Consider the following 57,671-nt stretch of genomic DNA (forward strand, 5'->3'; position numbering starts at 1 on the left):
CTGAAGGATCGGTCGGAGAACCGGAAGAGAGGGACGCCGGCGCAGGCGCTTGGGATCACGGAGCGGGCGCTCGACCTTGGGGACGTGCTGTGTGAGCGACAGTTCGCGGGGCGGATCCCGTCGATACGAGGGTGGCTAGCGGAGTGCTACTTCGGCCGGATCCGGACGCGGGCGATCGAGAACAACGTCCAGCATCGGGCGAGGTTCGCGATCTAGGGAGTTTGCGCGGGAGACGTCGCGTTCCGGGCGAGTCTGGTCAGGTGAGGCGCAATCATCGGTCCACGTCTCACGGATTGGCTGCGCGGAGGCTTCGTCCTACGTTCGACGCGATGCCGAAGCGATCCAGAACGAGTGCGAGGACCCTCGCCGACGTGGGCGAGCGCGCGCTGATCGCGCGGATCGCGAAGCGCGCCCAGCGCACGCCGGGCCGCGACTGGGCGCTCCGGATCGGCGACGACGCGGCGATCCTCCGCCCCCGCGCTGGCGACGAGCTGGTCTTCTCGACGGATGCCTTCGTCGAAGGCAGTCATTTCCGCTTCGGCCGGGAGTCTCCGCGTACGATCGGGCGGCGAGCGATGGTCGCCAACTTGTCGGATCTCGCGGCGATGGGCGCCGAGCCCGTCGGCGCGTTGCTCTCGCTCTCGGCGCCCCGTCAGGGCGCACTCTCGGACTTCGACGGGATCGTGGCCGGCGTGCTCGACGAAGCCGAGCGCTTCACGTGTCCGCTCGTCGGCGGAAACCTGACGCACGCGCGGGCCTGGAGCCTCGACGTGACCGTGATCGGGCGTTGTCCGCGCGGCAAGGCCCTCAGGCGTCGGGGGCTGCGCGCCGGTGACACCCTGTACGTGACGGGGACCCTCGGCGGCGCGACCCTGGCCCGACTTCGCGCCGACGCGACGTCCGGCGCGCTCCGACGGGTCGCCGCTCCCCGGATCGAGGCGGGCCGCGCCCTCGTGCGGATGGATCGCGTGCGGACGTGCATCGATCTCTCCGACGGGCTCGCGACGGATCTCGCCCATCTGCTCGAGGGGACGGCGCTCGGCGCGGACGTCGACGTCGAGGCGCTCCCGCGACCTCGGGGCTTCGACCGAGGGTGCAGGGCGCTTGGACTCGACCCGGGTCGGGTGATCTCCGGAGGGGGCGAGGACTACGAGCTGCTCTTCGCGTTCCGCTCCGGACGGAACGCGTCCGCCACCATGCGAACGGAGGCACGAACGATCGAGCGGCTCGCCGCGCGCCTGGCGATCCCGATCACACGGATCGGCCAGATCACTGGCGAGAAGGGCCTGCGGGGGCTGCCGCGGGTCCGCCGGGGCCACCACTTCTAGCGGTTTCCCGAATCCGGCCGCGGCGCTCCGGGCCGTCGATTCTCGCTCGCGAGGACCTGCAACCGTCAAGCAAGCGCCCGCGCAGGCCGATCAGACCGGCGTGCGTCTCAACCTTTCGGGCAAGTTCGTCCTCGGCTCCTTGATCGTGGCCTGTGCCGCGTCGGTCGTGCCGACCCTCGTGCGGAGCTTCGGCATCGACTTCTGGAGCGGCCCCGTCCGCTTCTTCGTCGCCCTCGGCGTGGGCGGCGGCATCGGTTTCGCGGCCTCGCGGATGTTCGGTCCGAAATTCGACGCGCTGCGGACGGCCACCGAGCGGATCCGCGAAGGCGACCTCCAGCTCGACGTCGTGCGTTCTCCCCACTCGGCGCTGCGCGACGAGATGGACGATCTCGCCGAGAGCCTCGCCGGCATGCTCGTTCGACTCCGGCAGCTCGTCGCCGAAGTCCAGTCGACCGCGGGAGAAGTCTCGAACTCTTCGACCGGACTCGAGTCCTCCCTCGACCGGCTCCAGGCGACCAGCGCCCAGATTTCCCAGACCGTCTCTCACGTCGCGAGCGGCGTGTCCCAGGAGCAGGACCTGCTCGACCAGGCCTCGCACCGGATGACCGAGATCTCGAGCGAGATCGATCTGAACGCGGGCCGTGCCCGAGAGGCCTTCGGTTTCGCCGCCGAGGCGAACCAGAAGGCGGGCACCGGCGTCGAGGTCGCGCGCCTCGCCATCGAGAAGATGAAGGCGGTCTTCGAGCGTGCCGAGTCGACCGGTGACAAGGTCTTCGAGCTCGAAGCCAAGACCCGTCACGTCCATCAGATCACCGAGATCATCACGAGCGTCGCGCACCGCACGAACCTGCTCTCGCTGAACGCCTCGATCGAGGCCGCGCGCGCGGGCGAGGCCGGCCGCGGCTTCTCCGTCGTCGCCGACGAGATCCGCAAGCTCTCCGAGAGCGCGGGGCGGAGCGCCGACGAGATCAGCCAGCTGATGCACGAGATCCAGGCGGACACCGCCATGGTCGCCGACGAGATGCGCGAGTCGAGTCAGGTGATCGGCGAGGGTCGCGAGGACGTCAACACGATTGCCGGAGCCCTCCAGCAGATCAGCCAGGCGGTCTCCGAAGCGGCGACGCGCTCGGAGGAGATCTTCCACGGCGCGGATAGCCACTCGCTGAACGCCCAGAGCATGGTCGCCGCGATCGAGGAGATCGCCAAGGTGGCGAGCACGAACGGGCGCTCCGTCGCCGAGCTCGACCGGACGATGGACGGCCAGCTGCACACCGTCGACGAGATCCATCGCGCCTCCGAGCGCGTGAGCGAGCTCGCCGGTGAACTCGCGAGCTCCCTCACGATCTTCCGCACCGGCCAGGCGGCGCCGGCGCCCGGCGCGATCACGCCCGCAGCGCCTGCAGCGCCCGCAATGCCCGCAGCGCCCGCAATGCCCGCAGCGCCGGCGGTGGCGCCGAGACCGGCTCCGTCCATCGATCCGGATCTCGCCGTCGGGCTGATCGACGTGGTGCCGACGGCCGCTCCGGCCCCGGATGCCGAGGACGAGGACTCGACGCCGCTGGAGGATCGGTTTTGAGTCGCGCGCGAACGTCGCCGGGTAGCGGGTCGTGATGGCCGCCTCCGCACCGCAGGAAGAGAACCGCCATCTCATGTTCCTCTTCGAGGACGTGCAGTACGCGATGCCGATCGCCTGGGTGGTCGAGGTCGCGGAGAAGAACCGCGTGACGAGCGTGCCTTCGATCGCCCTGCCGGTGGGCGGCGTGATGAACTGGCACGGCGAGGCCCTTCCGCTCGTCGCGACGGAGCTGCTGCTCGGTCGCGAGAACGAGGAAGCGGGCGCCTCGCCCTTCGGTGCGTCGATCACCGTCGGCTACGCGCAGGAGCAGGTCGTCGTCGTCTCGGGGGGGCCGGGCAGCAACGCGCGAATGGGCATGCCCGTGGACCGCGTGATCGGACTCGTCGACGGCGCGGCACAGGAAGGATCGTCACGGAAGGACTCGCTCGTCGTCGAGCGACGACCCGTCGACGGACGAATCGTTCACATCCTCGACCCCGCGGCCCTCGTGGCGCGCGGCGAAGAGGTCATCGAGAACGCCACGCTCCAATAGGGGGGCGGGCGCGTTCCATTTCGGGGGAAGACAATGGCACGGGTACTGATTGCGGACGACGCGTCCTTCATGCGACAGATGATTCGCGAGATCATCGAGCCCGAAGGACACGAAGTGGTCGGTGAGGCGACCAACGGCATCGAGGCGGTGGATCTCTACAAGGAGCTCCAGCCCGATCTCGTCACGATGGACATCGTGATGCCCAAGCGCTCCGGCATCGACGCCGTCAAGACCATCCTCGCGGACCAGCCGACGGCCTGCATCGTGATGTGCAGCGCGCTCGGGCAGGAGACCCTCGTGATGGAGGCGCTCCAGGCCGGTGCTCGCGACTTCATCGTGAAGCCCTTCAAGCCCGACAGCGTGATCGCGACCTTGAAGAAGATCCTGGAGAAGGCCGACTAGCATGGCCCTCGACATGGCCAAATATCGACGGATCTTCCTCGAGGAGGCGACGGACCACCTCGCGGAGATCAGCCGTGCGTTGCTCGAGCTCGAGAAGGAGATGGGCAACGTAGAGGCGATCGACACCATCTTCCGGATGGCGCATTCGATCAAGTCGATGGCGGCCTCGCTCGGCTACGACCCCGTGTCGGAGCTCTCCCACCGGTTGGAAGACCGGATGGAAGGCGTTCGCACGTCGGGCCGGGTACGGGATCCCGAGGAACTCTCGCTCCTGTTCCGGGGGCTCGAGACCCTCGAGACGATGGTCCAGACCGTCGCGAACGACGATCCGCTCGCGCCCGCGGACGAAGGCCTGCTCGCCGAGCTCGCCGAGGCCGGGGATGCGCTCGCCGCCGCCTCCCCCGAGGCGGTGGGGGGCGAGCCAAAAAAAGTCCCGAGCTAGAGCCCGACGCTTCGGCGACGGGCGAGGCGGAAGCCTCGACGACGCCGCCTGCGGCGCCGAACGAGCCGGTGCGCGCGGAAGGCGCGACGGAGGTCTCTGCCGCGGCCTCGGCGCCGACGAGCGAGACGCCCGCGAGCGGAGAGGGCGCTCCGCCCGCGACGCCCGCCCCCGCCGCGGTCTCGCTCTCGCCGACCGTCCGCGTCCGGACGGACACCCTCGATCGCTTCCTGTCCGCGGTCGGCGAGGTGATCCTCAGCTCGAGTCAGCTGCGGACCGGTGTCGCCCGCTACGCCAGCGATCCGGAGGTCGCCGACGGTTTCGATCGCGTGGACCGCCGCGTGGCGGAGCTCCAGCGCCGCGTGCTCGACCTGCGCACGGCGCCCCTCGTCCGGGTGACCGACAACCTGCCGCGGACCGCTCGACAGGTCGCCGAGAAGCTCGGCAAACGCGTCGAGGTCGAGATCATCGGCGCCGAGCTCGAGCTCGATCGCTCGATCCTCGACCGGCTCGGGGAGCCGTTGCTGCACCTGCTCCGCAATGCCGTCGACCACGGGCTCGAGATGCCCGACGATCGCCGCGCCGCCGGCAAGCCGGAGACCGGCGCGATCCGCGTGGAGGCCCGGCGGCAGAAGGACTCGATCGAGATCGACGTCTCCGACGATGGCAAAGGCCTCGATCTGGCCTCGGTCTGTCGCCGGGCGATCGAGGCCGGTCTGATCCATCCCGATCTCGTCGACGATCTGCCGATCGAGGAGATCGCGGCCTTCGTCTTCCATCCGGGCCTCTCGACCGCCCAGTCGGTCACCGACGTGTCGGGGCGCGGCGTCGGCATGGACGCGGTCAAGGCGACCGTCGAGAGCCTGGGCGGCGGCGTCGAACTCCGGAGCGAGGTCGGTGTCGGCACCACGACCACCCTCGTCGTGCCGATCACCGCGGCGGTCCAGCGCGTTCTCGTCGTGGGCATCGGCGAGGAGCGGGTCGCGATCCCGATCGGCAAGGTCGAGCGCATCCTCGAAGTGCCACGGGAGTCGATCGAGGAAGCGGCGGGGGACACCTTCGCCCTCGTCGACGACGAGCCGCTGCCGGTCTTCGACCTGGCGCAGGCGCTTCGGATCGAAGGCGAGGCCCCGGACTCCGCTTCGGTTCCGATCGTGCTGTCCGAGATCCGCGGCGAACGGGTCGCGCTCCGAGTGGCGCGTTTCGCCGGCCAGCAGGAGTTCTACGTGAAGCCGGTGCCCGAGCTCCTGGCGAAGGTCCGGATCCTCTCGGGGCTCACGGTGCTCGACGACGGCAGTCCGGTCTTCCTCCTCGATCTGAATCAGCTGGGGGCGGCATGACCGACGAAGCCACACCCCGGACGCTCTCCGCGAAGCACGACCTCGAGGCGCTCGTCGCGCTCGCCGAGGCCGGCGCGAGCCAGGCGGCGGAGGCCTTCGCGCAGCTCGTCGGCCAGCCGGTCGAGGCGCTGCCGCCGATCGTCGCGTTCGAGGGCACGACCGCCGGCGCCGGCGATCCCGAAGCCACCGGCGTCTTCTTCGAGCTCGAGGGTTGCCTGGACGCGATCGTCGGGATCGTCTTCCCGGGTCGCGCGAGCGAGACCCTCGTCCGGCGCATCGTCGGGATCGAGCAGGGGCCGCTCGAGGCGCCGATCGTCGAGTCGGCGCTCATGGAGGTCGGCAACATCCTCGCCTCGCACGTCGCGAGCGCGATCGCGGATCGGATCGGCGAGCGCCTCCTGCCCTCGATTCCCTCCCTCGCGATGGACCACGCGCAGGCCGAGCTCGAGGCGTTCATCGAGCGCGTCGTGGGGCCCGATGCGCCGCGGATCGAGACGGGCCTGGCCAACGACGCGGGGACGGTGAACGGATACCTCGTCCTCGTGCCGACGGACTGATACGCTACCGCCTCCCATTTCTCCGGAGGTCTCGTCTTGGACGCCGCCCGACTGCGCGCGTTGCTCGAAGAGGTCCGCGACGGTCGAGTCGATCTCGAAGCCGCTGCCGACGAACTCTCGCGTCTGCCTTTCGTGGATACCTCGATCGCGCGGATCGACACCCATCGAGCGGTTCGGCAGGGCATCCCCGAGGTCGTCTACGGGATGCAGAAGACCGCCGATCAGATCCTCGAGATCGCGCGGGCGCTGCGGGAAGCCGGGCAGGACGTGCTGGTCACCCGCGTCGACGCCGAGAAAGCGGGCGTGCTTCGGTCGGCCATGCCCGAGTTCGTATGGGACGAGGTCTCGTCGCTCGCCTGGATCGGACCGGAAGATGTGCCGATCCGGGGCAAGGGCCCGATCGTCGTCGTCTCGGCGGGCAGCGCCGATCTCCCGGTCGCCGCCGAGGCCGTCGGCGTGGCGAAGCGCTTCGGCAACGAGGTCGAGCTCCTGCAGGACGTGGGCGTCGCCGGGCTCCACCGCCTGCTCGCCTCCCTCGACGCGCTGCGCCGGGCGCGGGTGCTGATCGTCGTCGCGGGCATGGAAGGGGCTCTGCCCTCGGTGATTGGCGGGCTGATCGACAAGCCGGTGATCGCCGTCCCGACGAGCATCGGCTACGGCGCCGCCCTCGACGGGCTGACGCCGCTCCTCGGGATGCTCACCAGCTGTGCCTCGAACGTGACCGTCGTGAACATCGACAACGGCTTCGGCGCCGCGCACGTCGCGACGCTGATCAACCGTCTCTAGGAGCCCCGGGTGAGTCGGATCCTCCACCTCGATGCGTTCTCCGGCGCCGCCGGAAACATGTTCATGGGCACGCTGCTCGATCTCGGGCTCTCACGGGCGAAGCTCCTCGAGGGGCTCGCCCCGCTCGGACTCGACTTCAAGCTCGTCGTGAAGCGCGTGGCGCGCAACGGCTTCGCCGCCCGCTACGTCGACGTCCGGGTCCCGGTCTCCGCGAAGAAGAAGCGGGCGGAAGAGAAGGCCCACGCCCACGGTCCCTCCGCCCACGGTCATTCGCATCATCACGGCGTCCGCGGCGCGCACGACGGACACGGGCATGCGCACGGCCGGCACTACGCCGAGATCCGCGATCTGATCGCGAAGGCGAAGCTCGATACGCGGGTCAAGGAGCGATCCCTCGCCATCTTCGAGGCCCTCGCGAAGGCCGAGGCGAAGGTCCACGGCTCGACCGTCGACGCGGTCCACTTCCACGAGGTGGGCGCGGTCGACGCGATCGTCGACGTCGTCGCGGCGGCGGTCGGCCTCGACGCGCTCGGGATCGATCGCGTGACCTGCTCGCCGATCGCGATCGGCCACGGAACCGTCGAGTCGGATCACGGCCGCCTGCCGCTCCCGGCCCCGGCGACCCTCGAGCTCCTGGTCGGCCTGCCCACGGTCCCGGCGGGCGTCGAGTGGGAGACGCTCACGCCGACGGGGGCCGCGATCCTCAAGACGGTGGTCGACGAGTTCACGTCGCTCCCGGCGATGACCGTCGAGAAGGTCGGGTACGGGGCGGGGAACGACCGCAAGGGGCCGATGCCGAACGTCCTGCGCGGGACCCTGGGACGAGCCGGGGGGCTGGGACGCGATCGGGTGGTCTGTGTCGAGACGAACCTCGACGACCTCGTTCCCGAGCACTTCGACCATCTGATGGAGCGGCTCTTCGAGGAGGGCGCGCTCGACGTCTCGCTGCAGACCCTGCAGATGAAGAAGAACCGGCCGGGCTTCCTCGTCCGCGTCCTCGCGCGCCCCAACGATCGCGACGCCCTCGCGCGGATCGTCTTCGCGGAGTCGACGGCGATCGGCGTGCGCGTCTCCGAGTGGGATCGACTCGTCCTCGAGCGGACGAAGAAGCGATTGAAGACGCCGCTCGGCACCGTATCGATCAAGCTGATCCGCAGCCCGGAAGGCCAGGTCGATTGCTCGCCGGAGTACGACGACTGCAAGCGACTAGCGCGGAAGCACGGGTTGCCTCTGCGAGAGGTCGTGGAGCGGGTCCGTGCCCAGGCCCGTCAGGAGCTCGCGGAATGATCCGTCCCCGCGAACTCGGCCCTTCCGAGGTCCGCGCCGACGTCGACGTGTCGCCCTTCGACCTCGCTCCGGCCGCCGAGCACGAGACCGGGGCCGCGGCGCTCTGTCTGCACGGCCTGACGGGCACGCCCTACGAGGTGCGTCCCGTGGCCGAAGCCCTCGCGAAGCGGGGCATCCGCTCGAAGGGCATCTGGATGGCCGGCCACAACGGAACGGTCGACGATCTCGCGGCGACCCATCGCGACGAGTGGGTGGGGCTCGCGAGTGCGGCGCTGGAGGCGCTGCGAGCGGAGCACGAGAAGGTCTTCCTGGTGGGGGTCTCGATGGGCGGGCTCACGAGCCTGCGGCTCGCCCAGACCGGGTTCGTCGACGGCCTCGTCGTGATCGGAACGCCGCTGGCACTCGCGCCGCCGATCCCCCAGCTGCTTCCGCTCGTCCGACTCTTTTCGAAGGGGCGCCCGAAGCGCGGGTCCGACCTCGCGGATCCCGCGGCGGCGGCGCGTCACCCGCACTTCCCGATGATGCCCTTCGATTCCGTGCGCGAGCTGATCCGGCTCCAGCGCGAAGTCGTGCCCGCTCTCGAGCAGATCCGCGCGCCGATCCTGGTCGCCCACGGCAAGCGCGACTCGACCGCGTCGCCGGCGGACGCGGAGCGCCTCTACGCTTCGGTCGGGACGCCTGCGGCGGATCGCGAGCTCTTCCTGCTCGAGCGGTCGGGACACGTCGTCCCGGTCGACTACGACGGGCCCGCGCTCTCGACGGCCGCCGCGGACTTCCTCTCACGCCGCGCGACGCGCGCCTAGCCTGAGCTGCCCGTCGCGCTCGGAGGGGTCTAGCTTCCCGTCGCGGAGCGGTCGCGCTCGCGCCGATCGAGCCAGGCGATGAGCGCCTCTTCGTCCTCGGGCGTGATGTTCGCGAAGCGCAGCCCGAGGCCGGGGACGGCGCCCTGGCTCTCGGCGCGATAGAGCACCTCGCCATCGAAGCCGACCTGCCGGCCGAGCTCCGGGAGCGCGATCTCGCAGCGCATCGCCGTGTTCAGGTCGACCTGGACGTCGGTCGCGAGGAAGACGCCGCCGCGGCCGACCTCGGTCGCGATGCACGGAGCGGCGATTCCGAAGAGGCGGGCATCGAAGCGGCCCGCATAACGCGTGAAGCGTCGCTGTCCCGGGGTCGCAATGAGCTTGCCGAGGCGCGCGACGAAGCGAGTCGCGTCGCGAGGGCCGATCACGTAGCCGGCGGCACCGACCGCGCGGGCGGCTTCGCGTCGCGCTTCGTGGCGGGCGTCGTCGAGCAGGACGACGGGGATGCCTTCGATGCCGGAGATGGAGCGGGTGGCGGCCACCAGGCTCGCCCCGTCGCTGCGGCCGAGAGCGTACTCGGAGACCACGAGATCCGGGCTCGTTCGAGCGAGCCGCATCAACGCCTCGGTCTCGCTCCGCGCGGTCGCGAGTCGGAAGCCCTGCCGCTCGAGGGCGTCGCGCAGGTCACCATCCTCGACGAGCTGGTTGCCGACGAGCAGCACCCGAGGCCGATGGCGGAACGCCGGTGCGGCCTGGCTCCGGTTCGGAGGAAGGCTGCGGGCGCGCGGCGGGGCATCGTCCTCGCGGTCGCGGAGGCCTTGCGTGCGTTGCGCCGCCTCGCGCTTCTGTGCCTTCCGCCGCAGGTCGTCGATGTGGGCGGCGAGATGACACTCGAGGTCGGCGCCGGAGTCGATCGCACGGTCGAGCCCGACGACGCGCTCGGCGCGTTCGGCGAGGGCGAGACCGGAGAGCGGGCCGGAGCTCGGGAGCACGGCCTCGTTTCGGTCGTTCAGATGGATCCGAGCGTCCGGGGTCTCGCCGGGGAGTGCGAAGGCGAGGGTGGACTCGTCCGGTGCCCACTCCGCGTCGATCGAGAGCGTGGCCAGCCACCGGCGGGCCTCGCCGAGCGCACGCACGCGTTCCCGCCAGGCGCGCCGGATGACGGCTTCGATGCCCATCGGGTCGCTGGCGTCCCGGACGTCGAGGATCGGGAGACCGAAGAGCGCCCGCGGTCGCAGGCACTTGATCCGACCGGCATCGATCGTCGCGAAGACGATCCGCTCGACGGCGATCGGGCCAGCGGGGGACTCGAAGGGCGCCGCACCGACCGGCAGGGAGACGAGGAGGCTCCGGTCGTCGGGCATCGCCCGGACGGCGAGGCCCATGTCGCCATATCGCTTGCGCAGGAACGCGAGCGTGCGGTCCTGCTGCGGTCCCGTTGCCGGCATGCCGCCTCCTTCGTCCCTCTCTTCGACGCTGCGATCCCGACCCTTGAACGTTCCCCCGGTCGGATTCCCGATCGGCAGTCGGTCTTCCCCCTGACGGAACCGCGCCCCACGCGCCCCACGCGCGCGGGAGCGGACGGACATCGGCAACTCCGCGAGGGCCCCGGGATCGACTCGTCTGGGGCTAAAGCCCTACTTATACGAGGTCGATACCCCCCAAGCCTTGACGGTGTGACCCCAGTCACGCCACGGAGCGCGTCTTGATGAGACAGATCCTGCTTGCCCTCGTGGTCCTATCGACCTTCGCCTTCGCGCAGAACGTGCTGGCCATCTCGCCGGCGCCGCGGGATCTCGCGAACGCGACGCCGGTCGCGTCCACGGCGAAGACCGCCGGCCGACCGCCGGTCGGCTCGCTGGCGCTCCTGTTCGCCGGGCTCGTCGGCCTCTCGGCGGCCGGCCGTCGTTTCGAGGGGCGCAGCGCGGCCTGACCCCGTCACCGACGCGTCGTCTGGCGGCCGGGCGCGCGAATCAAGCGTCGGCCGCGACCTGCCGATGCGTTTCCTGGCCTCGACCCGCTCGCGCCCGAGCGTGGCTGCCGGAAACCTGCACGTGTTCTTCGCCCTGACCCTCGTCTCGGTCGCCTTCGCGGCGATCAGTCTCCGTCTCTTCCGCTCTGCCTGGCAGGTGAAGGGGGCGGAGGGCTGGCTCGGCCTGGCGTTCCTGTGCGTCGCGCTCTCGATGCCACTTCGTTGGGTGATCCAGCGGACGGCCCTCGTTCCGACGGAGCTCGAGCCCTCCCTCGTCCTCGGCGGTCATGCGCTGATGGCCCTCGGCCTGTCGGCGTTCACGCTCTTCGTCGGTCGCGTCTTCCGGCCCGACGCGGGCTGGGCGGTCGGGGTGACGACGCTCCTGATCGGAATCCAGATCGTCTCGCTCCCAGCCCTCGTCCTCTTCGGCGGTCATCGGGACGAGCAGAACGTCTCCGTCGTCGTGGTCGGTCTGTGCCGGGCCTTGCCCTTCGCGTGGGGCTTCGTCGAGTCGCTCCGGTACTACCACCTGATGAAGCGCCGCGAGACGCTGGGCCTCGCGGATGCGGTCGTGACCAATCGCTTCGCGCTCTTCGCCGTCTGGACCGGGGCCCTGGTCGGGCTCCCGATCCTGCTCTTCGTCGTGCGCGCGTGGGCGCTGCTGTCGACGGCGACGGGCCGGCTGATCGCCGAAGACGGTTCGCTCGCGGCCCCCGCCTGGCTGCTCGCGGTGGGCTTGCTCGGCTTCGGCCTCGCCGCGTCCGCGGCGCTCTGGCTGAGCTTCTTTCCGCCGCAGGCGTGGCTCGAGCGGATCCGCGCGCAGCCCCCCGCCGCCGCCTGAGATCCGGGACGCGCCCGCCCTTCGAGGCTCGCTACTCTGGGGCGATCCGGCCCGCCGCGTCCCGCGCCCCGGCCGAGCGTTGCCGAGGCCCCCGCGTCGTGGAAGCCGAGTCCCTGGAAACCGAGGTCACCGAGGCGACCGAAGCCCCGCGTCCGCGCTGCGCGATCGCGCCCGGCGTCGAGGCGCCGTCCGGGCTCGCTTCGCGCGCGTGGGACGATGCGGGCGAGGATGCGTTCCTGCTCGGGAAGAGCGCCGGTGCGCTCGACCTCCGCCCGCCGGGCGAGCACGATCGACCGGGCGTCCGCGCCGTCTTCCCGCCCGATCGCGGGGGCGCGGGACCGAATCCCCTGGTCCGCGCCTTCGGTCCTCGGATCGTCGCCGTCCACGACCTGACCGCGGGCCTCGGCGGGGACGCCTATCGTCTCGCCCGTGCCGGATACGCCGTCGTCGCGGTCGAGCGGGATCCGGTGATCTTCGCGCTCCTCGAGAGCGGCTGGCGGAACGCGGAGGCGGTGCCGGCGGAGGTCTCGGAGCGCCTCGTGTTCGCGCGCGGCGAGGGGCTCGACGCGATCGAGGCGATCGATGCCCTCGATCACGGGGTCTACATCGATCCGATGTACCCGCCGCCGAGGCGCGCGAGCGCGAAGCCGCGGCGCGAGCTCCAGGTCCTGCGGGCCTGGCTGCCCGCCGACGTCGATACGCGCCCGATCGTCGAGGCCGCCCGCGAGCGGGCAGCGCGGGTCGTCGTCAAGCGGCCTCATCATGCCGATCCGCTCGTGCCGCGCCCGAGTCACACGATCGAGAGCAAGCTCGTGCGCTTCGACGTCTACGTGAATCCCGCGCGTCTCTCCGAGGCGGGCGGATGAGCTCGTTCTGGGCCTGGACGGAATCTCCGGTGGTGACCGGCGAGTGCGTGCTCTCGAGCGACGAAGCTCGCCACCTGAGCGCCCGCCGACTGCGACCCGGGGATTCGCTGGTGGTCTTCGACGGAGGCGGGGGAACGGGATCCGCGCGCCTCGTCGAGTCGACGAAGCGCGCGGTACGGGTCGAGGTCGAGTCCGTCGAGCAGGCGCCGGCTCCGGCCGGCGGGCCGGTGATCGCCAGTGCGATCCCGAAAGGGGACCGGCTGTCGACGATGCTCCAGATGCTCTCGCAGCTCGGCGCGCGGGTCTGGCAGCCGCTCGTCCTGGAGCACTCGGTCGTCCGCAGCGTCGACCCCGAATCGGCGCGATTCCGGCGGATCCTGGTCGAGAGTGCGAAGGTGGCGCGGCGTCCCTGGTTGCTCGCGGCGCGCGCACCGATCGCGCTCCACGGGCTGCTCGCCGCGCCACGAGAAGGGCCGGCCGTGTTCGGCGATCGCGAAGGCGAGGGGGGGCCGCTCCCGTCGGACTGCGCCCTCGTGGTGATCGGGCCGGAGGCCGGCTTCAGCGAAGCCGAGCGGAGGGATCTGGCCGAGGCAGGCGTCGGCCCGGCTGCGCTCGCGCCGCACAACCTGAGGATCGAGACGGCGGCGATCGCCGCTACCGTGAGCGCGTTCACCGGGCGGGTCGCGGGAACGGGAGAGGACGGATGACGAAGGCAGGCGGAGACGAGGCAACGGGGGAGGCCCTGCTCGAGCGGATCCTGCGCGCGCCGGTCTACGACGTCGCCGTCGAGACGCCCCTCGAGCCGGCGTCGCTCCTCTCCGAGCGGCTCGGCAATCGCGTCTGGATCAAGCGTGAGGATCTCCAGCCCGTCTTCTCGTTCAAGCTCCGGGGCGCGTACAACCGGCTGCGCAGCCTGAGCGAAGCGGAGCGCAAGGCCGGGATCGTCGCAGCGTCCGCGGGAAATCACGCGCAGGGCGTCGCCCTCGCGTCGAGTCGGCTCGGCGTCGAGGCGCGGATCGTGATGCCCAGGACCACGCCCCGGATCAAGGTCGACGCGGTCCGCCGGTTCGGGGCGGAGGCGATCCTCGAGGGAGACGGCTACGACGACGCGGCGGCCCTCGCGCTCCGGCTTCAACAAGAGGAGGGGCGCACCTTCGTCCATCCCTACGACGACCTCGACGTGATCGCCGGGCAGGGCACGATCGGCATGGAGATCCTGCGACAGCATCGCGGGAACCTCGACGCGATCTTCGTGCCCGTCGGCGGCGGGGGGCTCGTCGCGGGAATCGTCGCCTACGTGAAGCGGATCTCGCCGGGGACGAAGGTGATCGGCGTCGAGCCGGACGACGCGGCGTGTCTGGCCGCGGCGCTCGAAGCGGGCGAGCGCGTCGACGTCGGTCCGGTCGGACTCTTCGCCGATGGCGTCGCCGTCCGGCAGGTCGGCGAGCGGCCCTGGAACGTCGTCCGTGACGCGATCGACGAGGTCGTGACGGTCGGGATCGACGAGATCTGTGCCGCGATCCGGGACGTCTTCGACGACACGCGATCGATCGCCGAGCCGGCGGGGGCGCTCTCGGTCGCGGGTTTGAAGCGCTGGGTCGCTCGGGAGGACGCGCGCGGCGCGACGCTCGTCGCGATCGACTCCGGCGCCAACATGAACTTCGACCGGTTGCGCCACGTCGCCGAGCGCGCCGAGATCGGTGAAGACCGGGAGGCGCTGCTGGCCGTCACGATCCCGGAGCGACCGGGTGCCTTCCAGGGGCTCTGCCGCGGGCTCGGGAATCACGGGGTCACCGAATTCAACTACCGCTACGGCGACCCCGACGCCGCCCACGTCTTCGTCGGCGTCGCGCTCTCGGACGGCGCCGCCGAACGCGTCCGCGTGATGGACGGGCTGCGCGCCGAGGGCTTCGAAGTCGTCGACATGACGGGCAACGAGCTCGCCAAGCTCCACGTCCGCTTCATGGTGGGCGGCCGCGCGAACCGGACGGACGAGCGGCTCTTCCGCTTCGAGTTCCCCGAACGTCCCGGTGCCCTCGCGCGCTTCCTCGAGGCGGTCGGCGGTCGCTGGAACATCAGCCTGTTCCACTACCGCAATCACGGGGCCGCCTTCGGTCGCGTGCTGGCGGGGCTCGAAGTGCCGCCGGAGTCGTCCGACGAGCTGGCGCGCTTCCTCGAGGATCTCGGCTACGTCTGGGTCGACGAGACGGGCAACGCCGCGGCCGGTCTCTTCCTCGGCTAGGCGCCGGCGCTCTCGAGCAGGTCGTTCATCTTCCGGAAATCCTGGCGGATGTTCCAGGCGAAGAGGGGCTTCACGAGTCGCCCGAGGAGCACGGAGCCCTCGAAGTGGAAGAAGCGCGTGCGCCCGTCGCCTTCGGGACGCGCAGCCATGCCGACGTCACCGAGTCCGGAGGACATCAGGCACCAGCCCGGGCGCACGACGACGTCGAAGCGCTGCCAGCGTGAGAGTGCCGGGATCGGCCCCTTCACGTGGAGGACGAGACGGTCCCCCGTGCGGGAGACGACCTTCGCAGCGCCGACGGCGGCTTCGATCCGCGCGGTGTACTGCTCGAAGTCGGAGACGAGCGTCCAGACGCGGTCGAAGCCCGCCTCGAAGACCGTCTCGTTCGTCGCGACGTGGGGAAGGCCGGCCGCGAGTGCGCGCATCCGGTCGACCGGGTCGAGCTCGGCGGTCGGCCACGCATAACGAGCGACGTCGATCGGGGCTTCGGACATCGGGTCGAGGGCGCTCATGCGGACCACCTCCTGGACGGGCGAGCGAGAGACATCAGGCGGTCCACCGCTTTCGGAAAGCCTCGCGGGCGCGGTGCAGCCGGGATTTGATCGTGCCGCGGGCCACGTCGAGCTCGGCGGCGGCCTCGGCTTCGGACAGCCCCTCGAGATCGCGCAGCACGAGGATCGCGCGCTGGTCCGGGGGCAGCTCCGCGAGGACGCGGGTCACGTCGCGCGCGAGGGCGGGATCGAGGAGGGCGCCCTCGGTTTCCTCGAGAGAGTCGAAGAGGGGCTCCCGCCGCCGCCGCTCGGCGTGGCGGATCGCCTCCCGGGTCGCGATCCGCCGGACCCAGGAGCGGAGCGCGGTCGGATCGCGCAGGCCCGCGAGGTCGCGCATGACCTGGATCATCGTCTCCTGGGCCGCGTCGGGCCCCGCGTCGAGCGCGATCGAACCGCACAGACGTCCGACCCACGGCATCAGGCCGTCCAGGACGTCGCCCAGGGCGATGAGATCGCCTTCCTGGGCGGCCTGGATCTGGTCGAGGTTCGGCACCGAAGCAGGGGGCGACGAACCCGTGGAAGGTTCCCCGGCCGGGGTGTTTTTCTGGTTTCGGCTGGGCGGCGGCACCGGGGACCTCCGGCGGGCGCCCTCAGTCTGCCACAGCCGTCGCGGCGGACGTGGGGCCGTGCGCGACATCGTCCACGAGGACGCCCACCTCGTCTTCCTCGCGCAGTCGGATCCGTCCGAAGAGCTCCGGGAACTTGCCCTTCTTGTCGGCGTAGAAGGCGCGGACCCGGTCCATGTCGGCGACGACATCGCCGCTCGGCTCGATCGCGGGGCCGAACCCACCGACCTTCCGCTCGTAGTCGAGGAAGCTCATCACGATCGGGACCCTGGCCGTGCGCGCGATGTGGTAGAAGCCCGACTTCCAGTACTCGACGTGGCCGCGCGTGCCTTCCGCGGGCACCACGAGGCCGAGTTGGTCGTGCTCGTCGAAGAGCCCCGCCAGGATCGTGACGAGGTTGCCGCGCTCGTGACGCACGACGGGCAGGCCGCCGACCGCGCGCATGAACCAGCCCAGCGGTGGCCAGAACAGGGAGTGCTTGGCCATGAACGAGATCTTCAACTCGAAGAGCTCGGCGAAGGCGAGCAGATAGACGAAGTCCCAGTTCGTGGTGTGCGGCGCCGCGATCAGCACGAACTGATCCATCTCGGGCCGCGCGCCTTCCGGTTTCCAGCCGGTCGCCGCGATCAGGAGGCGCGCGAGGAATCGCCGCACGGGCCGCTTCGTCATGCGCGGGAGCGTAGCGCCGCCCCGGGTCCGCATCGGCGCTTTCGGGCGGGGCGCAGCGCGTCATCGGAGCTTTTACACACGACTTACAATGGGGGACGCCCATCGCCGATCGAGAGGCCGGGGCGGTCCCCGCGCGGGCCGTCTACACTCGCCCGCCCCATGACTCGCCAGCAACGTTCGATCCTGCTCGTCGCGATGGTCTCGCAAGGCATCGCCGTCGGTCTCACGATGGGCATCCTGCCGGTCTTCCTCGAGCCTCTCGAAGCGGCCTTCGAGGCCCCGAGGACGGCGATCGCCGGCGGCCAGATCCTGATCATGTTCTCGCTCACCGGAGCGAGCCTCGTGACGGGGTCGGCCCTCGACAAGGGGCATGCACGCGTCGTCATGCTCGTCGGGGTGGGACTGCTGGTGACCGCGATGCTGATTGCCGCCTCGTCGACGAACCTTCTCCTGCTCGCGCTGGCGGCGCTCTTCGCCGGCGCGGCGGTGCCGCCCTGCGGCCCGATCACGGCGGCGAGCCTCGTGGCGCGCAACTTCGACGCGGAGCGGGGGCGGGCGGTCGGCCTCGCGAGCATGGGACCGCCGCTCGGCTCCGGGCTCTTCGCCGCGCTCGCGGGTTGGCTGCTCGGTCGCTTCGCATGGAACGAAGTCTTCCTGGTCTTCGCGGGGATCGCGGGGCTCGTCCTCGTGCCGTTGATCTGGTCGATCGTCCCGATGCGCTACGCGACGGAGACGACGGCGGAGGCCGGCGCGGTCAACATGCGGGCCGTGCTCCGGAACCCCGCGTTCCTCTGGGCCGGCGGACTCTTCGCCCTCGCGACGGGGATCGTGACCGGTTGGACGGTGCACACGGCGGCCTTCGTCGGCGGCGCGGGCTTCAGCGAGGCCGGCGCGTCGCGGGTCCTCGCGGTGCAGTTCTGGATGGGCGTGCCCGGCGCCGTGCTCTTCGGGATGCTCGCCGACCGGACCTCGCTCACGACGCTCTTCGTCGCCATGCTCGGCACGGCCACGGCGGTCCTCGCCGCGTTCGCGGCGGGTCCCGGCACGGCGGCGATCGCGGTGCTCTGCACGATCATGGGCTTCGTGACCGGCGGGATGATCCCGCTCTACATGGTACTCCTCAGCCGGCGTCTGGGGCCGGATGCGATGGGAAGGGCGATGGGACTCTCGAACCTCCTGATGCTCCCGATCATGGCGACGACGGTCCTGCTCGCGGCCTCGGTCTTCGAGTCGACCGGGCGCTACGTCGGCGCGCTCGCCGTGTTCGCGTTCGGATTGCTGGGCTCGATCGGCTGCCTCTTCGGCTCGAATCGGGAGGCCGCGCGGCGCGCGCGATCGGCAGCGGACGTGGAGGTCGTGGGCGCATGACGGACGGGGCGACGAAGGAGTACACGTTCCGGGACGGGCGAGTGACCGCGCCGGTCCTGCGCGCCATGAATGCGGTGGGGCGTGGCCTCGAAGCGGTGGGCATGAAGCCCTCCCTCGACCCGGACGGGCTCGAGGAGGCGGCGGTGAAGGCGGCGGGCTCCGACGATTTCGGCGGCGACTCCTATCGCGAGCCGCTCGAGATCCTGACCGCGTCGATGGAGCAGGAGGCGGGTCTCTCGACCTTCGGCCGGATGGCGACGCGGAACATGATCACGAGCCAGCTGAAGAGTCGGCTCCAGCTGCAGGCATGGACCCAGGCGCATCCGCAGATCGCCGAAGAGAAGATCGAGCGTCCCTGGGTCATCCTCGGTCTGCCGCGAACCGGAACGAGCATCCTCTCCCATCTACTGGGACTCGACCCGATGGTTCGGCCCCTGCTCCAGTGGGAGACGCGGGCGCTCGTCCCGCCGCCGACCCTCGCGAACGAGCACACGGATCTGCGGATCGCCGAGTCCGACGCGACGATGCAGCAGCTGTTGAAGCTGAACCCGGCGGTCGGGGCGATGCATCCCTTCGGCGCCATGCTCGCGGAAGAGTGCATTCCGCTCATGATGCTCGACCTGCGCTGTCTCGGGATGGAGACCCAGGGCTACGTCCCGACCTACGGCCGATGGCTGCAGTCCTGCGACATGCGGCCGGCGTACGCGTGGCACAAGAAGGCGCTGCAGACGCTCCAGTCCGCGAAACCGACGATGGCCTGGAGCCTCAAGACGCCGAACCATCTCTGGAACATCGAGACCCTGCTCGAGTTCTACCCGGACGCGCGCCTGATCTGGACGCACCGCGATCCCGGGCCGGTGACCGCTTCCGTGGCGAGCCTCAACTCGACGATGCAGGGCGTGTTCGCCCGTGACCGGAATCACCTCCAGGTCGGCGAGGAGTGGCTCGGCAAGCTTCGCCACGCAATCACGCGGGGCATGGCGTACGACGCGCAGGCGAAGGACGGCTGGTGCGTCCACATCCACTACAGCGAGATGATGCGCGACCCGCTCGAGACGATGCGCCGGATCTACGCGCATTTCGGGGAGACGCCGAACGAGCTGCACGAGCGGCGGATCACCGCCTATCTCGCCGAGAAGCACCAGACCCACGCCGGCAAGCACGTCTACGACCCGGCGGATTTCGGCTGGAGCTACGACGGACTCGCCGAGCTCTGGAGCGACTACACGCGGAAGTACCGGATCGAGCGGGAGCGGTAGCCCCGAACGCGACCGCCCCGCGCGTTCAGGCCGCCTGCTCGGGGTGCCGCAGGAAGGGCATCGCGACGAGCAGCACGACCACGCCGAGCAGCAGGTAGCCCAGCGGGTTCGAGCCGGTCGGCACGCCCGGTGGCGGTTCACATCCGTCGATCGGTGTGTTCACGCAGCCGTTCGACGGATCGCAGGAATCGGCCGTGCAATCGTCTCCGTCGTCGCAATCGACCGCGCCCGTTCCGCTGCACGCGCCCGCGACGCAGAGGTCCCCCGTCGTGCACAGATTCGCGTCGCTGCAGAGGGCCCCGTCGTCCTGGAACACGTCCGGCGGACAGGCCGCGTCGACCCCGCTACAGCTCTCCGCGACGTCGCAGTCTCCCGAAGCGGCGCGGCACTCGGTCGAAGACGGGAGGAACGCGTCCGCCGGGCAGTCGTTCCCCGCTCCGTCGCAGAGCTCCGCGGCGTCGCAGACGTCCACGGCCGCCCGACATTCGACGGTCGTCTTCGCGTCCGCGGGACAGCTCGTCGACACGCCGTCGCAGACCTCCGCCAGATCGCAAACGCCTTCTGAGGGTCGACAGCTCGTTCCGACGGGCGCGACCGAGTCGGCCGGGCAGCTGTCCGCGAGGCCGTCGCAGAAGTCGGCCGCGTCGCAGAGACCGGTCGCAGCGCGGCAGAGCGTTCCAGCGGGCTCGATCGCGCAGAAGGGCGAGCAGCAGTCGCCGGCGAGCCCGTTGCCGTCGTCGCACTGTTCGCCCGCGTCGAGGACGCCGTCGCCGCACGAGGTCGGCTGGCGCGCGTTCACGATCTCCGCGACGGCGCCGACGGTCGCCTGCAGCGCGTTGAAGCCGAGGGCGAAGTCGGCCTCGGAGTAGGTTTCGAAGACGTCGCTGTTCGCGTGCCAGTTCGGGTCCGAGCCGTTGCCGATCTCGGCGCGGCGCCGGTTCTCCCGGACGCTGATCGCGGCGACGTCGTTCTGGAAGGGCACGGAGTCGGTGCAGCACATGTCGTTCGTGACCTCGCCCGGATAGGCGGGGGCGTAGTCGACGTTCGCCTGATTCACGAGGTTCGCGAGGGCCAGCGACTCGCTCGCGAACGTCGAGCTGGCCTGGTATTCGATGTCGTTGTCGGCTTCGGGGATCTGTACGGGACCGGAGGGCAGGCCATGATCCCAGAGCATCATGTCGTGCTGGATCACGCCCATCCACGAAGGCTCCGGGTAGAGCCCGGAGCCAGCGGGAGACTCGATCCCCTGGAGGCTGCGCCGATCGGCGACGTAGGCGGAGCTCCCGTTGAGCCCCGTCTCCTCGTTGTTCCAGAGGATGAAGCGAACCGACTGGTCGAGGTCGATCGCAGGGTTCGAGAAGACCCGGGCCGCTTCGAGCACGATCGACGTGCCGGAGGCATCGTCGTTCGCGCCGGGCGCGAAGCTCTGCCCACCTCCTTCGAGGTTGATGCTGTCCATGTGCGCGGACACGATCATCATCCGGTCCGGCCGGACGGTCCCCACGCGCGTCGCGTACACGTTCTCCCGCGTCTGCGAGTTGAAGGTGTAGGCGTGTCGCTCGACGGTGTAGCCGTAGGACTCGAGCTCGGTCTCGAGGTAGTCGAGCGCGGATGCGTTTCCGGGCTGCGACCAGTGTCGCGATCCTCCCGACGGTCCCGTGGTGCTCGACAGGATCTCGATGTGGTCCTTGAAGTTCTGCAGGGAGAGGGCGTCCACCAGGGGCTGGGCAGCCGGCTCCTCGCAGATCTGGGAAGACGCGTTGCAGCTCGCGTCGCCCAGGCACAGGTCCGTCCCGGAGCAGCTGCCGCCGCTGCACACGTCGTTTCCGGTACAGGACACGCCGTCGTCGCAGGGGGCCGTGTTCGGTGCGTTGGCGCAGAAGCCGTCCGTGCAGACGTCGTCGGTGCACGCATTGCCGTCGTCGCATTCCGGGTCGGCCGTACAGGGCGTCGGCGCGTCCCCTTCCACGAGAACGTCGTCGATCACGAGGACCGTCGATTCGTTCTCGAGCGTCTTCTTGTTGTTGTAGGCCCCGATCACGAGGGTGTAGGTGCCGGGCTGGACTTGTTCGAACTGGAAGAGATAGGACTGCCACCCGGTGGTCGTGGGCGAGCCGCCGTTCCCATTGCCGGAAATCTGGACGACGTAGTCGGGCCCGGTCCCGGGCAGGGCGAACCCGTCGACGGTCGCGATCACCTGGGAGAACTCGTCCGACTCGTAATCCGGGGTCTGCGTGAGGTTGTATCGGAACGAGACCTCGAGGAAGTCGGTCGTCTGGGCCAGGACGAAGTCGATCCGGAAGCCGCCCGACATGCCGTCCGTGACGTCCGAGTCGTCGACGTTGCCGACCGTGACCTCCAGTCCGCCGCCGGTCTCGCCCCCGGTCGGTCGGTACGCACCGGAAGCGAAAGCGGGCTGGCTGGTGCCGCGGAAAGGGTCGTCTTCGTAGACGAAGCCGCCGTCGTCGAGGTCGAAGTCGACGTCGAGGAACGTCGCCGCGTGGGCGGGGACGGGGGCGTGGGCGGTCAGGAAGATCGTCGCCAGCAGCAGCGGGAGACGGCCGAGGCAGGAGCGGAACATGGGCACCTCGAAGCGCGGCACCCCCCGAACACCCTTTCGTGTTAGCACACGGGCGTAGCCGTCCTCGTCAGGCGGTGTTCCGCGCTCGACGAACACGCCTGTGCGACGAGCTGCCGAGGGGACGATTCCGCCTGACGGACGGGCGCTTCGATCGATCTTTGCCGGTGCCCTTCGCTCGTGGCCCCGCCGCTCCGGCCGATCGACCCTTGCCTAGCGGCCGTTGAAGACGGGCTTGCGCTTCTGGGCGAAGGCGAGCGGTCCCTCTTTCGCGTCCTCGCTCGCGAAGACCGCGTTGCCGTAGTCGAACTCGTAGGCGAGGGCTTCGTCGAGGGGCATCCCGTCGGTTTCGTGGAGCGTCCGCGTGATCGCGGCGACGGCGAGGGGGCCATTGCCCGCCACGATCTCCGCGATCTCCCGAGCCTTCGCGAGGGCCTGGCCGTCGGGGACGACGTGCCCGATCAGTCCGATCTCGAGGGCCTCCTTCGCCGTGATGTGCTTGGCGGTCAGGAGGATCTCGGCGGCCTGGGTGTAGGGGATCTGGCGCGGGAGTCGGACGGCGGAGCCCGCCATCGGATAGAGCGACCACCGCGCCTCGGACACGCCGAATCGCGCGCTCTCGCCGGCGACGCGGATCTCCATCGCCTGCAGGATCTCCGTCCCGCCGGCGATCGCGACGCCTTCGACGGCGGCGACGATCGGCTTGCTCGGTCGGTAGCCGCGGAAGAGCGCCTTCCAGTGGATGTCCGGATCCTCGGCCATGCGCGCCTGGACGTCGATCTCGTCGTCGCCGTCCCCGGCGTCGCCGGACATGCCCTTGAGGTCGGCGCCGGAGCAGAAGTTGCCTTCGGCACCGGTCACGATGATCACGCGGACGTCGGGATCCGCGTCCGCTTCCCGATAGGCGTCGTACATCCGGATCAGCATCTCGCCCGAGAGCGCGTTGTACCGCTCCGGACGATTCATGGTGATCGTCATGATGTGTCCGTCGCGTTCGACGATCGCGTCAGGCATCGACGGGCGCCTAGCCGAAGAGGATCGCGTCGAGGCTGATCGCACCCGGGCCGAGCAGCAGGAACATGCCGCAGATCACCGCCAGGTTGATCGTGTACTCCGCGCCGGGCGGGTCGTTCGTGATCATGTAGCCCGCGCCGCGATGGCCGACCGCGCCGGCGACGACCATGGTGCCGATCAGCACCAGGCAGGCGGGGCGGGTGACGAGGCCGAGGGCGAGCAGCGCGCCGCCAACGAGCTCGGAGAGCATCGCCATCCGCGCCTGGAGCTGGGGCATGGGTACGCCGAGGTCCGCCAGCCACTGCCCGAATCCGTCGAGGGTGCCGTTGCCGATGATGCCGAGCTTGCCGAAGGCGTGGAACATGAAGCAGACGCCGATCGCCACGCGTCCGACGAGGAGGGCGACGTCCGAGAAGAGGGGATTGGTGCCGGTGAGCAGGGCGCCGAGGTCCATGGAGGGCTCCTTTAGCCGTTGCGCGAAGGGGCAGGCCGGAATGGCGGCCCGCACGCGGGTCACGCGGTTCTAGCACAGCGAAATCCCCGCAACTCGGCCCGGAACGTCCTGGGGTCTCACCGAAATCGCGGTGGGTGATTGAGCCCCCGAGCGATTGCCCGCATACTCCCCCCGCCCTCCCACCAGGCATGCGACGGAGAAGTCGACCGGACGCCACGTTCCGGCCGGGCCGCGCAGAGGTTCCCGTGATGAGCGCTTCGAAGGATCAGGTAGGCGCTCCCGCCCCGAGCGGGGCGAGCGTCTTCCAACGCGTCGAAGCCAGCGCCGATTTCCCGGCGATGGAACGAGAGATCCTCGCCTTCTGGGAGGAGGCCGACGCCTTCCACGAGAGCAACCGTCGCCGCGAGGGTCAGCGCTCCTTCGTCTTCTACGACGGCCCGCCCTTCGCGACCGGCACGCCCCACTACGGCCACCTCCTCGCCGGCACGATCAAGGACATCGTCCCGCGCTTCTGGAGCATGCGGGGGCATCACGTCGAGCGGCGCTTCGGCTGGGACTGCCACGGCCTGCCGATCGAGGCCCTGGCCCAGGAAGCCCTCGGCCTCGCCGGCACGGGCGAGATCCTCGAGCGCGGCGTCGACGTGTTCAACGAGCAGTGCCGTCAGATGGTCGACACCTACGTCGAGGAGTGGCGCAAGACGGTCACGCGGATGGGGCGCTGGGTCGACTTCGACAACGACTACAAGACCATGGACCTCGACTTCATGGAGTCGGTCTGGTGGGTCTTCAAGCAGCTGTGGGACAAGGACCGGGTCTACAAGAGCTACCGGATCATGCCGTACAGCTGCAAGCTGGCGACGCCGCTCTCGAACTTCGAGGCGAACCAGAACTACAAGGACGTCCAGGACCCCGCGATCACCGTGCGCTTCCGCGTGACCGAAGGCGCGGAACGGATCGCGCCGGCCCTGCCCGACGGCCGCTCGCTCTTCATGACGGCGTGGACGACCACGCCCTGGACGCTGCCCGAGAATCTCGCGCTCTGCGTCGGTCCCGACATCGGGTACGCCGTCGTCGAGGACCTCGAGAGCGGCGACTGGCACGTCTTCGCCGAGGCGCGACTCGCCGCCTACGACAAGAAGCTCGGCAAGGCCCTCGCGAAGGGGGAGGGCGCCGGCGCGGAAGGCAAGACCTACCGGTTGGTCTCGAAGGTGGCTGCGAGCGACCTCGTCGGCCTCCGCTACGAGCCGCTCTTTCCGTACTTCGCGGACGAGCCCGGTGCGTTCGTCGTGCTCGCGGACGGCTACGTCACGACCGAGGACGGCACCGGCATCGTCCACCAGGCCCCCGCCTTCGGCGAGGACGATTTCCGGGTCTGTCGCGCGGCGGGGATCGGCCTGGTCGATCCGCTCGACGCCGAGGGCGTCTTCGGCGAGCCGGTCTCCGATTTCGCCGGCCAGTTCTGCAAGGACGCGGACAAGGCGATCATCAAGGCGCTCAAGGAGCAGGGCAAGCTCGTCAAGCAGGACGTGCTCGAGCACAGCTATCCCTTCTGCGAACGGACGGACACCCCGCTCATCTATCGGGCGATCGAAGCCTGGTACGTGAAGGTCGAGGACCTTCGCGACGACCTCGTCGCGAACAACGAGACGGTCGGCTGGGTCCCGCAGACGGTGGGCGGCAACCGCTTCGGCAACTGGCTGAAGGACGCGAACGACTGGAACATCAGTCGCAACCGGTTCTGGGGCTCCTGCATCCCGGTCTGGGTGAACGTCGAGGATCCCGAGGACACGATCTGCGTGGGCGGGGTCGACGAGCTCGAGGCGTTGTCCGGGGTTCGCGTGGGCGATCTCCACAAGCACACCGTCGACGAGATCGAGATCGAGCGGGACGGGAAGACCTATCGCCGCACGCCGGAGGTGCTCGACTGCTGGTTCGAGTCGGGCTCGATGCCCTACGCGAGTCAGCACTATCCCTTCGAGCGCGCCGACGAGCTGGACGAGTTCTTCCCGGCGCAGTTCATCGCCGAGGGCCTCGACCAGACCCGCGGCTGGTTCTACACGCTGCTCGTGCTCGGGACGTCACTCTTCGAGAAGAGCCCCTTTGAAAACGTAATCGTGAACGGGCTGATTCTGGCGCGGGACGGCAAGAAGATGTCGAAGCGCTGGAAGAACTACCCGGACCCGGGCGAGATCCTGGACGCGTTCGGTGCGGACGCGCTCCGGGCCTACATGATCGACTCGCCGGTGGTGCGCGCCGAGGAGCTGCGCTTCGACGAAGCCGGGCTCAAAGAGATCGTGCGGACGGTCGTGCTCCCGTACTGGAACGTGCTCTCGTTCTTCACGACCTACGCCGAGATCGACGGCTACGACCCGCGGACCTGGACGCCGGATCCGGTGGCCGATCGGCCGGACATCGACCGCTGGATCCTGTCCGTCCTCCAGAGCCTCGCCCGCGACGTGAACGCCGAGATGGAGGCCTACCGCCTCTACACCGTGGTGCCGCGTCTCGTCAGCTTCATCGACGACCTCACGAACTGGTACGTCCGCCGCTCGCGCGCGCGCTTCTGGAAGACCGAAGACGACCGGGACAAGACGAACGCCTTCGCGACGCTCTTCGAGGTCCTGGGGACCTTCTCGAAGATCCTCGCGCCCTTCATGCCCTTCCTGACCGAGGCGGTCTACCAGCGGCTCGTGCGCCCCGTCGACGACGCGGCGCCGGCGAGCGTGCACTGGTGCGACTATCCCCAGCCGGCGACGGAGATGATCGACGCGCCCCTCGAGCGCCGCATGGCCACGGTCCGCGCGATCGCGACCCTGGGCCGGCGCGTTCGTGAGGACCACCGGATCAAGGTCCGGCAGCCGCTGCGCGAGCTCACGGTCGTCCACCGCGACGGACCGGTCCGCGACGACGTGCTGGCGGCCGCGGCGCTGATCGCCGACGAGCTGAACGTGAAGCACGTCGCCGTCGAGGCGGACGAAAGTGCGTTCGCGACGGTGACCGTCAAGCCGAACTTCAAGACGCTGGGCAGACGCTGCGGACCCAAGCTCAAGGAGATCGGCCCGGCGCTGGCGGATTGGGGCTTCGAGGAGGTCGCGAAGCTCGAAGCCGGCGGGACGATCGAGGTCGTGGGGGAGGCCCTCGCCCTCGAGGACGTGCTGCTCCAGCGCGAAGCGAGCGCCGACGCGGCGACCGCCACCGACGGCGAGTACACCGTCGTGCTCGACACGGCGCTCGACGACGGATTGCGCCGAGAGGGGGTCGCGCGAGACGCGATCAACCTCTTCAACAACGTGCGCAAGGACAAGGGCTTCGAAGTCTCCGACCGGGTGCGGATCGGCTGGGCCTGCGAGGACGCGGAAATCAGCGCGGCGCTGGCCGAGCATGCGGACCTCGTCGCGCGCGAGATCCTGGCGTCGACCTTCGTCGGCGAAGCGGCGAGCGGACTCGGCGACGCGCTGGAGCTCGGTGGCGCCACGCTCCACTTCTCGATCGCGCGCGAGGGCTAGCGCGCAATCCTCCACCCGCGCGCCCCGAGGACCCGGCGTCGTTTTGGCACGCCTGCGGACGCGCGGTCCCTGACCCCGCGTCCTCGACGCACGGAGTGAGCGATCTAGGATGGAGCGCGCACATCCAGCGCGCCGCGCCACGAGGAGTCCTGCCATGTCTCTGATCCAGACCGAAGACCGCGACGAAGGCGTGCGCATCCTGCGCATCGACAACGGCAAGCCCAACGCGGTCTCGACCGCGATGTCGACCGAGCTGATCGCCGCGCTCGAAGCCGCGGAGAAGGACGCGAACGCGGTCATCCTCACCGGCCGTCCGGGCATGTTCTCGGCGGGCTTCGATCTCGGCACGATGGGTGAAGGCCCGAAGGCCGCGGCCGAGATGGTCGCCAACGGCGGCAGGCTCGCGCTCGCGATCTACAACCACCCGAAGCCGATCGTCGGGGCGATCAGCGGCCACGCGGTCGCGATGGGCCTCTTCATGGCCATGGTCTGTGACTACCGGATCGGCGCGGCGGGGAAGTTCAAGTACCAGGCGAACGAGACGGCGATCGGGATGACGCTGCCGGACTTCGCGATCCAATTCTCCCGTGCAGCGCTCTCGAAGCGCCACTTCGACCGCGTGATCGTGCAATCGGAGCAGTACGGGCCCGAGGGGGCTCGGGACTCCGGCATGATCGACGAGGTGGTCGAGGCGGACGCCCTCGAGGCGCGGGCCCTCGAGGTCGCGACCCACTTCGCGACGAATCTCAAGCAGCCGGCCTTCCGCAACAACAAGCGCCTGTCCCACGGCCCCGTCGCAGCGTCGATCGCAGAGAAGCTCGAAGCCGACATCCAGGCCGCGATGGGTGGCTAGGGAGGCCGCCCATGCAGCTCAATGGAATCGCGCACGTCCAGCTGACCGTCTCGGACCTCGAACGCGCCCGCACATTCTGGGCGCCGCTCTTCGAGCTCTTCGAGATGAAGGTCCTGATCGATTCCGAGGTCTACTTCTACGGAATCGGGAGCCGGACCGGAATCGCGCTCTCGCCGGCGGACGAAGGGAAGGGCGAGCCCTTCGACCAGCGCCGCGTGGGACTCCATCATCTGTGCCTGCGCGCGCGGGAACGCGAGCAGATCGACGAGATCCATGACGTCGTGGTCGGGCTCGGCGCCACGGTCGTGCATCCGCCCAGGGAAGACGGCTTCGCACCGGGCTACTACTCCCTGCTCTTCGAGGATCCCGACGGGATCCGGATCGAAGTGAACCACGTGCCCGGCAAGGGGCACCTGAAGGACTGAGAGCGGGCGGCTAGGCCGGTCGGACCTCGACCGGGATCCCGTTCGCGACGTGCGTCGCCGACAGGACGTCGATAGACGACTCGTCCGTCAGGTAGTTCGCACAGGCACCCGGCTGCTTGTCCTGGGCGACCGAGAGGCGCACGCCCGGGAGGTTGTGGCCATAGCCGTGCGGCAGGCTCACGACCCCCGGCATCATCTCGTCGGTCACTTCGCACTCGACCTCGATCTCGCCGACGCGACTCGCGACCCGCGCGAACTTCCGGCTCTCGATCCCGAGACGCGCGGCGTCGTCCGGGTGGATCAGGAGCGTGCAGCGGTTCCGCCCCTTCGCGAGGGCGGGGAGGTTGTGGAGCCAGGAATTCATGTTCCGGATCTGGCGGCGTCCGACCAGCACCATCCGATCTTCACGGCTCCGCTCTTCGAGCCCGGCCTCGAGGCGCGGCAGGTCTCCGAGGATGTACTCCGGGCAGAGGTCGATCCGGTCCATCGGCATGCAGTCCGGCAGCCGATTCGCCTGGAGCGCGCCGAGGTCGATCCCCTGGTCGGCGTCGCGCAGCTTCTCGAGGTTCAACCCGTCCGGGTTCGCGCCGAACTTGTCGCCGTAGGGGCCCACGCGGATCATGCACTCGATCATCCGCAGGGGGCCGTGCTCGTCCTGGAGCATGTCGTAGGCCTGCTCCGGCGTGACCTCGGGACAACCGGTGTCCGGTCCGACCATCATGCCGAGCATGCCCTTCACCATCATGTCGTCGACGATCTCCCACGAAGGCGCCCCGTTCAGGCGCGCGCCGAGCTCGCAGTAGATCTGCCACTGGTGGCGCTGGTCCTCGCTCGGAGCGAAGAATTCCGGGCTCCATCGCGTGAAGTTCCGGACGCTCGTCGTTTCGAACAGGAAGTCGTAGTTCTCGTGCTCGAGCTGGACCGTGCTCGGCATGATGAGATCCGCGTGCCGGCTCGTCTCGTTGATGTAGATGTCGAGGGAGAGCATGAACTCGAGCTCGTCGAGGGCCTTCGCCAGGCGTTCGCCGTTCGGCGCGGAGAGCACGGGGTTCCCGATCGCGCAGATGAAGCCGCGCATGCGGTCCTCGCCGGCGCTGGCTTCCTCCATCTCTTCGGCCATCAAGCCACAAGGGAGCTGGTTGTCGACCTCGGGGATCCCGCGCTTCACCGTTCGATAGCGGCCGTGGGCGAAGGGCTCCCAGGGACGACCGGCCTCGGAGCGTCCGGTCGCCGGGCGCGGGAAGAGCATCCCGCCCTCCGCGTCGAGGCGGCCCGTGACGACGTTCACGACGTAGATCAGCCAGGAGGCGAGGGTGCCGAACTCCTGGGTGCAGAGACCGATCCGGCCGTACCAGGCCCCCTTCGCCGCGCAGAAGTCCCGGACGAGCTGGCGCGTCGTCTCCGGCGCGATCCCCGTCGCGGCTTCGACGCGCTCGGGCGTGTAGTCGGCAGAGACGCGCTCGATGGTGTCGAGGCCGTCGGTGAAGGCCGCGAGGCGGCCCGGATTCGCGAGGCCCTCCGCGAAGAGGACCTGGCAGACCGCGAGCAGGAAGTAGGCGTCGGCGCCGGGCTTGATGAAGACGTGGTCGGTCGCGATCTCGGCGGTCTCGGTCCGGCGCGGATCGATCACGACGACCCGGCCCTGGCCGCCGGGGCCGCGAGCGATCACGTCCTGCAGCCGCTTCTTCGCGTTGGGCCCGGACATGAGGCTGCCCTGGGACACGAGCGGGTTGCCGCCCATGCAGACGAAGAAATCGATCCGCTCGATGTCGGGGATCGGGAACATCCAGCCGTCGCCCAGCATCGTGTGGAGCGCGACGTTCTGGGGCTGCTGGTCCATGGTTGCCGCGGAGAACGAGCGCTGGGTCTCGAGGCCTGCCAGGAAGGGCGGGATGTAGAGCTGGGCCCCGACGTTGTGGCCGGTCGGGTTGCCGATGTAATAGCCGTTGGCGTCGTTGCCGTACTTCTCCTTGATCGCGGAGAGCTCCCTGACGGCGATCTCCATCGCCTCGTCCCACTCGATCTCCGTCCACGATCCGTCGTCGTTCTTCTTGACCGGCTTGCGCAGGCGTTCCGGGTCCTCGTAGATCTCCTTCATGGCCATCGCCTTCGGGCAGAGGTAGCCCTCGGAGCGGGGATCGTCGGGATCGCCTTCGACGCGCAGCACGCTCCGCGCCGCGGGGTCGATCTCGACCTTGAGGCCGCAGCTGGCCTCGCAGGTCGGGCACGAGCGGGTGAGGGTGATCGTTTCGGAATGTCGGTCGGGCGCGGCCATAGATCGGGAGCTCCTCGGCGGATGGGCGAGCCGAGAGCCTATCGCAGGAAGTCGCGTGCTAGGCTGCGTCGCTCCCGCTCGAGAGGTCGTCCGGAGTCGTGCCCGCGAAACGCGTCAGGAGGTCGTCCGGAGTCGTGCCCGCGAAACGCGTCAGGAGATCGCCCGAAGCCGCGCGCGCCGAGATCCTCGAGGCCGCCGAGGGGCTGCTCCGGGATCACGACTGGGCCCTCGTCTCGGTGGACCAGCTGATGGAGCGGACCGGGATGACCCGGTCCTCGTTCTACCACTACTTCAAGAGCGTGGACGAAGTCGCGGTCGCGCTCTTCGCGCGGGTCGAGGACGAGATCCGTACGGCCGTGGACGACTGGCTCGAGGGCGACGAGCCCTCGGACGATCCGGAAACGGCCGCCGTCGAGGCGCTTACGCGGATGTTCGACGTCTGGGCCGGGCACATCACGCTGATGCGCGCGATGGAGCACGCGGCCGGGCGGAGCGGGGCGGCCTACGAGCAGTGGCGGGAGCGTCTGGTCGAGGGCTACGTCGCCCAGACAGCGGCCTTCATCGACAAGGCGGTCGAGGAGGGGCGGAGCGACGTGTCGGACCCGTCGACGCTGGCCCGGGCCCTGATCCTGATGAACCTCTCCGTTGCGACGGACGAAGCGCGACGGCCCGAACCGTTCTCGGCGGAGCGGCTCGGGCGAACGATCGGCCGGGTCTGGGCGAGCGCAATCTACCGGAATTCCTGACGTTTCCGGACCTCGGGCTCACCGCAGGGGCGAATCGCGGATTTTTGTTGACGGAGTGTCGATAGATGACGATACTATTCACGAACCGTCAATAGTGCTTGCCGACGCGATCCGTCGGGCGGGCGCGACCGAGGAGGGCACCCCATGGCCAGCGCAGCTCCCACGACCCGGATCGAACCCCTCGACGTCCATCCCGGCTGGGCCCGGTCCGGGCGAACGCCCCGCATCGCGATCATCGGCGCCGGTATGTCCGGCATCGCCTCGGTCGTGAAGCTCCGGCGCGCCGGCTACACGGATCTCACCGTCTACGAAAAGGCGGACCGCGTCGGCGGGACCTGGCGGGAGAACCACTACCCGGGGCTCTCCTGCGACGTGCCGTCGTACTGGTACTCCTTCACCTTCGCGCCCAACCCCGACTGGTCCCATCGCTTCTCCTACGGCCCCGAGATCCAGGCCTACATGGAGAAGACGGCCCGCGACTTCGGCGTCACGGACGTCGTCCGGTTCGGGACGGCGGTCGCCGACCTCCGCTACGAAGCGCCGCGCTGGCGACTCACGACCGAGCACGGGGACGAAGAGGTCTACGACATCGTCGTCTCGGCAACGGGCGTCCTCCACCATCCGGTCCTGCCCGACATCGAAGGTCTCGAGTCCTTCGAGGGCGAGATGTTCCACTCGGCGCGATGGCAGGACGACGTCGAGCTCGCCGGCCGCCGCGTCGGCGTGATCGGGACGGGGTCGACCGCCGCGCAGATCGTCGGCGAGATCGGACCGAAGGTCGGAGATCTCTCGGTCTTCCAGCGCACGCCCCAGTGGATGGCGCCGCTCGCGCAGAAGGAATACTCGGCCGGCTGGAAGCGCTTCGCGCGGGCCTTCCCGATCGTGCTCAAGGGGCTCTACTACTTCTACTACTGGTTCATGTCGACGCGGATCGGAGGCGCCGTGCTCGGTGACGAGAAGGCGCACAAGATGCTGTCGGAGGCCTGTCAGCGGAACCTGGAGGACAGCGTCGCGGATCCCGCGCTGCGCGAGAAGCTCACGCCGGACTACGCGGCGGCCTGCAAGCGGCTCGTGATGTGCTCGGACTTCTACCCGGCGATCTCCGCGGACAACGCCGAGCTCGTCACGGACGCGATCGAGCGGATCGAGCCCGGGGGCGTCCGGACGAAGGATGGCCGTCTCCACGAGCTCGACGTGCTCGTGCTGGCGACGGGTTTCGATCCGTCGCGCTTCATCCTGCCGATTCGGGTGACGGGGGAGGGCGGCGCGGATCTCGAGAAGCGCTGGGACGGTGCGCCGCGGGCCCACCGCGCGATGAGCGTCCCGGGCTTCCCGAATCTCTGGATGATCGAGGGGCCGACGGGGCCGGTCGGCAACCTCTCGCTGATCACGATCAGCGAGTATCAGATCGACTACCTGATCCGCTGCCTCGACGAGATGAAGAGCCGTGGCCTCGAGGCGATCGCGCCCCGGGAAGAGGCCTTCGAGGCCTACAACGACGAGATCAAGGAGGGGTTGCCCTCGACCATCTGGGTCCGCGGCGGCTGCAACAGCTGGTATCTGGACAAGACGGGGCTGCCCAACCTCTATCCCTTCTCGCCGGCGCGGTTCCGCAAGGAGATGCGTCGGCCGGACTTCTCGGAGTATCGGCTGATCGAGGAAGCCTGATCGCCGCTACGCCTGGCCGCGCCCGCGCATCTTCAGGCCGGCCCCCTCGCGCCTTCGCATCAACCCCTCCTGGACCGCCGACGCCACCAGCCGGCCGTCGCGGGTGTAGAAGAGGACGCGGCCGAGCGCGCGCGAGCCCTTGAGGACGGGACTGTCGTGGACGGCGTAGATCCACTCGTCCATCCGGAAGGAATCATGGAACCACATCGCGTGGTCGAGGCTCGCCGACTGCGTGTTCGGATCCATGATCCCCCACGGCATCGGATGCTGGGCCGCGACGACGATCGTCTGGTCCGACGCGTAGGCGAGCACCGCCTGGTGGAGAGCCGGGTCGTCGGGCAGCGGGCCGACCGCTTTGAACCAGGCGCGCAGCTCGGGCTCGCGGTCGCCGTCGCCCGTCGCCGTCATGTCGAGGCCGTCCTCGACGAGGATCTGGACGGGGAGGCTGCCGAGCTGCTCGCGGGTGACCTTTCCGCCGAGTGCGGCGGCGCCACGAAGGATGCCTTCCTCGTATTCCTCGCCGCGCGGCGCGGCTGGGATCTCGACGTCGACCTGCCGGGACGGCGCCTCCTCGGGGATCTGGAAGGACATCGACAGGTTGAAGATCGCGCGCTCGCCCTGGTGGGCGACGACGCGTCGGGTCGTGAACGTCCCGCCGTCGCGGATCCGGTCGACGGCGTAGTCGATCGGTTGGTCCGGATCGCCGGGCCGCAGGAAGTACGCGTGCGCCGAGTGCGCGATCCGTTCCGGGTCGACCGTCGCCTGGCCGGCGCGCATCGATTGCGCGAAGACGAGCCCACCATAGATCCGGCCGTTCCCGGCCGGCGGGCTCGTGCCCACGAAGAAGTCGTCGCCGACGTGGGGGCTCGTCTCGACGCGCTCCAGGTCGAGGCGAGAGAGCAGATCGCGCAGGGTTTCGTCGTCCGGGAGAAGCATGGAATGCAGTGGGTAGCGAATCCCGGCCCCACGCGGGGGGATGCCGCGACACGCTTCGAGGGTCTATCGTCGGGGGCTGCGTGGGAAGCCGCGCCGCCCGCCCCGCCGTCCCGCGACGAGCCGGGGTGAGCAGAGACGATGAAGACGATCTCGTGAACCGACACGCACGCCGCGGGCCCCAAGGGCCGATCGGCGAAGGAATTCCGCGATGGCCGAGCTGCCCTTCCTGCTCTTCGATGCCGACAACCACTACTACGAGGCCGAGGACGCGTTCATTCGCCACATCGACCCCAAGATGAAGCGCCGCTGCATGAACTGGGCGACGTTGAACGGGCGCAAGGAGCTGCTCGTCGCGGGCAAGGTCAACCGGTTCATTCCGAACCCGACCTTCGACCCGGTCGCGAAGCCGGGCTGCCTCGACGACTACTACAAGGGAATCAACCCCGAGGGCCAGGGGATCCGCGAGGCCTTCGGCGAGCTCGTTCCGATCGACCCGGTCTACCGCGATCGCGATCTGCGACTCGAGAAGATGACCGAGCAGCGGATCGAGAAGGCGATCTACTTCCCGACCCTCGGCGTCGGGATGGAGGAGGCTCTCAAGGACGATACCGAGGCGGTCCACTGCGCCTTCGAGGCCTTCAATCGCTGGCTCCTCGAGGACTGGGGCTTCGCGTACCAGGAGCGGATCTTCGCCGCGCCCTACATCTCGATCATGGACCGCGAGCGCGGGATCAAGGAACTCCTCTGGGCCCTGGAGAACGACGCGCGTTTCATCGTGATGCGGCCGTCCTTCGTCTACAACAAGGGCGGCAGCATGTCGCCGGCGGATCCCTACTTCGACCCCTTCTGGCAGATCGTGAACGACTCCGGCGTGACCGTCGTCTACCACGGCGGCGACTCGGGCTATGGCCACTACCTGGACGACTGGGGCGAGGGCGGCACGATCCAGAGCTTCCACAGCTCGCCCCTCTCGAGCATCGCGGGGGGCCACAAGGCGCCCTTCGACCTGATGGCGGCGCTGATCTCCCACCGGCTCTTCGAACGCTTCACGAACATCCGGATGGCTTCCATCGAGATGGGCGCGTTCTGGGTGCCGTGGCTGATCCAGTCGATGGAGCGCGCCTACGGCCAGGAGCCGGGGAAGTTCTTCGAGGATCCCGTCGAGACGTTCAAGCGTCACGTCTGGATCGCCCCCTTCCACGAGGACTCGGTGCTCAAGCTGAAGGAGCTGCTCGGGGCCGACCGGCTGCTCCTCGGGTCGGACTGGCCGCACGCCGAGGGTCTCGCGGATCCCACCGACTTCGCCCTCGATCTCGACGGATTCACCGACGAGGAAGTGAAGATGGTCATGCGCGACAACTGCGAGGGCCTCTCGGTCCGTCGCCCCGTCTGATCCGCGCCCCCACGAAGCAAGAGAAGAAGGAACCCGCAATGCGCGCCGCACTCCTCGAGAAGCACTCCCAGCCCCTGACCTTCGTCGACGACATCGACGTGGAGGACCCTCGCGAGGGTGAGGTCCAGGTCCAGGTCTCCCACTGCGGGATCTGTCACTCCGATCTCACGATCGTCGACATGCCGGCGGGCGAGATGCTGCCCCAGGTTCTCGGGCACGAGGCCGCGGGCACGGTCGTGGAGGTCGGCCCGGGCGTGACGCGGCTCCAGAAGGGCGATCGGGTCATGCTGACGCCGCTTCCGACCTGCGGCGTCTGCTACTTCTGCGGTCGCGGGGAGCCCCAGCTCTGCGTCGAAGGCCAGAACTTCATGACCGGCTTGCGGATGGACGGCTCGTCGCCGCTCTCGCGAAACGGCGAGCGCGTCTTCCACGGCTTCGGGCTGGCGGGATGGGGCGAGCTCACGACGGTCCACGAGCGCCGCGCCGTGAAGATCCCGGACGACACGCCGCTCGAAATCGCCTGCGTGGTCGGCTGTTCGGTCCAGACCGGCGTGGGTGCGGTGCTGAACACGGCCAAGGTGGAAGAGGGCGCCACCGTTCTCGTGACGGGCCTGGGCGGCATCGGCGTCTCGATCGTCCAGGGCGCTCGTCTCGCGAACGCCTCGAAGATCATCGTCTCCGACCCGGTCGCCGAGCGTCGCGACTACGCCGCCAACTTCGGCGCGACCCACGTCCTCGACCCGACGCAGGACGACGTGGTCGCGAAGGCCCTCGAGTACACCGGAGGGATCGGCGTCGACTACGCCTTCGACGGCGCGGGACACGAGAAGCTGATCGAGGATTGCGTCAACGCGACGCGACCCGGTGGGACGATGACGATGGTGGGCGCGGCGATGGGGGCCTACACGATTCCGATGCCGGCACTCTTCCTGACCCAGGAAAAGAAGATTCAGGGCTGCATTCTCGGCTCCTGCAACAGCCACCGCGACGTCCCGAAATTCCTGTCCCTCTGGCGCAAGGGCGCGCTCGACCTCGAGAGCATGATCACCCATCGCCACGCGATCGCCGACGTGAACGTGGGACTCGACCACATGCGCGAGAGTCGCGGTCTACGGCACGTCCTCGCGTTCTAGGCTCCGAAGGCGGAGAGGGGCGGCAATGAAGGCGTGGCGAGTCGTCCGCAAGGGGCGTCCGAGCGAGGCCCTCTCCCTCGAGGACGTCGAGCCGACGGCCATGGAGGCGGGCGAGATCCGGGTCCGCGTGTCGGCCACCGCCTGCAATTTCAACGAGGTCGACGGCTGCTACGGCCGGTACAAGACCGTCGATCCGCCGCTTCCCTACACGCTCGGGATGGAAGCGGTCGGCGTGGTCACCGAGGTGGCGGAGGGGGTGCCCGCCGACTGGGTCGGCAGGCGGATGCTCGTCTGCGGGCGCGGTGCGATCGGCGCGCACGCGGAAGAGGTGGTCGGCCCAGCGGACATGGCGTTCCGGGCGCCGGACTCGCTCTCCGACTTCGAAGCTGCCGCCTTCTACTTTCCCTACCACGTCGCGAGCGCCTCGCTCCTCGAGCGGGGCCGGCTCGAGGCGGGCGAGACCGCGCTGATCCACGCCGGCGCCGGCGGCGTCGGGTCCGCCGCGATCCAGCTCGCGAAGGCGTGCGGGGCGACGGTGATCGCCACGGCGGGCAGCGAGGAGAAGCTGGCCTTCTGCCGGGAGCTCGGCGCCGACTTCGCCATCAACTATCGCGACGGCGACATCACCGAGGCGGTCTCGGACGCGACCCACGGGCGCGGCGTCGACGTCGCCTGCGATCTCGTCGGCGGTGAGATCACGACGCAGACGATGGGCGTGATGGCGTACGGGGGACGTCTGATGCTGACGGGCTTCTCGGGCGGGATCGACGCCGAGGACGAAGCGGGGCTCCTCCCGCGCCCGATCATCTTCGGCAACTTCTCCGTCGCGGGCGTACTCATGAGCTACGGCGATCCCGATGCCTTCGGGCTCGTGGGGATCCACATGATCCCCCGGGCGAGGGGGGAGGCGATGCACGAGCGACTCCTGTCGCTGCTCGAGAAGGGCGCGATCCGGCCGGTGGTCGGGCGCGAGGCGCGCTACACCGAGCTTCCCGCAGAGCTCGAGCGCCTGGAGCGCAGAGAGACGATGGGGCGGACCCTCCTCGACTGGTCGGCCTAGGCCCCCCTGGCTTCGCCCAGCTCCGCCTGGCCGGCGCGCCGGACGGGATCCGCCGCGCGGTGGATTGCCCGCGCGATGCCGTCGGAGCGCGTGCGGCTCGCGGAATCGGTCGATCGCGGTCGTTTCTGCCGTCCTTCTGCGCTCGATCGATGTGACGGTTCATCCGGGTTCCGTCTCTATTGACTCAACCTATTCCCCGATATGCCGATGGAATCTCTGATGGACTGCCGGCTGCACGAGCCCCGTGCGCCCGCTGGTCTGCTTCGTCGCGTGCTGCACGGACGGGAGAATCGTATGGCTTCGATCCACCTCCGCACCCTTCGTCGGGCCGCCTCGGTGACCACTCTGGCGCTGCTCTGCTTGCCTCTCGCGGTCAACGCGGGCGACGAGGACATCTTCTCGGCGCAGGTTCCCCCGAACGTGCTCCTGATGGTCGACAACTCGGGCTCGATGAACGCGGTCATGGAGCACCCCTCCTTCGACTCGACGACGTTCGCGTACAGCTGCGACATCATGCCGGACACCGGGAACTTCTCGACGACCGACTACGATCAGGACGGTCGCGCCACGCGCCTCGTCTGCCGGTCCTCGGGTTGTCGATTCGAGGTCCGATCGACGGACTCCGGATGGACGGCGACGGCGGATACGTCCGACGATCCGCAGAACGGCTACATCGAGCGTCGATACTGCGGCCAGACCCGACGGCTCTACACCGACGGCCTCAACGAGGACTACGGCAACCGGACCTGGTACTACTCCGAGTATGCCGAGTGGCTCTACTCGCTCGACGCGAGCGACAACACGACCCTGATCGGTCCCGTCGGCGAGGAACGGACCGCGCCGCAGATCCTCGCGGACATCGACGTGTCGAACAACGGCACGAACTACATCACCGGTGACACCTTCGCGAAGTTCCAGGTCACGCGGATCACGGCGGCCCGCGACATCGCCCGGGACGTGATCTACCAGACGAACAGCGACTGCCCCGCCTTCCTGGGCGATTGCGGAACCTACGAGGACCGCGTCCGCTTCGGTATCGCGCAGTTCCACCGAAACTCCCACGGCGGCTTCGTGCGCGCCGAAATCGACGCGTACAGTACGAACCGGACGCTGCTCGAGAATGCGATCACCTCGCTCGACGCCCAGACCGGCACGCCCCTCGGCGAGACGCTCTTCAAGCTCTACACGTACTTCATGCCCCGGGATCCCGCGGCGCAGCCGACCGGCAACAACTCGAGCCAGTTCCCCGGCTACCAGTACAATTTGACGAACGGCGACTACACGTCGACGACGTCGAGCCGCCCCGACGACCCGGTCACCGAGTCGTGCCAGAAGAACTTCATCATCATGATCACCGATGGTGAGCCCACGTCGGACAACTTCTCGACCAGCGGCAGCCACACGCAGGGCTTCTCCAGCTTCACCGGCCTGATCGGCGACTACGCGCCGGACGCCGTCGGCGACCCGGACATCGGCACCGACTCCACCCCGGAAGTCGGATCGCCGCCGTGGGGCAGCTCCGCGGGCTCAGGCTACCTGGACGACATCGCGCGCTGGATGCAGCTGAACGACTGTCGCCCGGACCACGACGGCCTGCAGAACGTCGACGTGTACACGGTCGGCTTCGGCACCCTCGGACCCGTCAACTCGCTCCTCGAGAAGACCGCGAACGAGGGCAACGGCCTCTTCTTCGCGGGCAACCAGGCGGAGACGCTCACGCAGGCCCTGGTCTCGTCGGTCCAGGACATCATCTCGAAGTCCCAGGGCTTCTCGGCGGCGACGGTTCCGGCGGCGCGTACGTCGGACGGTGGTCAGCTCTACACGACGCTCTTCCAGCCGACGAGCGTGCGGCCCTTCTGGCCCGGCAAGCTCCGGAGCTACACGATCACCGCGGCGGGCGAGATCCTCGACGCGAATGGGGCCTGTGCGCTCACGAACCTGACCGACCCGCCGAACTGCACGGGCGGTACCTTCGCAGACGAGGACACGGCGCCGCCGCACTGGAACGCCTCCAAGATGATGCCCGGCGCGAACGGCCGGAACCTCACGGTCTCGCTGTCTGGATCCGCGGCCACCTTCGACCACACGGTCACCGCGGCGGACCTCGGTGGATCGGGTGTGCTCGGGAACTACACCGACTATCCACCGGCTACGGGGGTCACCTCGGATGCCGACCTCGACGAGGCGGTCGTGGCGTTCGCGGCCGGTTGTGAGTGGGGCACCGGCCTCTCGGCGAGTGGCGGCGACGACTTCGGCGGCTGTGTCGATCGGACGCGCGTCGAATCCGGGACCACCCAGGCGGATCGCCTCGGCGACATCTTCCACTCGAACCCGGTCGTGATCGGCGCCCCGAACTCGTTCATCGCGGAGCCCAGCTACTACACGTTCTCGAACGACGTGACCAACGCGCGCCGCACGCGCGTGATCGTGGCGGGCGCGAACGACGGCTTCCTCCACGGCTTCCATGCGGGCACCTGGCGCTCCGCGACCGGCAAGCACGACGAGGGGACCGGCGAAGAGGTGTTCGGCTTCATGCCCTGGGGTGCGCGCGCCAAGATCGCGGATCTGGCCAAGGACGACGCGACGCTCCATCCGCTGAGCGTCGACGGCTCGCCGGCGGCGGCCGACGTGTGGATCGACAACGACTCCGATCCGACCAACGTCAAGGAAGCGAGTGAGTGGAAGACCATCCTCGTCTCGGGCATGCGTGAGGGCGGAGAGCACTACTTCGCGCTCGACATGACCGACCCGAGCTCGTCGAGCTATCCGGGCTACATGTGGGAGTTCCCGCTCGAGAGCGACGCGACCTGGCGGGCCCGCGTCGGGCAGACCTGGTCCCAGCCGATCATCACCCGCGTCCGACTCGAGAACGGCAGCGGCGAGATCGAGGAGACCTGGGTCGCGATCGTGGGCTTCGGCTACGACGCGACCAGCGATCCGAACGACGCTGCCCAGTACAACCCGCTCTCGCTCAAGGGGCGCGGGATCGCGATGATCGACGTCGAGACGGGGGATCCCGTCGCGGTCCGGAAGTTCGGGACCGCGACCGGCGACGTGAGCGACATGCTCTACGCGATCCCGTCGACGCCGGGCGTGCTCGACTACGACCAGGACGGCTTCGCCGATCTGATCTACGTCGGCGACCTGGGCGGCAACATCTGGAAGTGGGTCGTCCGGCCGGCCGGGACGGCGAGCCCGTCGGCTGCGCAGCTCTACCAGGCGAACTGGTCGTTCCGGAAGATGTTCGACGATGATCCGACGCGAACGGCGTGGGGCGTGCACCACCGGAGCTTCTTCTTCCCGCCGGCCGCCACCGTCGTGAACGGCATTCTCCACCTCGGTCTCGGCAGCGGCGAGCGGACGAACCTGAACTGCTCGTCCACCCGGGACGGCTGCGTCCTGCTGAACCGCTACTACGTGATCAAGGACCGGGACGTCTGGGACGGGTCGTCGCCGTCGATGCTCGACGGTCGCGCCGAGCCCGACGGAAACTTCACCGACGTGACCCTGGCCGAGGCCTCGTGTCCCGCGGTCGAGCCCGAGGGCTACTACTTCGACGTGGTGGACGGCGAGAAGTTCGTGACGAACAGCGAAGTCTTCAACGGCTTCTTCTTCTCCTCGACGTTCACGCCGGACCTCTCGAACGCCTGTGAGCCGGAGGGGCTGTCGACCCTCTACGGCCTGCTCGCCAAGTGCGGTCAGGGCTTCTTCGGCCCGCCGAGTCCGACCAGCCCGATCGCCGGCATCGACCGGACGGAGTCGCTCGGGCAGGGCATGCCGACCGACGCGCGTCTCTCGATCGCGCCGGGTGATGGCGGAAACCGCCTGATCATCAGCAAGCAGGACGGTGAGCTCATCAATCTCGAGGCGGGTGCCTCGGATTCGGAGCACGGCACGATGTACTGGCGCGAGCTCGACTGATCGGGCCCGTCGCCTCGTCTCGTTGGCCCGCGTGAATCGCGATCCTTCGCGTTCGCATCGGGTAGGAGGATCCAACATGAACGATCGAATCCGGTTCGCCCGGCTCGCGGCGCGGGCCGCGGCCGTCGCCCTCGCGACGCTCCTGCTCGCGCCGGTCGGCCTGGCCCAGGGACGCGCGGACGCGGACGTCCAGGAGGACGTCGTCTACGCCGTCAGCCCGGGATCGATGACGATCACCCTCGGCGACGTGGTCTACCGCGTCTCGGACAAGACCCGGCTCTTCGACGCCGAAGGCCGCCGCATCTCGCTCTCGGAGGTCACCCTCGACTCGATGGTCGAATTCACGGCGAAGCCCGCCGAGCAGAACCGCCCGCCGCGCCTGCGGCGTCTCCAGGTTCGCGAAGGCGACTTCGAGTAGAGCGTCACCCCGTGCTCCGCGTGCGTCAGCTCGGCAGATCGATCCGATAGAGCTTCGCCGCGTTGTCCTGGAAGATCTTGCGCTTGCGGGTCTCGCTCCAATCCGCGGAGATCTCGGCGATGTACTCCTGGACGTCGGGGTAGAGGCACGTCGGATGGGGGAAGTCCGTCTCGAAGAGGACGTTGTCCTCGCCGACGACGTCGATCAGGTGCTTCGGAGCCACCTTCTCGAACCAGAAGCAGCCCCAGAAGTGGTCCCGGAAGTACTCCGAGGGCTTCTTCCGTAGGGGGACCTCCTGTTGGGCGCCGGTCTCGCCCCACTCGTAGTCGATCGACTCGAGGACGAAGGGCATCCACCCGATCCCGCTCTCGACGGACACGACCTTCAGGTCCGGGCAGCGGTCGAAGATCCCGCTGTAGATCATGTTCGACATGACGCGGGAGTTCTCGACGAAGAGGGCGGCCGACCCGAGGGCGAGGCGGCGTCGCATGCCGTTCGACGCCCAGGCGGCTCGGCCGAACATGTTGAACGACGTCTCGCTCGCGCCGATGTGGAAGTTGATCGCCATGTCCGCGTCGTTGCAGGCCTCCCAGAAGGGGATCCATGCGTCGGCGCCGAGATCCGGGAGCCCGATCGAGTCGGGGTCGCTGCACATGACGATTCCGCGGAGTCCCATGTCCTTCGCGCGCTGAACCTCTTCGATGCTCTGCTCGATGTTCCACCAGGGCATGAGCGCCATCGGGAGCAGACGCTCGTCGCTCTCGACCTGGATCTCGCCCATCGCCTCGTTGTAGATCCGGGCGCAGGTGAGGCGGAGGTCGTCGTCGTCGACCTTCATGAATCGCTCGCTACCGAAGCCGGCGACGTTCGGATAGAGGATCTGTGCGTAGAGACCGAATTCGTCGAGGACCTCGACCCGCTGCTTCATGTCCCAGGACGCTTCGTGGACGTCCTCGATCTGCCAGCCGAAGAACTCCGTTCCGCGGGACTTCTGGCCGTTCTTGTTGATCACCGAGGCGGGGTTCGTCGTCGCGATCTCGACGCCGTCGACGACCCATCGGCGCTCCATGCCTTCTCCCTCCACGTGCGGCACGCGGCCCTTCAGGCTCGCCGGCGCTCGGGAGGTCCAGAGGTCGTGGGGCTCGGTGATGTGGGCATCGACGTCGATGATCGAGAGCGCTTCGGACAGGGCAGGGGCGGCCATGGTCTACCTCGCGTAGGCCCGGAATCGGGCGGGGCTTCGAAGATAGAGCCTTCGTCGCCGTCCGACAGGACCGCGATCCGGGCCTTCCTGTCGACGCGCGCGGCGCGTCCCAGGCCGTCCGGAACGGAGGCTAGGGCGCCGACTCGGCGCCGCAGGCGATCCCTGGTTCGAGGAGCCCACGCATCGCGTCGTGGGCGCGTCGGATCGCGACCTTGGCTCGCTGGCGCTCCATTCGGCTGAGGCAGGGCCCCTCGCTCTCGTCGACGTTGTGGATCGCCGCCCAGAAGCTCTTGTCGTAGGCGTCGATCTTGTGCATCGATCGCGCGTGGAGGTCGGGCAGCTCGATCTCGTGCCCGCCCCGTGCCGCGATGCGCGTACCGAGCTTCGCTTCCTCGTAGAGCTGGAAATCGCTGGCGCGTCCCTGGTTCCGGACGCTCACGAGCGTGACGGATCTCGGCAGCCGGTCGACGAGGGAGGCGAGCAGTCGGGCCGAGTCCTTGCCACCGTCGATCACGTACCAGTACCAGACGTCGTGCCCCATCCGTTCGAGGAGCTCGAGCACCTCGCCGGCGTCGAGCCAGGTCTCGAGGGCGCGCTCGGTGCGTGAGGCGAGGTCGACAACGACCTCGCGCGCGCCTTCCTCGATGCCGTCGACGATCCGGTCGAGCTCTTCCATCCGGTCGACGTCGAGGGGCTGCGCGTATCCCGCGTAGTGACGGACGAGCGCGCCGTGGGAGAGGTCGGTGTCGAAGGCTTCGAACTCGACGGCGCGATCGATCCAGTACTGGATGAGCAGCCGGGCGAGCACGGACTTGCCGACGCCTCCCTTCTCTCCGCCCACGAAATGTACCCGTCCCATGTCCTTCCTCCGCACTTCGACAGCAACCGGCGACCGACGACGCAGCGTACGTTCGAAGCCGTCTCGGGCGCCAGCTGAAATCGGCGATCCTCCCCGCGGAATGGGGTCGCCCCGAGGGAGGTGGGCGATCTTCAGCAAGAATGACGCCGAATCGGCCCGTTCGGCGCAACTCCTTCAGCGGAAGGCGCGCGCAGCCGCTACATCTCTGCAAGTAGAAGGAGCAGGAGAGCCCGGTGTCGATTCGAGTCGCCCTTCATCATCGCACGACCTACCGCTACGAGCGTCCCGCGACGCTCGGTCCGCAGGTCGTGCGTCTTCGTCCGGCCCCCCACAACCGGACGCCGATCCACCGCTACTCGCTCGAGATCAAGCCGGGAGAACACTTCCTCAACTGGCAGCAGGACGTGTTCGGCAACTACATGGCGCGCCTCGTCGTCCCGAAGCCGACCGGCGTCTTCGAGGTCGAGGTGGACCTCGTCGCCGACCTCGAGGCCTACAGCCCCTTCGACTACTTCCTCGAAGAGAGCTGCCATGAGTGGCCCTTCCCGTACGGGGACGAGTGGGGCAACGACCTGGAGCCCTTCCTGGCGACGCTGCCGCTGACCCCGCGGCTCGAGGCGTTCATCGCGTCCCTGGATTCGCGCTCGCGGGATACGAACGACTTCCTCGTCGAGACGAATCTCGCGGTCCACCGCGCCGTCGACTACGTGATCCGCATGGAGCCCGGCGTCCAGACGCCCGAAGAGACGCTCGCGCTCGGGCGCGGCTCGTGTCGCGACTCGGCCTGGCTCCTCGTCCAGGTCCTGCGAAGGCTCGGCATCGCCGCGCGATTCGTGTCCGGATATCTCATCCAGCTCGTCGCGGATCAGAAGCCCGTCGACGGCCCGGCCGGACCGAGCGCCGACTTCACCGACCTGCACGCCTGGTGCGAGTGCTTCATTCCGGGCGCCGGATGGATCGGCCTGGATCCCACGTCGGGCCTGCTCGCCGCCGAGGGCCACATCCCGCTCTCGGCGACGCCGAGTCCCGCCTCTTCGGCGCCGATCTCGGGTCTCGTCGAGGACGTCGACTGCGAGTTCGACTTCGACATGAGCGTGATGCGCGTCGTCGACCGCGCGCGGGTGACCAAGCCCTATGGCGACCGCGAGTGGCAGCGGATCCTCGCCCTCGGCGACGCCGTGGACACGAAGCTCGGGTCCCAGGACGTTCGCCTGAGCGTCGGCGGCGAGCCGACGTTCGTCAGTACGGAGCGTCCGGACGACGACGAGTGGAACACCGCAGCTCTCGGCGACCACAAGGCAGCGGTGGCGGATCGGCTCACGCGACGTCTGATGAAGCTCTGGTCCCCCGGCGGCGTGATCCACCACGGTCAGGGGAAGTGGTATCCCGGTGAGCAGCTGCCGCGTTGGGCCTACGCGTGTTATTCGCGGACCGACGGAGTCCCGCTCTGGCGCGACGAGCGGCTGCTCGCGGAGTCCGGGAAGGACTACGGACACGACCACGAGGATGCGGGCCGGTTCCTGGAGACCCTGGCCGGGATGCTCGGGCTCGAAGAGCACGGCGGAATGGAGGCTTTCGAGGACGTCTGGTACTACCTGTGGCGCGAGCGGCGTCTTCCCACCAACGTCGATCCCTTCGAGAGTCGCCTCGACGACGAGATGGAGCGGGCGCGCCTCGCCCGTGTGTTCGGGCAGGGGCTCGACCAGGTCGTCGGATGGGTGCTGCCGCTCGAGCACGCCGGGAGCTGGCGGAGCGGTTCCTGGTTCCTGCGAAGCGAACGCTGCTACCTCCATCCGGGCGACTCGCCGATGGGCTTCCGGCTGCCCGTCGACTCGATCCCGTGGATCGCGGAGTCGGATCGGGCTCCGGGCTTTCCCCTCGACCCCTTCGCGCCCCGCGACGCGCTTCCGGGGCCGTTCGACGCCGACCGCGAGGTTCGCATGCAGGCGGCCCGTGGGCCGGTCGGGCTGCGCATGCAGGAACACTTCGGCGGAACGGGGCGGGGCGTGTCCGGCGCCGGAATCCCCCCATCCTCCCAACGCTCCGCCCTCGACATCGTACGAAGCGCCCTCTGCGTCGAGCCGCGGGACGGTCAGCTCAAGGTATTCCTGCCGCCCCTCGAGCGGCTCGAACACTTCGTCGATCTCATCGACGCGATCGAGCACACGGCGGCGAAGGAAGACCTCCCCGTCCAGCTCGAGGGTTACCCCGCGCCGCGGGACCCGAGGCTCCGGGAGTGGAAGGTCACTCCGGACCCCGGCGTCATCGAGGTGAACGTGCCGCCCACGAGCGGCTGGCGGGAGGCCGTCCAGCAGAGCGAGGAGCTCTACGACGCGGCCCGCCACGAGAAGCTGGCCGCCGAGAAGTTCGAGGTCGACGGCGCCCACATCGGCTCGGGCGGCGGCAACCACGTCGTGCTCGGCTCACTCGAGGCCGAGGACAGTCCGTTCCTCCGTCGCCCCGACCTGCTCGCGAGCCTCGTGCGCTGTTGGCACAACCATCCCTCGCTCTCGTACCTCTTCTCGGGACGCTTCATCGGACCGACCTCCCAGGCGCCGCGGGTCGACGAGGCGCGCGACGACTCGGTGCACGAGCTGGAGCTCGCCCTCGGACAGATCCCGCGTCCGGGCGCGACGATCACCCCCTGGCTCGTCGATCGCGTGATGCGCAACGTCCTGATCGACGTCACCGGCAACACCCACCGCACCGAGTTCTGCATCGACAAGCTCTACTCCCCCGACGGTCCGACCGGCCGCCTCGGACTCCTCGAGCTGCGCGCGTTCGAGATGCCACCCCACGAGCGGATGAGCGCCGTCCAGCAGCTCCTCGTCCGCTCCCTGATCGCGCGCTTCTGGGACGAGCCGAACGAACGGCCGCTGATCCACTGGGGGACGGGCGTGCACGATCAGTTCATGCTGCCCCACTGGGTCGAGAAGGACTTCGGCGAGGTGCTGGCCGACCTCCGGCGATCGGGCTTCGAGATCGACGATCGCTGGTTCGAGCCCCACTTCGAGTTCCGCTTCCCGCATCTGGGCGAGCTGAACCTCGACACGATGCGCCTCGAGCTTCGCGGGGCGCTCGAGCCCTGGCACGTACTCGGCGAGGAAGTCACCGCCTCCGGACAGGCGCGCTACGTCGACTCCTCGGTCGAGCGGCTGCAGGTGAAGGCCTTCGGCTTCGCGCCGGAGCGCTACCGCGTCGTCTGCAACGGGCACGTCATGCCGATGAAGCCGACGGGGACGAACGGCGAGTACGTCGCGGGCGTGCGCTATCGCGCGTGGCAGCCGCCGCACTGCCTCCACCCCCGCATTCCGGTCCACTCCCCGCTCCACTTCGATTTCTACGACACCTGGAATCAGCGGAGCATCGCGGGCTGCACCTATCACGTCGTCCACCCCGGAGGACGGGCTTCGGAGGTCCGGCCGGTCAACGCAGCTGCGGCGGAGAGTCGAAGGCTCGCGCGCTTCGCGCAGCTCGGTCATCGACAGGGCGAATACGAGCCGGTCGAGATCGCGCCGCATCCGCGATTCCCGAACACCCTCGATCTTCGTTGGAGCGTGGGGGCGGAGCGCTGAGGGCCGACCGGATCGGGCGGGCTCGCGCCGCCACCGATCAGTCCTCGGGCTCGAGGCGCTCGACGCGCACGTCGACCGAGAGCGTCTCGATTCCGCCGCCGCGGTAGATCGTGCCCGTGGTGGGTGCGGCGTCGCGATAGTTGCGGCCGCAGGCGACCTTGACGTGGTCGGCGCTGGCGAGGCAGCCGTTGGTCGGGTCGAGTCCGACCCAGCCGGTCCAGGGCAGGAAGACTTCCGCCCACGCGTGGGACGCGTCGGACTGGATCTTGTTCTCGTAGCTCCCGCCCGTGTAGATGTATCCGACCCGGTAGCGCGCCGGGACGCCGAGGAGGCGGGCGATGCAGATCAGGACGTTGGCGAAGTCCTGGCATACGCCCTTGCGCGTCGCGTAGACCTGGAAGGGCGTCGTCTCGACGGTCGTCGCCCCGGGCACGTAGGTGAAGTCGCGGTAGATCGTGCGGTTCATGTCGAGGAGCGTCTCGACGAGGTCGTAGTCGTTCCGCTCGACGAAGCTCATCGCGAAGTCCGAAAGCTCCCGGAGCTCCGGCTCGGGCAGCTCCGGCGGCATCAGGTAGGCCTGCATCATCTGGCGCTGCCAGGGCATCCAGACGAGAGGGATCTGATCCCGCCGCAGGGGCGTCTTGAGGTGGGACGCGATGATGCCCTCGACGTGGACGGTCGCGCGGCTCGTGATCACCATCTCCGTGTAGGGCTTCGCGACCTCGAGCTGACGCGTGAGGTTCCCGAAGACGTCCTCGTACTCGCGCGCGACGGCGTCGACGTTGACTTCGAGCTCGTAGTCGAGGATGTGCTGGTGCTCGTCGCGCACGGGTCGGAGACAGAAACGGTGGCTGCTCCGTTCGACCTCTTCGGAGTAGGTGAACCGGGTCTCGTGGACGATGCTCAACGTGGCGGAGGGCGTGTCGGAAGACTCGATGGGAGAGAGATCCGGTGCGGGGTCCGCGACGAAGGCCTGCTGCTGCTGCGAAGACCCGGGGACGAGGGCGTCCTCGAGGTTCAGGGCCGCCACCTTGGGCTGGCCGATCCTCGTGAAGTTGTGCTCGTCGATCCCGACCGGATGGCTGCTCCAGACCGTCTGGGCCCCGCGGACGACGCGCAGCTCCGACGCCTCGAGCGGGGTCCAGCGCGAGCCGCGCATGGGCAGGGTCGACAGCGCGAGCACCGTTCGCGAGGCGTCGAGGGGGCCGTCGTGGCCGATCCGGAACGCTCGCCCGTCGAGGGTCTGGTGCTCGTGCGGCGGGACGCGGCGCGTCCAGTAGAGCGGCACGCGATCCTGCTCGTCGCGGTAGGCGACGAGATCGATGCCGTCGGTGAAAATGAAGCTTGCCGGCCCGAACTGATTGACCTTCCGGAAGGCGTCGAGGAGCAGGCGCCACCCGAATTCGTCGATCGTCTTCGCGCCGGCCGCGCGCATCTCGGCGATCAGCCAGCAGAAGGCGTGCTCGGCGGGAGAGGCGCCGACGGGGGCGATGTCGAAGGCTTCCTCGTCGAGGGCGAGGTCGACCTTGATCGTCGGGTCGAGCGAACCGACGAAGCTGAGCAGCCAGTTGCGGCCCGCATAGGACTTGGTGAATGGCTGACCGTCGTCCGCGTTCGAGGCCTCGTCGCGAAAGCCGTCGGCCAGGCCCAGCATCAGGCTGGTGGTCGGGTCGCCCCACTGGTCGAGAAAGTGCGCGAGCGACGTGCCCGCAGGCAGGTCGTCGTCGCGGACGATCGAGATCGAGCGGTGGTTGTCGGCATACCAGCCCACGCCCCAGCGTTGCGGGAGGAGATCCGCCTGTCCGTCCCGTTGACCACGCAGCGCGACCGATGGAGACGTCGGTCCATCGAAGGAGAGAGCGATCTGTTCAGCGCGTGACCACGTCGCGTTCGACACGGCGGGAGGATATCGAATCCGCGGACCCTGGGCATTCGGCCGCGCACCTGGCGAGGGGCGCGGCCGAATGCCCAGGGTCCGCGGGGTCCGCGTCCCGTCCGACGAGTCTCGCGATGCACGGGCGGGCACGAGAGTGCGCACCCGGATGCACGCTCGGCGTGGAAACGCGGGAACTCGCCTCGGAACGCGATAGATTGTGAGCATGGCCTCCTCGGACCGATCCAGACCGGCGCACGCGGGCAGGGCGCTCTTCGATGGATACGCGCCCCTCGAAGACACCTGGGACGAGTTCTACGCCCGCGAAGGCTCCGATGGGATCCGACGCGCCGCGCGGCCCGTCGCAGATCACCTGAACGCGCTGAGCCGCGCCGACTTCCGCCGGCTCAAGCGACTGGCCGACGAGACCTTTCTGCGCAGCGGGATCACCTTCACGCTCTACGACAAGAAGGGCTCGACGGAGCGCATCTTTCCCTTCGACCTGATTCCGCGGGTGATCGACGAGCGGGAATGGAAGCAAGTCGAGAAGGGCATCGTCCAGCGCATCCGCGCACTCAACTGTTTCCTCGCGGACGTCTATGGCGATCAGCGGATCCTGGAAGAGGGCGTGGTTCCGCGCTTCCTCGTGGAGGGCTCCAAGGCGTTCCGACCCGAGCTGATGGGCGTCCGCCCGCCGAAGGACGTCTGGGTCCACATCGCCGGGATCGACCTGATCCGCGACGGCGAAGGGCGGTTCGTCGTCCTCGAGGACAACCTCCGGGTGCCCTCCGGCGTGTCCTACGTGCTCGAGAATCGCGAGACGATGAAGAAGACCTATCCGGAGGTCTTCCACGATTCGAGGGTGGCGGCGGTCGAGAGCTACCCGCACAAGCTGCGTGAGGCGATGAACGCCGTAGCGCCCGGGGAGGGCGGACGCAAGCGAATGGTCGTGCTGACCCCGGGGCCCTACAACTCCGCCTACTTCGAGCACAGCTACCTGGCCCGCCGGATCGGGTGTGCCTTGGTTCAGGGCAGCGATCTCTTCGTCGACAACGATCGTGTGTACGCGCGTACGACCAACGGCCCCACGCCCATCGACGCGATCTACCGCCGCGTGGACGACGAGTTCCTCGATCCGAAGGTCTTCCGCTCGGACAGTCTCATGGGCGTCGAGGGTCTGATCGGCGCCTGGGCCGCCGGCAACGTCGCGATCGTGAACGCCGTCGGAAACGGGGTCGCCGACGACAAGGGGATCTATCCCTTCGTTCCGGACATGATCCGCTTCTATCTCGACGAGGACATCCTCCTTCCGCAGGTGGAGACCCGCGTCTGTGCGCGGGACGACGACTGCCGGCAGGTGCTCGACCGGCTCGACGAGTACGTGGTCAAGTCCGTGAACGAGGCTGGCGGCTACGGGATGTTGATGGGTCCGTCGGCCTCGAAGCGCGAGCTCAAGGAGTTCCGGAAGCGGATCGAAGCGGATCCGCGCAACTTCATCGCGCAGCCCCGGATCGAGCTCTCGAGCTGTCCGACCTGGACGTCCAAGGGCGTCGAGCCCCGACGCGTCGATCTCCGTCCCTTCGCGATCACCGGCGACGACACCTGGGTCCTACCCGGCGGACTCACGCGAGTCGCCCTTCGGAAGGGCTCCTACGTCGTGAACTCGAGCCAGGGAGGCGGCTCGAAGGACACCTGGGTCGTGGGGACCGGTCGATGATCTCTCGTGTCGCGGAGTCCTGCTTCTGGCTGACGCGCTACCTCGAGCGGATCGACACCTGGTCGCGGGTGCTCGACGTGAACTCGTCCTTCCGGCTGGACATCCCGCAGGCGACGCCGGATCGCTGGCGGCCGCTGGTGATCGTGCTCGGGCAGCAGGCGGACTTCCTGGAACGTTTCGGCGAGGACATGATCGAGGATGCAGAGGTCGTCCAGCGCTACCTCGTCTGGGACGCGGAGAACCCCTGCTCGATCCTGAGCTCTGCTCGTGCGGTTCGCGAGAACGCCCGGACCACCCGCGAGGTGATCAGCGTCGAGATGTGGGAGCTCGTCAACGAGTTCTGGCTCTGGCTGAATGGCCGCTCCGCCCGGCGGCTCTACGACCGCGACCGGGACGCGTTCTACGCCCGCGTGAACAGCCACTGCTTGATGTTCCACGGCACCTGCTACAGCACGATGCTGCACGACACGCCGTACTCCTTCATCGTCCTGGGCCGCGCCGTCGAGCGCGCGGGCCAGATCGCCCGTGTCCTCGACGTCCACCACCACGCCCTCGGCGAGCGCGACGGGAGCTCTGCGGCGGATGCGGAGCAGTGGATCGCGATCCTCCGCTCCTGCGCCGCCTACGAGCCCTTCTTCAAGCACACGTCGAGCGTCCTGACCGGGGCGGCGGTCGCCGAATTCATGCTCTTCGACCGGACCTTCCCGCGCTCGGTCATACACAACCTCGATCGGACCGGGGCCCTCCTGCATACGCTGCTCGCGCAGCGGCCCGCGGCGCTCCCGCCGGCCTCGCTGAACGCCTACGAGCGGGTCACCGGATCGCTTGCCCAGATGGACCTGGAGGACGTCTTCGAGTTGGGCCTGCACGAGACGCTGACGATGATCGTGGACGGGATCACCGACCTCTGCGGCGCCATCGAAGCCGACTTCTTTCCCGCGATCGACGCGGTCGCACCGATCGGTCGCCGGGTGGAGACGCGCACGGCCGCGGTCGAAGACGAAGCAAGTCCCGCACCGCCCGCGCTCAACGCTTGAGAACGCCCGGCCGAGGACGTCGTGGTCCGTGTGCCTTTCGCGTTCCCGTCGGACGCGAGCCGGCGCCGCCGCGGCTCAGTCGTGTGATCGCGTCGCCGTCCTCTTCGAGACGAACATCGAGCCCGAGGTGCGGAAGACGAGCTGCCCGTCCTCGTTCACGAGGGAATCCTCGAGGGTGACGATCCCGACGTCCGGGCGTGATTTCGATTCGCGTGCCGCCACGTAGCGGCGCGTCAGTCGGACCCGCGACCCCGCGTAGACCGGCGCGACCAGGTCGAAACCGTCGCCGCCGAGTCCGGCGGCCATCGCGATCGTGCCCGGGAGGTCGTGAGTCAGGCGAGTCGAGATCGAGAAGATGTGGGACGCGCAGGCGGCGATCCGCCCGAAGACGGACGCCGCCGCAGCCTCGTCGTCGAGGTGATGCGGGTACGGGTCCCAGCGCGCGGCGAACGCGATCACTTCCTCGCGTTCGACGTCGAACCAGCCGCTCCGCAACTCGCTGTCGACCTCGATGTCCTCGAAGAAGATCGTGGGCTCGTGACTCTCCACGCCCGGGCCGTCCGCGTCAGCTCTTCGGCGGGTGGCCGATCATCGCGTCGGCGCCGATCGCCGGCTCGATGAAGCTCCCGAAATTCGGTCCGCGGCGGAGCGCGTGGCCGCCATCGACGTTGATCGAGCAGCCCGTGACCCAGCGCGACTCCTGCCCGATCAGGTATCGAGCGAGATGGGCAACGTCCTCCGATTCGCCGACGCCGTCCATCGGCGTGTTCTCGATGTAGGACGTGTACACGTCCGATTCTCGCGGGACGCCCTCCATGATCTCCGTCGCGATGAAGCCCGGGCGGATCGAGTTGAAGCGGATGTGGCTCGGGCCGAACTCGTCGGCGGCGTTCATCATCATCTGCTCGATGCCCGCCTTGCCGACGCAGTAGGCGCCGAAGTACGGGTGGGTCACCTGCCCGGCGATCGACGACATGCCGACGAAGGAGCCGCCGCCCGCCTTGACCATGTACGGGACGGAGTGCTTCACGCAGAGCATCGTGCCGAGCACGTTCAGGTGGAGCACGCGGATGAACTCGTCGGTGTCCTGGAGGTGATAGGGGCCCATGCCGCCGCCCCCGCCCGCGTTCGCGACGACGCCGTCGAGCTCGCCGGTCGGCTCCGCGGCCTTCGCCATGATCCGCTGGACGTCGTCCTCGTTGGTGACGTCGCCGCTGGTCAGCTGGACCGTGCCGCCCTTGCCCGTCGCGGCGGCCGCTGCCGCGATCTTCTTCGCCGCGTCCTCGAGCTTCGACTCCGTCCGGCCACAGATCGTCACTGCGGCACCGTCCTGGGCGAGGCGCAGGGCACAAGCGGCCCCGATCCCGGTTCCGCCGCCGGTCACCAGCACCGCCATGCCTTCGAGCCCACCGCCCGGAATCGATCCCTTCAGCTTCTGTTCGGCCATCTCGTCTCTCCTGCGCGAACCGATGGAGTCGTCGCGCGTGAATTCGTCCCGGATCGTCTCGTGCGATCGACCGGCGAGTCTACCTCGCTGATCGGCGGCCGCAGGCCACTTCGAGGCACCTCACGTGTGCTCGAGTCGGCGCTCCAGGGGAGCCCCGTCCGGGAGGCGCCGCGTCGGATCGGCTGCGTTACCGTCGGGCTCCCGGCCGGCGCGGCGAACGCGCGCGGGCTCCATCCCCAGATGATCAAGGAAACCACACGATGTCGATCCGATTGACCGTCCAGCTCCCCATCAAGGAAGGCGAAGCCGACGCCTTCGAAGCCGCTGCCGGCCCCGCTCTCGCCCAGGTGAAGGCGGAGGACAAGGGCTGCGAGATGTACGACCTGTTCCGCAGCGTCGACGACCCGACCCGCTACGTGATGGTCGAGAGCTGGGCGAGCGAGGAAGACCTCGAGGCCCACAAGACGTCTGCCGCGATGGGAGAGGTCGGCAAGGCGATCGGCGGCTTCATCGCCGGCGCGCCCGTGATGCACCAGTACGAAGCCTGATCGCCTCAGTCGCGAAGAGCGCCAGGAGAATCAAGATGGCTGCAGACGCACCCTGCTACATGGTCGCGAACTTCCACGTCCACGATGCCGAGAAGTACCGGGTCTACGAGAAGGGCTTCTTCCCGATCCTGAAGAAGCACGGCGGATCCTTCCACACCTTCGACGACAACTCCGAGACCCTCGAAGGGGACGACGGACGTTCGGGCCGGATCGTGATCTTCCAGTTCCCGAGCGAAGAGGCCGCACGGGCCTGGTGGGCCGATCCGGACTATCAGGCACTCTCCGAGCACCGCCGCGCGGGCACCGACATGAAGTTCCTGCAGCTCGTACATGGACTCCCGCCGCGGGAGTAGCCGCGACGGGTCGCGACTCTGCGGACCGAATCGAACGGGCCGGCTTCCCCTACGGGAGTCGGCCCGTTTCGCGTCGGGCGCCGAGCCTACGAGAGATACGTGTGGGCGAGCAGCTCGTAGGAGCGTCGCCGAACCTCGAAGTCGAAACAGATCGTCACGATGCCCAGCAGATCCGTCGCGTATTTCTCCGAAATCGCATCCAGCTCCGCTGCGACCTCGTCGGGATTGCCGACCGTCGCGCGCATGCCCGAGTGCTCGAGGAAGCGTTCCTCTTCGGGCGTGAAGACGTGCTCCGAGGCTTCTTCCGGCGAGACGATGCCGGAGCGTTCCTGGTTCCGGGCCATCTGGATCCGGCCGACCTTCATGCTGAGCGCGTGCCACTCGGCTTCCTCGGTCGTATCGGCACAGAGCACCTGGACGGCGACGTGGACCCGGGGCTCGGAGAGCTGCGGGGAGGGGCGGAACTCGCGTCGATAGAGCTCGACGATGTCGGGGCCCTGGGCAGAGTTGCCGAAGAAGTGGGCGAAGCTGAACGGGAGCCCGCGCGCGGCGGCGAGGCGGGCGGAGTCGACTCCGCTTCCGAGGAGCCACACCTCCGGCACGTGCTCGGTCGGCGGGCCCGCGCGGAGCGTATGGAACGGGTGGTCCGCCGGGAGCGAGTCCCCCAGGTAGCCGATCAGGTCGTCCACCTGCTCCGGGTACGCACGGACGTCGATCGGGTTCGACGGGTAGGACATCGCGATCATCGTGCGCTGGTCCCCGCCCGGAGCGCGGCCCAGGCCGAGATCGATCCGTCCCGGGAAGAGCGTCTCCAGCATGCGGAAGTTCTCGGCGACCTTGAAGGCCGAGTAGTGGGGCAGCATCACGCCGCCGCTCCCGATCCGCATCGTGCTCGTCGCGGCGCCGATCTGCCCGATCAGGATCTCCGGGCTGGTGCTGGCGATGCCGGCGATGTTGTGGTGCTCGGCGACCCAGAAGCGCTCGAAGCCCATCGCCTCGCAGGCCACCGCGAGCTCGATCGTTTCGCGCAGGGCGTCCGCGCCGGATCCGCCTTTGCGGACCGGGGATTGCTCGACGACGGTCAGGGTGAGGTCTCTCGGCACCGAGGCACGATAGGGGATCGGGTCGGGCCGGACACGGGCGTGATAGCATCGAGTGTCGGGACCGGTTCCCGAGGAGAACACCGATGCGCGCAGCCTGCTTCCAGGAATCCGGCCAGCCCCTCGAGATCCGCGACGTCCCCGACCCCGAGCCGGGTGCGGACGAGGTTCTACTCGCGGTCAAGGGCTGCGGCATCTGCGGCTCGGATCTCCATGTGACGGAGCTCGGCGGTGCGGTGCCCGCCGGTGCGGTCATGGGCCACGAGTTCGCCGGGGAGATCGTCGCGGTCGGCAAGGATGCGAAGAGTCCCGATGGGCCCTGGAAGGTCGGCGATCGGGTCTGCACGATGCCAGGCATCAGCTGTGGTACGTGCGTGCGCTGCGTCTCGGGCGACGTGATGGGCTGCGCGAATCTCCGCATGACCGGATTCGGTGACGTCGGCGGCGGCTACGCCGAGTACGCGATCGGGGCGGCGGCGCTCACCTTCCGACTGCCCGACAACGTGGCGAGCGCCGACGGCGCGACGGTCGAGCCGCTCGCCGTCGGTCTGCACGCCGTCGAGAAGGTCGGTCTCGAGCTCGGCGAAGACGTCCTGATCGTGGGCGCAGGTCCCGTCGGACTCGCCTGCGCGATCTGGGCGAAGCTGCTCGGCGCGCGCGAAGTCGTCGTGAGCGACTACGCGGCCCATCGCCGCGATCTCGCGCTCGCCTACGGTGCGACCGCCGCGATCGATCCGGCGCAGCAGGAGCTCGGTCCGGCCTACGAGCGGATCACCGGTCGCGCACCGAGTCTCGCCTTCGAGTGTGTCGGTCGACCGGACGTCGTGAGCGCGATCTCCCTGGTGATGGAGCGGGGAGGGCGCATCATGTCGGCGGGCATGTGCATGGCGCCCGACACGTTCATGCCGCTGGTCTTCGGCACGAAGGAGCTGTCGATGCACTTCGCGTCGTACTACACGCACCAGAACTACCAGCTGACCGTCGACATGCTCGCCGCCGAACGGATCGATCCGCTGCCGATGATCACCGATCGGATCGGTCTCGACGCGCTGCCCGAGGCGTTCGAGGCACTCCGCAAGCCGTCGAACGAGTGCAAGGTCGTCGTCCAGCCCTGATCGAGGTACGCGTGCGGGAGCGCGCGGTTCGATGGCGGACGGTCGTGCGGAAGCGCTAGGCGTGGGCGGCCTCGGCGGAGAGCGTCGCGATGATCGACTGGATGTGGCGCTCGACGGCGAGCTGGGCCTCGTCCCCGTCGCCGATGCAGATCGCCTCGATGATCGCGATGTGCTCGGCCAGGGACTGCTCGGGGCGCTCCGGGATCGAAGAGAGCCGGTCCGGGTGGCCACGGGACTGGTTGCGGAGTGTCTCGACGAGACCCCGCGCGACGCGGTGGCGGCCGATCTGACTGACGCGCTCGTGGAGCTCGCGTCCGAGGCTCGCGAAGCGAGTGGACTCCCGGCGCTCGACCGCATCGCGCATTCCCGGGATCAGGGCGCGCAACGCCTCGCGCTCCAGGTCCGTGGCTTCCTCCGCCGCGTGTCGCGCCATCAGGCCTTCGAGGGCCGCACGCGCTTCATAGACCTCGATCGCCTCGGCGACGGTGATCGCGCGGACCGTGGCGCCGCGGTTCGCCTCGCGCACGACCAGGCCTTCCTTGTCGAGCTCGACGATCGCCGAGCGGATCGCCGCGCGGCCGACGCCGTAGCGGTCCGTCAGCTGGAGCTCGATCAACCGGGTACCGGGGGCGAGGCTCCCCTCGAGGATGTCGTCGCGGAGACGATCGGTGATGCTGGGCTTCGGGGGGTGGGAGGGCATACGGGCTCCGGATCCGACGCTGCGGATTGTATACGATTGCATCGCCACGCCCGCGAATCCCGAGGTCCTCATGCACGCATCGACGACGTCGCCGGAACCGTCCGGCTTCCATGCGCACGTCTACTTCCGGAGCGAGAGCGAGCGTGCGCGGGCGCTGGCGCTCCGGGCGGTGATCGGCCGGCGGTTTCGCGACGTCACGCTCGGTCGTGTACACGACCGCCCGATCGGGCCGCATCCGATCCCGATGTATCAGGTCGCCTTCTCTCCCGACGACTTCGCCGCCTTCGTCCCCTTCCTGATGCTGGAACGGAAGGGGCTTGCGGTGCTCGTCCATCCCCTGACGGGAGATCCGCTCGCCGAGCACACCGAGCAGGCCTGCTGG

At 68.9% G+C, this 57,671-nt stretch carries 51 protein-coding genes (1 of these 51 running past the window's edge); 35 read left to right on the plus strand and 16 right to left on the minus strand.

Annotated features, from left to right (window positions below):
- From NXI30_10890 to NXI30_10940, 11 genes are all read left to right on the plus strand, one after another.
- On the plus strand, positions 1-216 hold a 216-nt coding region (locus tag NXI30_10890), incomplete at its 5' end, for a hypothetical protein (protein ID MCR9094711.1).
- Between the two features lie 113 nt (positions 217-329).
- A complete protein-coding gene (gene thiL / locus NXI30_10895; GenBank protein ID MCR9094712.1) occupies positions 330-1,328 on the plus strand; it encodes a thiamine-phosphate kinase in 999 nt (332 codons plus the stop codon).
- Between the two features lie 100 nt (positions 1,329-1,428).
- Positions 1,429-2,904 (plus strand): methyl-accepting chemotaxis protein, encoded by a 1,476-nt coding sequence (locus tag NXI30_10900; protein ID MCR9094713.1) that lies wholly within the window; start codon positions 1,429-1,431, stop codon positions 2,902-2,904.
- A 34-nt stretch (positions 2,905-2,938) separates the two neighbouring features.
- On the plus strand, positions 2,939-3,436 hold the full coding sequence (locus NXI30_10905; GenBank protein ID MCR9094714.1) for a chemotaxis protein CheW: 498 nt from the start codon (positions 2,939-2,941) through the stop codon (positions 3,434-3,436).
- A gap of 33 nt (positions 3,437-3,469) precedes the next feature.
- Positions 3,470-3,838, plus strand: coding sequence for a response regulator (locus tag NXI30_10910; GenBank protein ID MCR9094715.1), 369 nt, complete (start codon positions 3,470-3,472; stop codon positions 3,836-3,838).
- Between the two features lie 13 nt (positions 3,839-3,851).
- Entirely contained in the window at positions 3,852-4,280 is a 429-nt protein-coding gene (locus NXI30_10915) for an Hpt domain-containing protein (protein ID MCR9094716.1), read from the plus strand.
- 68 nt (positions 4,281-4,348) lie between these two features.
- A complete protein-coding gene (locus tag NXI30_10920; GenBank protein ID MCR9094717.1) occupies positions 4,349-5,617 on the plus strand; it encodes a chemotaxis protein CheW in 1,269 nt (422 codons plus the stop codon).
- Positions 5,614-6,174, plus strand: a complete 561-nt coding sequence (locus tag NXI30_10925) for a chemotaxis protein CheC (GenBank protein ID MCR9094718.1) — start codon at positions 5,614-5,616, stop codon at positions 6,172-6,174. The genes NXI30_10920 and NXI30_10925 overlap by 4 nt, the downstream gene beginning before the upstream one ends.
- Positions 6,175-6,210: 36 nt before the next feature.
- On the plus strand, positions 6,211-6,960 hold the full coding sequence (gene larB / locus NXI30_10930; GenBank protein MCR9094719.1) for a nickel pincer cofactor biosynthesis protein LarB: 750 nt from the start codon (positions 6,211-6,213) through the stop codon (positions 6,958-6,960).
- A 9-nt stretch (positions 6,961-6,969) separates the two neighbouring features.
- Positions 6,970-8,247 (plus strand): nickel pincer cofactor biosynthesis protein LarC, encoded by a 1,278-nt coding sequence (gene larC / locus NXI30_10935; protein ID MCR9094720.1) that lies wholly within the window; start codon positions 6,970-6,972, stop codon positions 8,245-8,247.
- The gene (locus tag NXI30_10940; GenBank protein ID MCR9094721.1) at positions 8,244-9,050 is read left to right on the plus strand and encodes an alpha/beta fold hydrolase; all 807 of its coding nucleotides are present in this window, start codon (positions 8,244-8,246) and stop codon (positions 9,048-9,050) included. The genes larC and NXI30_10940 overlap by 4 nt, the downstream gene beginning before the upstream one ends.
- Positions 9,051-9,079: 29 nt before the next feature.
- On the opposite strand, the gene NXI30_10945 is transcribed toward NXI30_10940, so the two are convergent.
- A complete protein-coding gene (locus tag NXI30_10945) occupies positions 9,080-10,495 on the minus strand; it encodes a response regulator (GenBank protein MCR9094722.1) in 1,416 nt (471 codons plus the stop codon).
- A 260-nt stretch (positions 10,496-10,755) separates the two neighbouring features.
- Here NXI30_10945 and NXI30_10950 point away from each other — a divergent pair, with 260 nt between their 5' ends.
- The 5 genes from NXI30_10950 (at position 10,756) to ilvA (ending at position 14,968) form a co-directional block, all read left to right on the plus strand.
- The gene (locus NXI30_10950; GenBank protein ID MCR9094723.1) at positions 10,756-10,980 is read left to right on the plus strand and encodes a hypothetical protein; all 225 of its coding nucleotides are present in this window, start codon (positions 10,756-10,758) and stop codon (positions 10,978-10,980) included.
- A gap of 100 nt (positions 10,981-11,080) precedes the next feature.
- Positions 11,081-11,860 carry a hypothetical protein gene (locus tag NXI30_10955; protein ID MCR9094724.1) on the plus strand — a complete coding sequence of 260 codons (780 nt, stop codon included), beginning with the start codon at positions 11,081-11,083 and terminating at the stop codon, positions 11,858-11,860.
- Between the two features lie 98 nt (positions 11,861-11,958).
- Positions 11,959-12,726, plus strand: a complete 768-nt coding sequence (locus NXI30_10960) for a class I SAM-dependent methyltransferase (GenBank protein ID MCR9094725.1) — start codon at positions 11,959-11,961, stop codon at positions 12,724-12,726.
- Positions 12,723-13,433: a 16S rRNA (uracil(1498)-N(3))-methyltransferase gene (locus tag NXI30_10965; GenBank protein ID MCR9094726.1), complete on the plus strand. Its 711-nt coding sequence runs from the start codon at positions 12,723-12,725 to the stop codon at positions 13,431-13,433. The genes NXI30_10960 and NXI30_10965 overlap by 4 nt, the downstream gene beginning before the upstream one ends.
- Positions 13,430-14,968, plus strand: a complete 1,539-nt coding sequence (gene ilvA / locus NXI30_10970) for a threonine ammonia-lyase, biosynthetic (GenBank protein ID MCR9094727.1) — start codon at positions 13,430-13,432, stop codon at positions 14,966-14,968. The genes NXI30_10965 and ilvA overlap by 4 nt, the downstream gene beginning before the upstream one ends.
- Here ilvA and NXI30_10975 read toward each other — a convergent pair.
- The 3 genes from NXI30_10975 to NXI30_10985 form a co-directional block, all read right to left on the minus strand.
- The gene (locus NXI30_10975) at positions 14,965-15,480 is read right to left on the minus strand and encodes a hypothetical protein (GenBank protein ID MCR9094728.1); all 516 of its coding nucleotides are present in this window, start codon (positions 15,478-15,480) and stop codon (positions 14,965-14,967) included. The genes ilvA and NXI30_10975 overlap by 4 nt on opposite strands.
- A gap of 34 nt (positions 15,481-15,514) precedes the next feature.
- Positions 15,515-16,012 carry an RNA polymerase sigma factor gene (locus tag NXI30_10980; GenBank protein MCR9094729.1) on the minus strand — a complete coding sequence of 166 codons (498 nt, stop codon included), beginning with the start codon at positions 16,010-16,012 and terminating at the stop codon, positions 15,515-15,517.
- Positions 16,013-16,109: 97 nt separating this feature from the next.
- Positions 16,110-16,754 carry a lysophospholipid acyltransferase family protein gene (locus tag NXI30_10985; protein ID MCR9094730.1) on the minus strand — a complete coding sequence of 215 codons (645 nt, stop codon included), beginning with the start codon at positions 16,752-16,754 and terminating at the stop codon, positions 16,110-16,112.
- Between the two features lie 159 nt (positions 16,755-16,913).
- Here NXI30_10985 and NXI30_10990 point away from each other — a divergent pair, with 159 nt between their 5' ends.
- The gene (locus NXI30_10990; GenBank protein ID MCR9094731.1) at positions 16,914-18,122 is read left to right on the plus strand and encodes an MFS transporter; all 1,209 of its coding nucleotides are present in this window, start codon (positions 16,914-16,916) and stop codon (positions 18,120-18,122) included.
- Positions 18,119-19,381 (plus strand): sulfotransferase, encoded by a 1,263-nt coding sequence (locus NXI30_10995; protein MCR9094732.1) that lies wholly within the window; start codon positions 18,119-18,121, stop codon positions 19,379-19,381. Before NXI30_10990 ends, NXI30_10995 begins: the two co-directional genes overlap by 4 nt.
- A 25-nt stretch (positions 19,382-19,406) precedes the next feature.
- Here the strand turns inward: NXI30_10995 and NXI30_11000 are convergent, their stop codons facing one another.
- The 3 genes from NXI30_11000 to NXI30_11010 form a co-directional block, all read right to left on the minus strand.
- Positions 19,407-21,962, minus strand: a complete 2,556-nt coding sequence (locus NXI30_11000) for a M20/M25/M40 family metallo-hydrolase (GenBank protein ID MCR9094733.1) — start codon at positions 21,960-21,962, stop codon at positions 19,407-19,409.
- A gap of 210 nt (positions 21,963-22,172) precedes the next feature.
- Positions 22,173-22,973, minus strand: a complete 801-nt coding sequence (locus NXI30_11005; protein MCR9094734.1) for a crotonase/enoyl-CoA hydratase family protein — start codon at positions 22,971-22,973, stop codon at positions 22,173-22,175.
- Positions 22,974-22,983: 10 nt separating this feature from the next.
- Entirely contained in the window at positions 22,984-23,427 is a 444-nt protein-coding gene (locus NXI30_11010) for a DoxX family protein (GenBank protein MCR9094735.1), read from the minus strand.
- A 248-nt stretch (positions 23,428-23,675) separates the two neighbouring features.
- On the opposite strand from NXI30_11010, the gene ileS reads away from it, so the two are divergent.
- From ileS to NXI30_11025, 3 genes are all read left to right on the plus strand, one after another.
- Positions 23,676-26,933 carry an isoleucine--tRNA ligase gene (gene ileS, locus NXI30_11015; protein ID MCR9094736.1) on the plus strand — a complete coding sequence of 1,086 codons (3,258 nt, stop codon included), beginning with the start codon at positions 23,676-23,678 and terminating at the stop codon, positions 26,931-26,933.
- A gap of 154 nt (positions 26,934-27,087) precedes the next feature.
- Positions 27,088-27,786 (plus strand): crotonase/enoyl-CoA hydratase family protein, encoded by a 699-nt coding sequence (locus NXI30_11020; GenBank protein ID MCR9094737.1) that lies wholly within the window; start codon positions 27,088-27,090, stop codon positions 27,784-27,786.
- 11 nt (positions 27,787-27,797) lie between these two features.
- Positions 27,798-28,211 (plus strand): VOC family protein, encoded by a 414-nt coding sequence (locus tag NXI30_11025; protein MCR9094738.1) that lies wholly within the window; start codon positions 27,798-27,800, stop codon positions 28,209-28,211.
- Positions 28,212-28,221: 10 nt separating this feature from the next.
- On the opposite strand, the gene NXI30_11030 is transcribed toward NXI30_11025, so the two are convergent.
- On the minus strand, positions 28,222-30,486 hold the full coding sequence (locus tag NXI30_11030) for a molybdopterin-dependent oxidoreductase (protein ID MCR9094739.1): 2,265 nt from the start codon (positions 30,484-30,486) through the stop codon (positions 28,222-28,224).
- Between the two features lie 134 nt (positions 30,487-30,620).
- On the opposite strand from NXI30_11030, the gene NXI30_11035 reads away from it, so the two are divergent.
- Entirely contained in the window at positions 30,621-31,232 is a 612-nt protein-coding gene (locus tag NXI30_11035) for a TetR/AcrR family transcriptional regulator (GenBank protein ID MCR9094740.1), read from the plus strand.
- A 144-nt stretch (positions 31,233-31,376) separates the two neighbouring features.
- A complete protein-coding gene (locus tag NXI30_11040) occupies positions 31,377-32,900 on the plus strand; it encodes an NAD(P)/FAD-dependent oxidoreductase (protein MCR9094741.1) in 1,524 nt (507 codons plus the stop codon).
- Between the two features lie 6 nt (positions 32,901-32,906).
- Here the strand turns inward: NXI30_11040 and NXI30_11045 are convergent, their stop codons facing one another.
- Complete coding sequence (locus NXI30_11045) at positions 32,907-33,836, minus strand: thioesterase family protein (GenBank protein MCR9094742.1); 930 nt, start codon at positions 33,834-33,836, stop codon at positions 32,907-32,909.
- Positions 33,837-34,044: 208 nt separating this feature from the next.
- Between NXI30_11045 and NXI30_11050 the strand changes: the two genes are divergently transcribed.
- From NXI30_11050 to NXI30_11070, 5 genes are all read left to right on the plus strand, one after another.
- On the plus strand, positions 34,045-35,229 hold the full coding sequence (locus NXI30_11050; protein ID MCR9094743.1) for an amidohydrolase: 1,185 nt from the start codon (positions 34,045-34,047) through the stop codon (positions 35,227-35,229).
- A 38-nt stretch (positions 35,230-35,267) separates the two neighbouring features.
- On the plus strand, positions 35,268-36,362 hold the full coding sequence (locus NXI30_11055; GenBank protein MCR9094744.1) for a Zn-dependent alcohol dehydrogenase: 1,095 nt from the start codon (positions 35,268-35,270) through the stop codon (positions 36,360-36,362).
- Between the two features lie 25 nt (positions 36,363-36,387).
- On the plus strand, positions 36,388-37,422 hold the full coding sequence (locus NXI30_11060; GenBank protein ID MCR9094745.1) for a zinc-binding dehydrogenase: 1,035 nt from the start codon (positions 36,388-36,390) through the stop codon (positions 37,420-37,422).
- 294 nt (positions 37,423-37,716) lie between these two features.
- A complete protein-coding gene (locus tag NXI30_11065) occupies positions 37,717-41,343 on the plus strand; it encodes a PilC/PilY family type IV pilus protein (protein ID MCR9094746.1) in 3,627 nt (1,208 codons plus the stop codon).
- Positions 41,344-41,419: 76 nt separating this feature from the next.
- Positions 41,420-41,761 carry a hypothetical protein gene (locus NXI30_11070; GenBank protein MCR9094747.1) on the plus strand — a complete coding sequence of 114 codons (342 nt, stop codon included), beginning with the start codon at positions 41,420-41,422 and terminating at the stop codon, positions 41,759-41,761.
- 25 nt (positions 41,762-41,786) lie between these two features.
- Here the strand turns inward: NXI30_11070 and NXI30_11075 are convergent, their stop codons facing one another.
- Positions 41,787-42,965, minus strand: coding sequence for an amidohydrolase (locus NXI30_11075; GenBank protein MCR9094748.1), 1,179 nt, complete (start codon positions 42,963-42,965; stop codon positions 41,787-41,789).
- 130 nt (positions 42,966-43,095) lie between these two features.
- Positions 43,096-43,824 carry a mobilization protein gene (locus NXI30_11080; protein MCR9094749.1) on the minus strand — a complete coding sequence of 243 codons (729 nt, stop codon included), beginning with the start codon at positions 43,822-43,824 and terminating at the stop codon, positions 43,096-43,098.
- A 233-nt stretch (positions 43,825-44,057) separates the two neighbouring features.
- Between NXI30_11080 and NXI30_11085 the strand changes: the two genes are divergently transcribed.
- Entirely contained in the window at positions 44,058-47,399 is a 3,342-nt protein-coding gene (locus NXI30_11085; GenBank protein MCR9094750.1) for a transglutaminase family protein, read from the plus strand.
- 37 nt (positions 47,400-47,436) lie between these two features.
- Here NXI30_11085 and NXI30_11090 read toward each other — a convergent pair whose 3' ends face one another.
- On the minus strand, positions 47,437-49,296 hold the full coding sequence (locus NXI30_11090; GenBank protein ID MCR9094751.1) for a class II glutamine amidotransferase: 1,860 nt from the start codon (positions 49,294-49,296) through the stop codon (positions 47,437-47,439).
- A 202-nt stretch (positions 49,297-49,498) separates the two neighbouring features.
- Here NXI30_11090 and NXI30_11095 point away from each other — a divergent pair, with 202 nt between their 5' ends.
- Positions 49,499-50,989, plus strand: a complete 1,491-nt coding sequence (locus NXI30_11095) for a circularly permuted type 2 ATP-grasp protein (GenBank protein ID MCR9094752.1) — start codon at positions 49,499-49,501, stop codon at positions 50,987-50,989.
- Positions 50,986-52,026, plus strand: coding sequence for an alpha-E domain-containing protein (locus tag NXI30_11100; protein MCR9094753.1), 1,041 nt, complete (start codon positions 50,986-50,988; stop codon positions 52,024-52,026). Before NXI30_11095 ends, NXI30_11100 begins: the two co-directional genes overlap by 4 nt.
- A 75-nt stretch (positions 52,027-52,101) precedes the next feature.
- On the opposite strand, the gene NXI30_11105 is transcribed toward NXI30_11100, so the two are convergent.
- Together NXI30_11105 and NXI30_11110 are read right to left on the minus strand one after the other, a co-directional pair.
- Positions 52,102-52,575, minus strand: a complete 474-nt coding sequence (locus NXI30_11105) for a MaoC/PaaZ C-terminal domain-containing protein (GenBank protein ID MCR9094754.1) — start codon at positions 52,573-52,575, stop codon at positions 52,102-52,104.
- A 16-nt stretch (positions 52,576-52,591) separates the two neighbouring features.
- Entirely contained in the window at positions 52,592-53,473 is an 882-nt protein-coding gene (locus tag NXI30_11110) for an SDR family oxidoreductase (GenBank protein ID MCR9094755.1), read from the minus strand.
- A gap of 260 nt (positions 53,474-53,733) precedes the next feature.
- On the opposite strand from NXI30_11110, the gene NXI30_11115 reads away from it, so the two are divergent.
- Positions 53,734-54,021, plus strand: a complete 288-nt coding sequence (locus NXI30_11115; protein ID MCR9094756.1) for an antibiotic biosynthesis monooxygenase — start codon at positions 53,734-53,736, stop codon at positions 54,019-54,021.
- A gap of 35 nt (positions 54,022-54,056) precedes the next feature.
- Positions 54,057-54,374 (plus strand): DUF1330 domain-containing protein, encoded by a 318-nt coding sequence (locus NXI30_11120; protein MCR9094757.1) that lies wholly within the window; start codon positions 54,057-54,059, stop codon positions 54,372-54,374.
- Between the two features lie 86 nt (positions 54,375-54,460).
- Here NXI30_11120 and NXI30_11125 read toward each other — a convergent pair whose 3' ends face one another.
- Complete coding sequence (locus tag NXI30_11125; protein ID MCR9094758.1) at positions 54,461-55,477, minus strand: LLM class flavin-dependent oxidoreductase; 1,017 nt, start codon at positions 55,475-55,477, stop codon at positions 54,461-54,463.
- Positions 55,478-55,560: 83 nt separating this feature from the next.
- Between NXI30_11125 and NXI30_11130 the strand changes: the two genes are divergently transcribed.
- The gene (locus NXI30_11130; GenBank protein MCR9094759.1) at positions 55,561-56,589 is read left to right on the plus strand and encodes an alcohol dehydrogenase catalytic domain-containing protein; all 1,029 of its coding nucleotides are present in this window, start codon (positions 55,561-55,563) and stop codon (positions 56,587-56,589) included.
- 55 nt (positions 56,590-56,644) lie between these two features.
- Here the strand turns inward: NXI30_11130 and NXI30_11135 are convergent, their stop codons facing one another.
- Positions 56,645-57,289: a GntR family transcriptional regulator gene (locus NXI30_11135; protein ID MCR9094760.1), complete on the minus strand. Its 645-nt coding sequence runs from the start codon at positions 57,287-57,289 to the stop codon at positions 56,645-56,647.
- A 70-nt stretch (positions 57,290-57,359) separates the two neighbouring features.
- On the opposite strand from NXI30_11135, the gene NXI30_11140 reads away from it, so the two are divergent.
- Positions 57,360-57,671, plus strand: partial view of a DOPA 4,5-dioxygenase family protein gene (locus NXI30_11140; GenBank protein MCR9094761.1) — the 5' portion only. 87 nt of this gene lie beyond the right edge of the window; 312 of the gene's 399 nt are visible here — the first part of the coding sequence; it begins with the start codon at positions 57,360-57,362; its stop codon lies off the right edge, out of view.

The organism is bacterium, assembly GCA_024742285.1.
In the GTDB taxonomy this organism is placed as follows: Bacteria; Myxococcota_A; UBA9160; order UBA9160; family UBA4427; genus UBA4427.

Excerpts from the sequence above, each read along its gene's own strand:
- ileS (MCR9094736.1), top strand. The coding sequence starts at position 23,676 with ATGAGCGCTTCGAAGGATCAGGTAGGCGCTCCCGCCCCGAGCGGGGCG.
- NXI30_11030 (MCR9094739.1), bottom strand. The coding sequence starts at position 30,486 with ATGGCCGCGCCCGACCGACATTCCGAAACGATCACCCTCACCCGCTCG.
- NXI30_11050 (MCR9094743.1), top strand. The coding sequence starts at position 34,045 with ATGGCCGAGCTGCCCTTCCTGCTCTTCGATGCCGACAACCACTACTAC.
- NXI30_11080 (MCR9094749.1), bottom strand. The coding sequence starts at position 43,824 with ATGGGACGGGTACATTTCGTGGGCGGAGAGAAGGGAGGCGTCGGCAAG.
- NXI30_11000 (MCR9094733.1), bottom strand. The coding sequence starts at position 21,962 with ATGTTCCGCTCCTGCCTCGGCCGTCTCCCGCTGCTGCTGGCGACGATC.
- NXI30_10905 (MCR9094714.1), top strand. The coding sequence starts at position 2,939 with ATGGCCGCCTCCGCACCGCAGGAAGAGAACCGCCATCTCATGTTCCTC.
- NXI30_10975 (MCR9094728.1), bottom strand. The coding sequence starts at position 15,480 with ATGAGCGCCCTCGACCCGATGTCCGAAGCCCCGATCGACGTCGCTCGT.
- NXI30_11065 (MCR9094746.1), top strand. The coding sequence starts at position 37,717 with ATGGCTTCGATCCACCTCCGCACCCTTCGTCGGGCCGCCTCGGTGACC.
- NXI30_11040 (MCR9094741.1), top strand. The coding sequence starts at position 31,377 with ATGGCCAGCGCAGCTCCCACGACCCGGATCGAACCCCTCGACGTCCAT.
- NXI30_11135 (MCR9094760.1), bottom strand. The coding sequence starts at position 57,289 with ATGCCCTCCCACCCCCCGAAGCCCAGCATCACCGATCGTCTCCGCGAC.
- ilvA (MCR9094727.1), top strand. The coding sequence starts at position 13,430 with ATGACGAAGGCAGGCGGAGACGAGGCAACGGGGGAGGCCCTGCTCGAG.
- NXI30_10990 (MCR9094731.1), top strand. The coding sequence starts at position 16,914 with ATGACTCGCCAGCAACGTTCGATCCTGCTCGTCGCGATGGTCTCGCAA.
- NXI30_11045 (MCR9094742.1), bottom strand. The coding sequence starts at position 33,836 with ATGCTTCTCCCGGACGACGAAACCCTGCGCGATCTGCTCTCTCGCCTC.
- NXI30_11005 (MCR9094734.1), bottom strand. The coding sequence starts at position 22,973 with ATGCCTGACGCGATCGTCGAACGCGACGGACACATCATGACGATCACC.
- NXI30_10985 (MCR9094730.1), bottom strand. The coding sequence starts at position 16,754 with ATGACGAAGCGGCCCGTGCGGCGATTCCTCGCGCGCCTCCTGATCGCG.
- NXI30_11130 (MCR9094759.1), top strand. The coding sequence starts at position 55,561 with ATGCGCGCAGCCTGCTTCCAGGAATCCGGCCAGCCCCTCGAGATCCGC.
- NXI30_11095 (MCR9094752.1), top strand. The coding sequence starts at position 49,499 with ATGGCCTCCTCGGACCGATCCAGACCGGCGCACGCGGGCAGGGCGCTC.
- NXI30_10925 (MCR9094718.1), top strand. The coding sequence starts at position 5,614 with ATGACCGACGAAGCCACACCCCGGACGCTCTCCGCGAAGCACGACCTC.
- NXI30_11110 (MCR9094755.1), bottom strand. The coding sequence starts at position 53,473 with ATGGCCGAACAGAAGCTGAAGGGATCGATTCCGGGCGGTGGGCTCGAA.
- NXI30_11070 (MCR9094747.1), top strand. The coding sequence starts at position 41,420 with ATGAACGATCGAATCCGGTTCGCCCGGCTCGCGGCGCGGGCCGCGGCC.
- NXI30_10910 (MCR9094715.1), top strand. The coding sequence starts at position 3,470 with ATGGCACGGGTACTGATTGCGGACGACGCGTCCTTCATGCGACAGATG.
- NXI30_11010 (MCR9094735.1), bottom strand. The coding sequence starts at position 23,427 with ATGGACCTCGGCGCCCTGCTCACCGGCACCAATCCCCTCTTCTCGGAC.
- NXI30_10995 (MCR9094732.1), top strand. The coding sequence starts at position 18,119 with ATGACGGACGGGGCGACGAAGGAGTACACGTTCCGGGACGGGCGAGTG.
- NXI30_11055 (MCR9094744.1), top strand. The coding sequence starts at position 35,268 with ATGCGCGCCGCACTCCTCGAGAAGCACTCCCAGCCCCTGACCTTCGTC.
- NXI30_10915 (MCR9094716.1), top strand. The coding sequence starts at position 3,852 with ATGGCCAAATATCGACGGATCTTCCTCGAGGAGGCGACGGACCACCTC.
- NXI30_11060 (MCR9094745.1), top strand. The coding sequence starts at position 36,388 with ATGAAGGCGTGGCGAGTCGTCCGCAAGGGGCGTCCGAGCGAGGCCCTC.
- NXI30_11120 (MCR9094757.1), top strand. The coding sequence starts at position 54,057 with ATGGCTGCAGACGCACCCTGCTACATGGTCGCGAACTTCCACGTCCAC.
- NXI30_11100 (MCR9094753.1), top strand. The coding sequence starts at position 50,986 with ATGATCTCTCGTGTCGCGGAGTCCTGCTTCTGGCTGACGCGCTACCTC.
- NXI30_10945 (MCR9094722.1), bottom strand. The coding sequence starts at position 10,495 with ATGCCGGCAACGGGACCGCAGCAGGACCGCACGCTCGCGTTCCTGCGC.
- NXI30_10940 (MCR9094721.1), top strand. The coding sequence starts at position 8,244 with ATGATCCGTCCCCGCGAACTCGGCCCTTCCGAGGTCCGCGCCGACGTC.
- NXI30_10965 (MCR9094726.1), top strand. The coding sequence starts at position 12,723 with ATGAGCTCGTTCTGGGCCTGGACGGAATCTCCGGTGGTGACCGGCGAG.
- thiL (MCR9094712.1), top strand. The coding sequence starts at position 330 with ATGCCGAAGCGATCCAGAACGAGTGCGAGGACCCTCGCCGACGTGGGC.
- NXI30_11025 (MCR9094738.1), top strand. The coding sequence starts at position 27,798 with ATGCAGCTCAATGGAATCGCGCACGTCCAGCTGACCGTCTCGGACCTC.
- NXI30_11115 (MCR9094756.1), top strand. The coding sequence starts at position 53,734 with ATGTCGATCCGATTGACCGTCCAGCTCCCCATCAAGGAAGGCGAAGCC.
- NXI30_11020 (MCR9094737.1), top strand. The coding sequence starts at position 27,088 with ATGTCTCTGATCCAGACCGAAGACCGCGACGAAGGCGTGCGCATCCTG.
- NXI30_10950 (MCR9094723.1), top strand. The coding sequence starts at position 10,756 with ATGAGACAGATCCTGCTTGCCCTCGTGGTCCTATCGACCTTCGCCTTC.
- NXI30_11075 (MCR9094748.1), bottom strand. The coding sequence starts at position 42,965 with ATGGCCGCCCCTGCCCTGTCCGAAGCGCTCTCGATCATCGACGTCGAT.